Annotated in this window: 46 protein-coding genes (2 of these 46 running past the window's edge); 33 read left to right on the top strand and 13 right to left on the bottom strand. The window is 44.0% G+C overall.

Annotated features, from left to right (window positions below):
• On the top strand, positions 1-1,734 hold the 3' portion of the coding sequence (locus MKY19_RS28855) for a stalk domain-containing protein (RefSeq protein WP_339799271.1). Its footprint begins 546 nt before the window's first position; 1,734 of the gene's 2,280 nt are visible here — the last part of the coding sequence; its start codon lies beyond the left edge, outside the window; its stop codon occupies positions 1,732-1,734.
• Positions 1,735-1,811: 77 nt separating this feature from the next.
• On the opposite strand, the gene MKY19_RS28850 is transcribed toward MKY19_RS28855, so the two are convergent.
• Positions 1,812-2,534 (bottom strand): helix-turn-helix domain-containing protein, encoded by a 723-nt coding sequence (locus MKY19_RS28850; RefSeq protein WP_042192637.1) that lies wholly within the window; start codon positions 2,532-2,534, stop codon positions 1,812-1,814.
• Between the two features lie 188 nt (positions 2,535-2,722).
• Between MKY19_RS28850 and MKY19_RS28845 the strand changes: the two genes are divergently transcribed.
• From MKY19_RS28845 to MKY19_RS28830, 4 genes are all read left to right on the top strand, one after another.
• The gene (locus MKY19_RS28845) at positions 2,723-4,018 is read left to right on the top strand and encodes an ABC transporter substrate-binding protein (protein WP_339799269.1); all 1,296 of its coding nucleotides are present in this window, start codon (positions 2,723-2,725) and stop codon (positions 4,016-4,018) included.
• 83 nt (positions 4,019-4,101) lie between these two features.
• Positions 4,102-4,980 (top strand): sugar ABC transporter permease, encoded by an 879-nt coding sequence (locus tag MKY19_RS28840; RefSeq protein WP_231573358.1) that lies wholly within the window; start codon positions 4,102-4,104, stop codon positions 4,978-4,980.
• On the top strand, positions 4,980-5,828 hold the full coding sequence (locus tag MKY19_RS28835; protein ID WP_339799266.1) for a carbohydrate ABC transporter permease: 849 nt from the start codon (positions 4,980-4,982) through the stop codon (positions 5,826-5,828). Before MKY19_RS28840 ends, MKY19_RS28835 begins: the two co-directional genes overlap by 1 nt.
• 22 nt (positions 5,829-5,850) lie before the next feature.
• Positions 5,851-8,127, top strand: a complete 2,277-nt coding sequence (locus MKY19_RS28830) for a glycosyl hydrolase family 65 protein (protein WP_339799264.1) — start codon at positions 5,851-5,853, stop codon at positions 8,125-8,127.
• An 86-nt stretch (positions 8,128-8,213) separates the two neighbouring features.
• Here the strand turns inward: MKY19_RS28830 and MKY19_RS28825 are convergent, their stop codons facing one another.
• The 3 genes from MKY19_RS28825 to MKY19_RS28815 all read right to left on the bottom strand — a co-directional run bounded on the left by MKY19_RS28825 (position 8,214) and on the right by MKY19_RS28815 (position 9,929).
• A complete protein-coding gene (locus tag MKY19_RS28825) occupies positions 8,214-8,690 on the bottom strand; it encodes a DsrE/DsrF/DrsH-like family protein (protein WP_042192628.1) in 477 nt (158 codons plus the stop codon).
• 243 nt (positions 8,691-8,933) lie between these two features.
• On the bottom strand, positions 8,934-9,251 hold the full coding sequence (locus MKY19_RS28820; protein WP_339799262.1) for a hypothetical protein: 318 nt from the start codon (positions 9,249-9,251) through the stop codon (positions 8,934-8,936).
• A gap of 54 nt (positions 9,252-9,305) precedes the next feature.
• Entirely contained in the window at positions 9,306-9,929 is a 624-nt protein-coding gene (locus MKY19_RS28815; protein WP_042192624.1) for a GPR1/FUN34/YaaH family transporter, read from the bottom strand.
• Between the two features lie 335 nt (positions 9,930-10,264).
• Between MKY19_RS28815 and MKY19_RS28810 the strand changes: the two genes are divergently transcribed.
• From MKY19_RS28810 to MKY19_RS28795, 4 genes are all read left to right on the top strand, one after another.
• The gene (locus MKY19_RS28810; protein WP_339799260.1) at positions 10,265-11,182 is read left to right on the top strand and encodes a prenyltransferase; all 918 of its coding nucleotides are present in this window, start codon (positions 10,265-10,267) and stop codon (positions 11,180-11,182) included.
• A gap of 133 nt (positions 11,183-11,315) precedes the next feature.
• On the top strand, positions 11,316-12,092 hold the full coding sequence (locus MKY19_RS28805; protein ID WP_339267698.1) for a DUF6081 family protein: 777 nt from the start codon (positions 11,316-11,318) through the stop codon (positions 12,090-12,092).
• A 38-nt stretch (positions 12,093-12,130) separates the two neighbouring features.
• A complete protein-coding gene (menA, locus tag MKY19_RS28800; RefSeq protein ID WP_339799258.1) occupies positions 12,131-13,084 on the top strand; it encodes a 1,4-dihydroxy-2-naphthoate polyprenyltransferase in 954 nt (317 codons plus the stop codon).
• A 160-nt stretch (positions 13,085-13,244) separates the two neighbouring features.
• Positions 13,245-14,240 carry a Gfo/Idh/MocA family oxidoreductase gene (locus MKY19_RS28795; protein WP_339799256.1) on the top strand — a complete coding sequence of 332 codons (996 nt, stop codon included), beginning with the start codon at positions 13,245-13,247 and terminating at the stop codon, positions 14,238-14,240.
• Positions 14,241-14,327: 87 nt separating this feature from the next.
• On the opposite strand, the gene MKY19_RS28790 is transcribed toward MKY19_RS28795, so the two are convergent.
• The gene (locus MKY19_RS28790) at positions 14,328-15,686 is read right to left on the bottom strand and encodes a dicarboxylate/amino acid:cation symporter (RefSeq protein ID WP_042194660.1); all 1,359 of its coding nucleotides are present in this window, start codon (positions 15,684-15,686) and stop codon (positions 14,328-14,330) included.
• Between the two features lie 411 nt (positions 15,687-16,097).
• Here MKY19_RS28790 and MKY19_RS28785 point away from each other — a divergent pair, with 411 nt between their 5' ends.
• A complete protein-coding gene (locus MKY19_RS28785) occupies positions 16,098-16,880 on the top strand; it encodes a hypothetical protein (RefSeq protein ID WP_339799255.1) in 783 nt (260 codons plus the stop codon).
• A gap of 73 nt (positions 16,881-16,953) precedes the next feature.
• Positions 16,954-20,682 carry an S-layer homology domain-containing protein gene (locus MKY19_RS28780; protein ID WP_339799254.1) on the top strand — a complete coding sequence of 1,243 codons (3,729 nt, stop codon included), beginning with the start codon at positions 16,954-16,956 and terminating at the stop codon, positions 20,680-20,682.
• Between the two features lie 60 nt (positions 20,683-20,742).
• On the opposite strand, the gene MKY19_RS28775 is transcribed toward MKY19_RS28780, so the two are convergent.
• On the bottom strand, positions 20,743-21,756 hold the full coding sequence (locus MKY19_RS28775; RefSeq protein ID WP_042192608.1) for an NAD(P)-dependent alcohol dehydrogenase: 1,014 nt from the start codon (positions 21,754-21,756) through the stop codon (positions 20,743-20,745).
• A 114-nt stretch (positions 21,757-21,870) separates the two neighbouring features.
• Here MKY19_RS28775 and MKY19_RS28770 point away from each other — a divergent pair, with 114 nt between their 5' ends.
• The 4 genes from MKY19_RS28770 (at position 21,871) to MKY19_RS28755 (ending at position 27,160) form a co-directional block, all read left to right on the top strand.
• Complete coding sequence (locus MKY19_RS28770; RefSeq protein WP_339267692.1) at positions 21,871-22,263, top strand: helix-turn-helix domain-containing protein; 393 nt, start codon at positions 21,871-21,873, stop codon at positions 22,261-22,263.
• Positions 22,264-22,464: 201 nt separating this feature from the next.
• Entirely contained in the window at positions 22,465-23,265 is an 801-nt protein-coding gene (locus MKY19_RS28765) for an ABC transporter ATP-binding protein (protein WP_339267690.1), read from the top strand.
• A complete protein-coding gene (locus MKY19_RS28760; protein ID WP_339799253.1) occupies positions 23,258-24,916 on the top strand; it encodes a hypothetical protein in 1,659 nt (552 codons plus the stop codon). Before MKY19_RS28765 ends, MKY19_RS28760 begins: the two co-directional genes overlap by 8 nt.
• A gap of 228 nt (positions 24,917-25,144) precedes the next feature.
• Positions 25,145-27,160: an EAL domain-containing protein gene (locus MKY19_RS28755; protein WP_339799252.1), complete on the top strand. Its 2,016-nt coding sequence runs from the start codon at positions 25,145-25,147 to the stop codon at positions 27,158-27,160.
• A 95-nt stretch (positions 27,161-27,255) separates the two neighbouring features.
• Here the strand turns inward: MKY19_RS28755 and MKY19_RS28750 are convergent, their stop codons facing one another.
• Positions 27,256-28,950 (bottom strand): methyl-accepting chemotaxis protein, encoded by a 1,695-nt coding sequence (locus tag MKY19_RS28750; protein ID WP_339799251.1) that lies wholly within the window; start codon positions 28,948-28,950, stop codon positions 27,256-27,258.
• Positions 28,951-29,197: 247 nt separating this feature from the next.
• Between MKY19_RS28750 and MKY19_RS28745 the strand changes: the two genes are divergently transcribed.
• Positions 29,198-29,629, top strand: coding sequence for a MarR family transcriptional regulator (locus MKY19_RS28745; protein WP_339267683.1), 432 nt, complete (start codon positions 29,198-29,200; stop codon positions 29,627-29,629).
• 88 nt (positions 29,630-29,717) lie between these two features.
• On the opposite strand, the gene MKY19_RS28740 is transcribed toward MKY19_RS28745, so the two are convergent.
• Positions 29,718-31,577, bottom strand: a complete 1,860-nt coding sequence (locus tag MKY19_RS28740; RefSeq protein WP_076285608.1) for an LTA synthase family protein — start codon at positions 31,575-31,577, stop codon at positions 29,718-29,720.
• A 283-nt stretch (positions 31,578-31,860) separates the two neighbouring features.
• Here MKY19_RS28740 and MKY19_RS28735 point away from each other — a divergent pair, with 283 nt between their 5' ends.
• Together MKY19_RS28735 and MKY19_RS28730 are read left to right on the top strand one after the other, a co-directional pair.
• Positions 31,861-34,167, top strand: a complete 2,307-nt coding sequence (locus MKY19_RS28735; RefSeq protein ID WP_339799250.1) for a helicase C-terminal domain-containing protein — start codon at positions 31,861-31,863, stop codon at positions 34,165-34,167.
• Between the two features lie 53 nt (positions 34,168-34,220).
• Positions 34,221-35,189, top strand: a complete 969-nt coding sequence (locus MKY19_RS28730) for a Gfo/Idh/MocA family oxidoreductase (RefSeq protein WP_042131437.1) — start codon at positions 34,221-34,223, stop codon at positions 35,187-35,189.
• Positions 35,190-35,265: 76 nt separating this feature from the next.
• Here the strand turns inward: MKY19_RS28730 and MKY19_RS28725 are convergent, their stop codons facing one another.
• Both MKY19_RS28725 and MKY19_RS28720 read right to left on the bottom strand, forming a co-directional pair.
• On the bottom strand, positions 35,266-35,949 hold the full coding sequence (locus MKY19_RS28725) for a CidB/LrgB family autolysis modulator (RefSeq protein WP_076285611.1): 684 nt from the start codon (positions 35,947-35,949) through the stop codon (positions 35,266-35,268).
• Positions 35,943-36,317 carry a CidA/LrgA family holin-like protein gene (locus MKY19_RS28720; protein ID WP_076285612.1) on the bottom strand — a complete coding sequence of 125 codons (375 nt, stop codon included), beginning with the start codon at positions 36,315-36,317 and terminating at the stop codon, positions 35,943-35,945. Before MKY19_RS28720 ends, MKY19_RS28725 begins: the two co-directional genes overlap by 7 nt.
• A gap of 112 nt (positions 36,318-36,429) precedes the next feature.
• Here MKY19_RS28720 and MKY19_RS28715 point away from each other — a divergent pair, with 112 nt between their 5' ends.
• The 8 genes from MKY19_RS28715 (at position 36,430) to MKY19_RS28680 (ending at position 46,191) form a co-directional block, all read left to right on the top strand.
• The gene (locus MKY19_RS28715; RefSeq protein ID WP_076285613.1) at positions 36,430-37,362 is read left to right on the top strand and encodes a LysR family transcriptional regulator; all 933 of its coding nucleotides are present in this window, start codon (positions 36,430-36,432) and stop codon (positions 37,360-37,362) included.
• Between the two features lie 112 nt (positions 37,363-37,474).
• Positions 37,475-37,714 (top strand): aspartyl-phosphate phosphatase Spo0E family protein, encoded by a 240-nt coding sequence (locus MKY19_RS28710; RefSeq protein WP_076285614.1) that lies wholly within the window; start codon positions 37,475-37,477, stop codon positions 37,712-37,714.
• A gap of 195 nt (positions 37,715-37,909) precedes the next feature.
• On the top strand, positions 37,910-39,310 hold the full coding sequence (locus MKY19_RS28705; protein WP_042192578.1) for a hypothetical protein: 1,401 nt from the start codon (positions 37,910-37,912) through the stop codon (positions 39,308-39,310).
• On the top strand, positions 39,264-39,386 hold the full coding sequence (locus MKY19_RS28700; protein ID WP_262495583.1) for a hypothetical protein: 123 nt from the start codon (positions 39,264-39,266) through the stop codon (positions 39,384-39,386). Before MKY19_RS28705 ends, MKY19_RS28700 begins: the two co-directional genes overlap by 47 nt.
• Positions 39,387-39,590: 204 nt before the next feature.
• Positions 39,591-40,112, top strand: coding sequence for a MarR family transcriptional regulator (locus MKY19_RS28695; RefSeq protein ID WP_081382663.1), 522 nt, complete (start codon positions 39,591-39,593; stop codon positions 40,110-40,112).
• Positions 40,105-41,865: an ABC transporter ATP-binding protein gene (locus MKY19_RS28690; RefSeq protein ID WP_042131431.1), complete on the top strand. Its 1,761-nt coding sequence runs from the start codon at positions 40,105-40,107 to the stop codon at positions 41,863-41,865. The genes MKY19_RS28695 and MKY19_RS28690 overlap by 8 nt, the downstream gene beginning before the upstream one ends.
• On the top strand, positions 41,862-43,751 hold the full coding sequence (locus MKY19_RS28685) for an ABC transporter ATP-binding protein (protein ID WP_339267673.1): 1,890 nt from the start codon (positions 41,862-41,864) through the stop codon (positions 43,749-43,751). The genes MKY19_RS28690 and MKY19_RS28685 overlap by 4 nt, the downstream gene beginning before the upstream one ends.
• 211 nt (positions 43,752-43,962) lie before the next feature.
• The gene (locus MKY19_RS28680; protein WP_339799246.1) at positions 43,963-46,191 is read left to right on the top strand and encodes an MMPL family transporter; all 2,229 of its coding nucleotides are present in this window, start codon (positions 43,963-43,965) and stop codon (positions 46,189-46,191) included.
• Between the two features lie 169 nt (positions 46,192-46,360).
• Here MKY19_RS28680 and MKY19_RS28675 read toward each other — a convergent pair whose 3' ends face one another.
• The 3 genes from MKY19_RS28675 to MKY19_RS28665 all read right to left on the bottom strand — a co-directional run bounded on the left by MKY19_RS28675 (position 46,361) and on the right by MKY19_RS28665 (position 49,875).
• A complete protein-coding gene (locus MKY19_RS28675) occupies positions 46,361-46,678 on the bottom strand; it encodes an antibiotic biosynthesis monooxygenase (protein WP_339799244.1) in 318 nt (105 codons plus the stop codon).
• A gap of 756 nt (positions 46,679-47,434) precedes the next feature.
• A complete protein-coding gene (locus MKY19_RS28670; protein ID WP_339799242.1) occupies positions 47,435-48,154 on the bottom strand; it encodes a 3-ketoacyl-ACP reductase in 720 nt (239 codons plus the stop codon).
• Between the two features lie 173 nt (positions 48,155-48,327).
• Positions 48,328-49,875 carry an FAD-dependent oxidoreductase gene (locus tag MKY19_RS28665; protein ID WP_339799240.1) on the bottom strand — a complete coding sequence of 516 codons (1,548 nt, stop codon included), beginning with the start codon at positions 49,873-49,875 and terminating at the stop codon, positions 48,328-48,330.
• Between the two features lie 157 nt (positions 49,876-50,032).
• Here MKY19_RS28665 and MKY19_RS28660 point away from each other — a divergent pair, with 157 nt between their 5' ends.
• The 7 genes from MKY19_RS28660 to MKY19_RS28630 form a co-directional block, all read left to right on the top strand.
• Complete coding sequence (locus tag MKY19_RS28660; RefSeq protein WP_339799238.1) at positions 50,033-51,391, top strand: spore germination protein; 1,359 nt, start codon at positions 50,033-50,035, stop codon at positions 51,389-51,391.
• Positions 51,391-52,491 carry a GerAB/ArcD/ProY family transporter gene (locus tag MKY19_RS28655; RefSeq protein WP_339799236.1) on the top strand — a complete coding sequence of 367 codons (1,101 nt, stop codon included), beginning with the start codon at positions 51,391-51,393 and terminating at the stop codon, positions 52,489-52,491. Before MKY19_RS28660 ends, MKY19_RS28655 begins: the two co-directional genes overlap by 1 nt.
• On the top strand, positions 52,488-53,585 hold the full coding sequence (locus MKY19_RS28650; RefSeq protein ID WP_339799234.1) for a Ger(x)C family spore germination protein: 1,098 nt from the start codon (positions 52,488-52,490) through the stop codon (positions 53,583-53,585). The genes MKY19_RS28655 and MKY19_RS28650 overlap by 4 nt, the downstream gene beginning before the upstream one ends.
• A 91-nt stretch (positions 53,586-53,676) precedes the next feature.
• Positions 53,677-54,072, top strand: coding sequence for a transcriptional repressor (locus MKY19_RS28645; protein ID WP_042131422.1), 396 nt, complete (start codon positions 53,677-53,679; stop codon positions 54,070-54,072).
• A gap of 236 nt (positions 54,073-54,308) precedes the next feature.
• A complete protein-coding gene (locus tag MKY19_RS28640; RefSeq protein ID WP_339799232.1) occupies positions 54,309-56,294 on the top strand; it encodes a methyl-accepting chemotaxis protein in 1,986 nt (661 codons plus the stop codon).
• 121 nt (positions 56,295-56,415) lie between these two features.
• On the top strand, positions 56,416-57,228 hold the full coding sequence (locus tag MKY19_RS28635; RefSeq protein WP_339799230.1) for a uroporphyrinogen-III synthase: 813 nt from the start codon (positions 56,416-56,418) through the stop codon (positions 57,226-57,228).
• Positions 57,229-57,434: 206 nt separating this feature from the next.
• Positions 57,435-57,671, top strand: the start of a protein-coding gene (locus tag MKY19_RS28630; protein ID WP_042192549.1) for a ThuA domain-containing protein. It continues 402 nt past the right edge of the window; only the first 237 of its 639 coding nucleotides appear in the window; the start codon lies at positions 57,435-57,437; its stop codon lies beyond the right edge, outside the window.

Raw genomic sequence — 57,671 nt, 5'->3', positions numbered from 1 at the left:
GTGAAATACATTTACGATTATAAGACGAAAGAGACTATTGTTACTAAAGGCAGCGACGTTATGCGGTTCAAGACAGACAGTAAGATTTATTCCGTAAATGGTAAAAATGTGACAATGAAAGGTCCAGCATATCAATTCAAAGGAACCTTTATGATTCCATTGACGTCCATTACTGGGGCGCTGGGCATTCCGTATACCGTGGATAATGTGCAAAAACGAGTCATTCTTTCGCTAAATTTGAAGCCTAAAGCTTCTTTTACAGTACCGGCTATAATTTATGCTGGTGATCCAGTGAATTTCCTGACTTCTAGCTCTTCACCGATTGGTTCAGCCATAGTTGAAGAGAGGTGGGAAGGGAAGCAGGATATCTATGATACACCTGGGCAATATGTAGTATCCTACTCTGTTAGGGATGCTAATGGACAATGGAGTGATCCTTACTCCACGACGATCACGATTCTAAAACCGAATACACCGCCGGTTGCAAATTTTACGACCGATAAGAATTCCTACAAAATGGGTGAGATGATCACTTATACGGATATGAGCACCGACCCAGACGGAGATACAATTAAAACAACGACCTGGACAAATAAAGCGGAAGCTTTCTTCTCGCCTGGTCCTGCAACAGTTTCTATTCAAGTAGAAGATTCACATGGCGCAATCAGCACTTTTGAAAAAGTCATTAATATTACGGGTGAAGTCTTGTACAGTAAGGAAGATTTCTATAGATTGTTCGCTTCTCCGGGTAGTGTATTTGATATTGACGGATCAAATGTTCCAAACTGGCAGAAGGTAGCTTATACGCTCACTTCTGAGCCTTATAATCTTATTCGCGCTAACAGTCCAGAAACCGTAAATATGGAAGGGATTACTTATCGTGAAACATCGTTCGGTGGAACCCGCTTTTTGATTCACCACAAGAATAATATGAATACTAAAATGAAGGTATATGTGATAGCTAAGAACAACAATCTATCCCCTACGACGATCACAACAGAATATTTAGGAGTTGGAGGCCCACATCCCTTTCCGGAAGCTACGGGTAAACTCTCAGTGCAACGTTACTGGGAATCCATGCAAACGAAAAAAGATTACAAGACAACGGTCCTGCAACCTGGTGAAAGCGTCTCTATCCTGTCTGATCTGAATAATATTGCCATAAAACCGAGCGAAATCGTTTCACTCCAAGCGGACTTATATAGTGATTATCCTATTGAATACAATGTTATGATGATTGATGCGAATAAAGATCCGTTAACCACACTTCCTATGCTTCCAATACTGGATCGTGATGGTGTGCATAACCGAGGGACTTATGCTGATTCTACACGTATCATGACTGTTACGGATGAAGTAGGGAGAACACCTGCGAGACTTCTCATCGGTGATAATTCAAGTGATTTGAATTTGATGGGCACCGACCCTATGTCAGGAACTGGTGCATCCAATGCAGGCAACTTCGGAGTACTATACAAAATCAAATTTGAACATGTTGCTCCAAATTCATTAATTACCTTTAACCCGCGTGGTGGTAATTATATGGGACCTGTTATGGTGAATGGTCAAATTGTTCAAATGCCAAGTACCGGCAGTATTACAAATGCAAACTTGAATAGTGTGGTTTATCGTACAGGTGATGAAGGGGGCTCTGTTGAGATATTGTTCACTGCAGCATCTGGTAGTAATTTGCCGGTTAACTTCCTGATTACACCGCAACCACCGAAGAGATAGTTATGCAAAGTAATCATTAGGGGGACCAAAAGGCGAGATTCCATTCAGCTATGAATGAGAATTCGCCTTTTTGCTTTTCATTTCATGTGATCTTTTCGATACTCCCTTGCGGTCATGCCTAGATGCGTCTTGCAGTAGGTAGAGAAGTAGGCAGAGGAAGCGAAGCCGAAGATATCACTAATATCCTGAAGCGCCATATTTGTATGGATCAGGAAGTTCTTGATCGCATCCATTCTTTCTTTATGGATGAAGTTGAGGACAGTGCTCCCTGTTTCTTGTTTGAATAGCGTTGCGAGGTAATTCGGATGCAACTGCACGATTTCCGCAACTCGCTCTAGCGTAGGCTTCTCTTCAATGTGCTTTTTAATATAGGCGATGGTCTTATTAATGATGGGTCCATACGAATACGAACGATGGGTTGAGATGACACTAATAAAGCTATTTAGCATGAGGTATTCAATCTCAACGGTCTTCACGATCGAGTCGCTCTCATCAATTAAGTTGATGTAATGGTCACTGAGAATGAACGCGGACTCGGAATCGACTCCCGCCTCAATGATCGCACGCGTAAAAATGGTGCAGCTAGCGACTAGAGAATATTTCAACGACTGCAAAGGCTTCGGTGACAGGTTGGCTCGTTCCAGCAAGTTGATTTCATTCAATATTTTAACGGCACCTTCACGATCAATGCGTTGGATTGCATAGACGAGCTTCTTTTCGTGCTCATAGGAAGGGTGCATATAGTTCTGATAGCGATTCTTCGCCATATTGCGTTCGAGGACGGCAGTAATGTCTAGCATGGATAATCTCCTTTAGGCTACCTGTTTAAGGGAGGATTTTACAATATAATCCGTATTTATAAATCGAAACTAATGTTAAGAATTTATAATTAAGTGTTATATTATCGTGTAATATCAGTTTTGTAAAGGCTTTCAATTTTAGAAATACAAATAAAAATTATGAAATCTTCAGAAGAGGGGTATTGCAGATGAAGAAAAAAGTAGGGGCAGCATTATTATCTGTAGCTATGTTATCCACGTTAGTCGCTTGTGGAGCAAAAAGTGATGATGGGGCAAACAAGGCAAATAGCGCAGACACAACGTCTAAAGGAACTGGTAAAAAAGCGGTTATTACAATCATTCAGAATAAAGTAGAAATCCAAAGTGCACTAGAGGATGCAGTGAAAGAATTCAATAAAACTCAAGATAAATATGAAGTACAAGCACTAGGAGCAGCAGGTGACAACCTGATGACGGTGCTCCAGACACAATTCAGCTCCGCACCTGAAAAAGCACCAACCATTTTCACAACAGCATCTGGCTCAGAGTTTCAAAAATATCTTCCATATATGGCACCCTTGGATGATATGAAAGCGGCTAGCAAAATTGTTGAAGGACAAGATACAGCAGCGCGTAATGATGGTAAATTATATGGCTTGCCAGTTGCGCTTGAAGGCTTCGGACTTATCTATAATAAGGATATGTTCAAGGAAGCAGGCGTGAATGCGGACGATATTAAGACATGGGATGAGCTTGTTGCAGCAAGCACGAAGCTAGAGCAAGTGAAAGGCGTGAAGAAGGCCATAGCGTATGCACAAGAGTCTTACTTCCGTTTCATGCATCCATTTAACTGGCCATTTGCATTAATGAAAGATACATCGGGTACGATTGCTAAGATTAATGCTGGCGAATTGAAGCTTCAAGATATTCCTGAATTGAAAGAGTACGTTGCTGATCTGGACAAGATCAAAGACCATACGAACTTGAGTAAAGATACGTATGATGAACAAGTTGCAGGCTTCGCGGCAGGACAATATGCGATGATTCACCAAGGAAACTGGGCACAAGGTCTCTTGAACGATTATGATGTGAAATTTGAATACGGTTTCTTGCCAGTACCTTTCGAAGGTAATCAAGGTATTGCGGTAGGTAACAGTAACTTCTTCCGCGTGAACAAGCATGCATCGGAAGATCAACAAGCGGGTGCGAAGGCGTTCTTGGATTGGTTGCTAACAGATCCAGCGGGTCAGCACTATGTAACGGATGAGTTTAACTTTATCCCTGTGTACTCCGGTTTTGATACTAGCAAAATGGATCCGTTATCCCAAGAAGTGAACCGTTATGCAAGTGAAAGCAAGACAGTGAAATGGGTATTCGATCAATTCCCAGCGGGAGCAGATCAAGAGTTTGCGAACCAAATGGAAAAATACTATGCAGGAAAATTAACGGGCGAGGGCTTGTTAGAAGCACTTCAGAATGTTTGGATGACTGCGGTTAAAAAATAATCGTATGGCTATGGAGGCTGCTTCTCGAATATTCGTTAAGCGGCCTCTTCCTGTTTTGTAGAAATGGATAAGAGGTGAAACCATTGAAGAAAAGTGTAAAGAGAAATTTAATAGCCGCAGCTTTTATTGTTCCATCATTATTCATCTTTATAAATGTAGTCATCATTCCATTCGTTATGGGGATTGTGTACTCTTTTACAGATTGGGATGGGTTTAAATTTGCAGGTTCTAACTTTGTAGGCTTCGATAATTATGTACGGGTGTTTCAAGATTCAGATTTTCTTACATCCTTCGGCCTGACATTTAAATATGCCGTATGCATGATTATTCTCGTTAACGTTATCGGACTTTCACTCGCGATGCTGGTGACTTCCAAAATTAAGTCGCGTAATCTTTTACGCTCAATATACTTCCTGCCGAACTTGATCGGCGGTCTGATCCTAGGTTTCATCTGGAAGTTCGTATTCACGAAATTCTTCGTACAGGTTGGAGAAGTAATGGGGAATAGCTCGATCTTCTTCAATTGGTTGGATGATCCGACGGCTTCCTTCTGGGCGCTGGTCTTCGTAGGAACATGGCAAATGGCCGGCTACGTCATGATCATCTACATCGCAGCTATTCAAGGTGTTTCGGATGAGGTGCTGGAGGCAGCTGATATGGATGGCGCAGGCGGATGGATGCGATTCCGCAAAATTATGTTCCCACTCATTATGCCAGCCTTCACGATCAGCTTGTTCTTGACGCTGTCGAACGCATTCAAACAATATGATACCAATATCTCACTAACGAACGGTGGTCCTTACGGTACAACCGAGCTTGTTGCAATGAATATCTTTAAAACCGCGTTTAGTATGAATCAATATGCGCTCGCGCAATCCAAGGCGATTATTTTCTTCCTCGTCATCTTAGTTGTGACGGTTACGCAGGTCGTTATCTCGAAGAAAAGGGAGGTTGAACAATAATGAAACGTCGCAATAAATCAACTTCAATATTGCTTGAAGTTATAGCTTGGGTTTGTGGACTTCTTATGCTGTTGCCTATGTATATTATGTTTGTGAATTCGTTCAAAGGACGTGCCGAGATATTCACCGATACGTTCGGCCTGCCGAAATCCTTTTCCTTCGAGTACTATGCTGCGGCAATGGATAAAATGAACTTTTTGTCAGCATTTAAAAACTCGCTCTTAGTGAGTGTCATTAGTATTGGGCTTATTATTATCTTCTCAGCGATGACATCTTGGATGCTTGTTCGCATGAAGAATAAATTGTCCAATGGCATTCTCCTCTTATTCGTAGGTACGATGCTCATCCCGTTTCAATCGGTGATGATTCCGCTAATGCAATATTTAAACAAATGGGATATCCCATCACTTAATTTCTCTATGATTAATACACATTATGGCTTAATTTTCATGTATATCGGATTTGGGCTAAGTATGTCGGTCTTCCTTTATCATGGTTTTATTAAAGGGGTACCGATTGCTCTTGAAGAAGCGGCGATGATAGAGGGCTGTAATACGTGGCAGACATTCTGGAAGGTTGTATTCCCAATGCTTACGCCAATTACGATGACTGTAGGAATCTTGAATCTATTGTGGATTTGGAATGACTATTTACTTCCATCCTTGACCTTAACAAGCCCAGCGCTTCGTACCATTCCATTGTCAACCTTCTTCTTCTTCGGAGAATTTACAATTCAGTGGAACCTTGCAATGGCAGGACTTGTCGTATCGATTATTCCGGTTATTATCTTTTATCTGTTCGCACAGAAATACATTATTAAAGGCGTTATGGCAGGTGCTGTGAAATAAAATTGGATGAGGGGGCCTTCATATGAAGTCGGGCTGGATTATTGAGAATCATAGGGATATGCAAGACCTCGGCGTTAGTGAGAGTATTTTTAATGTGGCTAATGGTTATGTAGGTGTTCGAGGTAATTTTGAAGAAGGTTACGAAGGTGACGAGCCAACGGTTCGTGGAACATATATAAATGCATTTTATGATATTACACCGATGCTATATGGGGAGAGCGCGTATGGCTTTCCCGATACACAACAGAAACTTGTGAATGTGATGGATGTACAGGATGTGACCATTCATATCGGGGAGGAAAAGTTCAGTCTTTTCACAGGAACGGTCGTATCTGGGCGGCGTTATCTCGATATGCGCGAAGGTAAGTACGTACGGCTCGTGCACTGGATTTCACCACAAGGTAAAGAGGTCGAAATTTCATTCACACGCATGGCGTCATTGACAACACTCGAATTGTTCACGATAGATATTGAGGTAACTCGTATCAATTGTCAGGATGAAGTGACGATTACCTCTGGAGTGAATGGCAATGTAAGTAACTATACGAATGCGAAGGACCCTCGTGTTGCATCGGGTCATGCCAAGCTATTGGATATGAAGAATATCGAGGTGTTCGACGAGACCTCCTTACAAATCGTGCTTGAGACAAATACGTCGAAGCTACAAGTGGCGGCAACAACAGTTCATCAGACAACGCCTGCGGTGAACGGTGAACTGATCAAGGGTGAGAAAAGTGTAATGGTGCGGTATGCGTTCCCAGCCGGTAAGGATATTGTTCAATTCACAAAATTCAACGTATTTACAGATACACGTCGACACGAAGATCCAGCTGCTCACGGACGTGAGTTGATGGCTTTGGTATTAACGCAAGGGATTCAAGCGGCTTACATGGCACAAGAAGTATATTTACAACATTTTTGGGAAATTGCAAATATCGAGATCCAAGGTGATGAGGTACTTGAGCAAGGTCTTCGATATAATGTATATCAGTTGCTGCAATCTGTGGGCAAAGATAAATACAGTAACATCGCAGCCAAAGGCTTAAGCGGTGAGGGCTACGAGGGACATTATTTCTGGGATACCGAAATCTATATCCTGCCGTTCTTCATCCTCTGTCAGCCAGAGCTGGCGAAGCAGTTGCTTCGTTACCGTTATACGATTCTAGGTGAAGCGAAGAAGCGTGCGTTAGAGCTAGGCCACAAGAAGGGGGCCGCTTACGCATGGCGTACCATTACAGGGGAAGAGTGCTCGGGGTACTTCCCAGCTGGTACGGCACAGTATCATATTAATGGTGATATTGCTTATACGTATATTCAATATTATCTCGCGACAGGCGATAAAGATTTCATTGCGGAATTCGGTGCGGAAGTCGTATTTGAAACTGCAAGAACTTGGATGGAGCTAGGTCATTATCATGAAGGTCTATTCAAGATTGATGATGTAACAGGTCCGGATGAGTATACGGCTATCGTAAACAATAACTATTACACGAATGTACTTGCAAAATATAATCTAGAGTGGGCTGCATCGTGGTATAAGCAGCTGGCAGAAACTCATCCTACGGCATGGGAAGCTTTGTGTAGTCGCATTGGCTTAACAACAGATGAGATTACAGCATTTGAAGAAGCGGCTGCGAAGATGTATCTGCCTTTCGATGAGAAGTTGAACATTCATGCACAAGATGATTCTTTCTTAGCGAAGAAGGTGTGGGATTTCGAGAACACACCGGAAGAAAAACACCCACTGCTGCTTCACTATCACCCGCTACACATCTATCGTCATCAGGTGTTGAAGCAGGCCGATACGGTGCTGGCGCATTTCTTGCTCGAGGATGGCATTTCAACCGATGTCTTGCGGAACTCCTACGATTATTACGAGAAGCTGACAACTCATGATTCGTCCTTATCCTGCGCGATCTATAGCATCATGGCTTCGAAGTTAGGTTACTCGGACAAGGCGTACGATTATTTCATTGAAACGGCACGAATGGATTTGGATAACACTCATGGCAACACGAAAGACGGATTGCATATGGCGAACATGGGTGGTACATGGATGTCGATCGTCTATGGCTTCTCGGGTGTAAGGATCAAGGATGATCATTTGGCATTGAACCCGACATTGCCGAAGCAATGGAAGGGATACACCTTCACGATGCGTTACCGTCAAGCGACGATTACCGTGGAAGTGAACCATTTGAAGACGCAATTAATCGTGGATGCACAAGAGCTGATTCATATCAAAGTAATGGAGAAGAGCTTCAAGATTCCAATGGGCAAGACAATCATCACGGTATAATTTATATCCTTTCAATTGAAATCCGAAGCGGCATGAGAAATTCCCCATGTCGCTTTATGTTTTCTTATATTAATTAATTTTAACCGCTATATGAACAGCTGAACATCACTCTCCAAAGCATCTCTTAAATACGCCGCAGCATCGATAATCTCGACCTCTGGCAGCAGTTCTTCTGTTTTAAAGCCCATGATTTCGACGGAGAGCTTACAGGCATAGAACTTGATGTTTTTTTTACGAGCTCCTTTAAGAAAATGAATCAGCTTCGGCGCGCCTTGCTCCTCCATCATCTCCTCTAGCATCATCCGGCCCAGCCCGCTGAAATTCAAATGGGAGAGTGGCAGCTGCCCAGGGCCCTTTGGCGTAATGACATCCATCAGCTTCTCATAAATACTTTTATCCTCTAGCGTCATCTTCTCCGGATCACGCACCAGAAACAAACCCCAGAAAGAGAAAAACATCGTAACCTCTACATCAATATCTCTCGCGGCATTCGCTAGGATCAATCCCGCCATGGCTTTGTCGTATTCTCCGCTGAACATCAGAAGATTTATTTTTTTACTCACCTGCATAGTCCTCCCGTTACTTATATTGAATTATAAGAAAGTATAAGTTTCACGGTATACGTTATCCTTATAATTCTCGCATAAACGCTTAAACGTCCTTAAGAGGACGCCGAAGGCGTTTTAGCTTGGAATGTCATTAGTATGGTTATGGAGGGGAGAAGTATGCGAAGGGACCTTTCGAATTCACAAAAAAAAGCCCCCTTACGGGAGCTTCATCACCTTTATTTTGTTACCTAGCTTCTACTAATGTACTTCAGAATCTTTGGATTCTGGATCTAAGGTGCTGTGGATGTCATGGTAACGGGCGGAAAGCCAAATGCTTCCGGTAAATAATACGATGAGTCCAAGAACGATAGAAAATCGCCAGTCGCCTGCTTTGAAGTTCAGCTGAAGTACCGTTAGTACAAGCGAAACCTGGGTCCAGACCAGTGTTCTTTTGCGAAAAGCCGCAATATCTCCAGACATCTTTGGGATATTCCGAATGATCCAATAGGCAATAACTGCGAGAATAAGCGCAAATATAGCGGTTACGGCTAATTCAGAAGAGGATAGGACATGCATGGTCTCAGGCATCCTTTCGGCTTGCAAAAGTTAGGATTCAAAAAAGGTGAGTTACTATTTCTTGAAAATACCTAGCGGAGCTCCGATCGGTAAGAAAGTGCGTCCGAAATGAGCGTTTAGCACAGAAGCGCCACATCCGTATAAGGATACGATACCAATTCCAAGTTCGGCACAAGCAGCAAGCTTATGGAAGAATTCTGGAGCGATACCAAAGGAATCGAAGGTTAGTCCAATAAAAAGGAAATCTATCAATACAAAAATGATAAGCAAAACTCTATTAGCCTCAACCGCGCCAATGGTCATAAAGATTGTAAAGATCAAGTAACCCAGAAATACAAATCCGAGCTGCTTAGGATCTACAGCCTCTGCAAGCGTTGGGCCGAATACGCCGAGCTTGATCAGCCAGCTGCTAGCCATGCCGAACCAAAAGAAAGCGTAGGCGCCAAATGCGGTCATACCAAAGGTGTTGTTGTGCTTAGCATCTTGAATTGCGGCGAATAGTTGAGCAAATGCTCCGAGGAAGATAGCCCAAGGAATGACGTAGCTAAGTCCTGTTGTAAACTCAAGCTTCTGTGAAGAAGCAACCAATGTGACAATAGCCAGTCCGAATAGCCCGATGGCGCTAGGGTCTGCGGTGACGATTTTGACAGATTGGGTGTTAGGGGATTGCGCTGACATGACAGTAAAAGCCTCCATTATTATATATAGTTTTACGCTCTTAAAAACAGCACTCAAGGAGCGCTGTTCATAGGCTTGCCTATCATATCATATTGGTATGTGCTTGCCTATAAAACAGCGCTCATTTTTTGTTGTAAAAGGGTGGCCTTATGTCCAATAAGAGGTTATTTACATTTTTAGCTTCAACGAAGAAACCTTTTAGCCAAACAAACCGAGGTATTATGTCAAGATTAGACATTATATGCAGTGATAATCTTCACAATCTGTTGAAAATTGATGTATAATAGTCAGTGATAATTATTATCAAGTCATAATGAAAAGGCGGTAAGCTTGAAGTGAGCAAATGGACATTATTTACGAAGGCGACCCGGTTTTGGAGTTTTTCAGTTATGCTTATCCCGATTGTTTTAGGTACAGTTGGGGCATATGTATGGGAAAGGGCATTCCATCCGGTCTTATTTATTCTAACCTTAATAGGAGCGATTTCAGCGCATCTGTTTTCCAATATGGTGAATGATCTGTGGGATTATCGCAACGGAACAGATACAGAGGCGAAGAATTCCGCTGGTGAAATCAGCACAAACTCCGGGCTACTGACAGGTGGAATCCTCTCGGAGTCTTTTTATGCAAAGATGACCTGGAGTATGTTGGCGATTGCCCTCATCTGTGGTGGAATCCTAAGTATATATAGCGGTTGGAATATTCTCTGGTTTGTACTTGCAGGTGCTTTAATCGCTTATTTCTATGTAGCCCCACCCCTGCGGTATGGCTATCGCGGCAAAGGTTACAGTGAGATGGCTATCTTTATAGCTTTTGGGATCATGCCTGTGTTAGGTTCCTTTTTCGTACAAACCGGTCATTTTAGCATGAAGCCTGTCATCCTTTCATTGCCGGTTGGATTCTTGACTACATTGCTATTGTTTAATCATCATTTCTTACATTGGAAAGCGGACGAGCAGGCTGGAAAACTTACGCTTGTTGTAGTGTGGGGTGAACAGAAGGCCCTTGTCTTCTCGCGTGTGCTTCTCTTCACCGGTTATGCATCTGTGGTGATCTGTGTGCTAATGGGCGTACTTCCAGTTTATGCACTTTTGGCATTGGTTACAGCCTTCTGGCCGATTCGTATTTATCGTGGACTGAAGCCACATAATGCTTCACCAGCCTATATCCCGCTCATGGGTGCTTCACAAAAAGCCTCCGTTCGTTGCGGAGTAGTGATGGCAGCAACCTTACTAATTCAAGGATTATTCTGAAGATATAAGAATATATAGGTTTCACGCTATACATTATCCTTATATTTCTCGCATAAACGCTTACCGTCCATTAGGGACGGTGAAGGAGTTTTTGCTTGTACTAGTAATTACCATACAGAAGGAGTGAGCTTTCATGGAAAAGAAGGACAAGGAACTGTTGAAGGAAGAACAAAATGTTAAAGGCAATCAAATGGTGCTTGGAGATTTCCACTCCATTTTAGAAGAAGGAAAGGTCTGGAAGACAGGTGGATTTACACTGCCTGATGGATCCTTTTGGGCTTATCGTGAACCGGAAGCAGTAGTTATCGTTCGTAATGATACGCTGTATGTGCGTGCGAAATTATCTCGTGAGAACCATCAAGTACAAATTCTAGACAATGCTAAGCATATGTATTACTCCGCGGAGCCAGTGGTAATTCCTGAGGCTGGAGAGATTAGCTTTGAGCTGCAAATTCGTAGCCGTACACAAGGAACAGCACCTGGAGATTTGTACGATGGTTATGTATCGCTGAACTTGCTTGATTTTACGACAGGTGCGGCGCTAGACTTTTTTGCGGGAAATGATAAATATGCTAGTGTATATGGTATTTTGCCGTTCCCGGGGGTACAAGTACCAGAGAGCAAAGGAACGAAATATTTCTGCATCTTTAAAGAAGATACGGATTTCAAACCACGTGAATTTAATACCTACCGCATAACGTACCACCGTGGCAACGATGAGGCTGTATTCTATTTGAATGGCAAAGAAGTGCGTCGTGAGAAAAATATTCCGATCAAGTTCAACAACTTTACAGTCGCGCTTGGAATTATGACAGAGAAGGATCTGAGTCCTGAAGGCAGCGTGTCTGTGCATGGACAAACAGTTATTGCAGAATGGTCCCCAGTGAAGATTACAACGACTGAACAGTAATACCTTGCAGGCTCAATTGATAAATAAGGGTGTATGGTGTGAATATTAAAAGCTTTCTAAGATTTGTGGAGCTGCCGACAAAAGTAGCCAGTATGATCCCCTTTCTGATGGGAACGCTGTATGCCCTGTATCGGTTTGAGGATTTTTATGTGTTGCGTTTTGGTCTGATGTTCGTTTCCCTGCTTAGCTTTGATATGGCAACGACGGCGATTAACAACTATTACGATTTCAAAAAAGCTTCCAAAACTCACGGCTATGGCTATGAGACGCATAATGCGATTGTGCATTTTAAGCTAAAAGAGAGCACCGTCGTGGCGACGATTGTTATTTTGCTAGCTCTGGCTGCAGGGGGCGGGATTGCGCTTGTTACGCAGACGGGTTTACTGGTCTTTTTGCTGGGTGGGCTGTCGTTCTTGATAGGGATCCTTTATTCGTTCGGGCCGATCCCGATTTCGCGGATGCCGTTAGGTGAGTTGTTCTCGGGTTTGTTTATGGGCTTTGTCATTATTTTTATTTCTGCCTATATTCATACGGACGAGCATGTGGTAACGCTGTTGCTTCAGAACGGTTGGGTCAGCTTGAATATCAATATTATGGAAGTGCTGTACCTGTTCTGGTTCTCTGTTCCTGCCATTTTGGGGATTGCAGGGATTATGCTCGCTAATAATATTTGTGATATTGATGAAGATGTGGAGAACCGCAGGTACACGCTTCCGGTCTACATTGGCCGACGTAATGCGCTTGTGCTGTTTAAATATCTATACTATGTCTCTTATCTGGATCTTGTAGTGCTGCTGATCTTGGGGGTTAACCCTATTCTTGTCTTGGCGATTCTACTTACACTGATCCCATTGCACCGAAATATCGATTTGTTCAAACAGAAGCAGGAGAAGGCGAGTACCTTTATTCTTGCTGTCAAAAATTTCGTGTTGATGAACGCGGCGCGAATTGCTGTACTTGGTGCGACTGTGCTGTTAAATATGATAATGTAATTTTTCCACTGGATTAAAAAGCAGTATCTATCGGAGTCGAATCTCCTTTGGGTGCTGCTTTTTGCGCTCTGAATGTACTTTTCTATTAGTGATGAGTTTCATTCTATGATAAGGTGTCTTAAAGTATAGTAACTAATCCAAGGGAAGAGGTGTAGCCATTATGGTACAAAAACTTCGGTGGGGAATCATAGGCTGTGCGCAGATTGCGACTGGCTCAGTGATGCCAGCTATCATGAATTCAGATTCGGGAGTGATTACAGCGGTAGCGAGTCGTGGCTTGGAAAAAAGCAGCGCTGTAGCCGCAGAGTTCGGAATAGAGAAAGCATATGGCAGTTATGAAGAGTTACTTGCGGATAAAGAAATCGATGCGGTGTATGTTCCGCTCCCTAATCATCTTCATCGAGAATGGGTGATCCGTGCGGCAGAAGCAGGTAAGCATGTGTTATGTGAGAAACCGATCGCACTGAACAGTGCAGAGGCTGCAGAGATGGTGAAAGCATGCAACGATGCAGGCGTCCACTTAGCAGAAGCATACATGTATCGACATCATCCACGGATTGCTGAACTCCAGGAAATTATCGCTAGCGGTGAAATCGGAGAATTACGCTCGATTCGAGGTACATTTACTTACAATGATGCTACAGACACTTCAAATATTCGTTTTAAATCGGCTTGGGGTGGCGGCTCGCTTTATGATGTTGGCTGTTATCCTTTAAGTGCGGCACGACTGTTATTTGGGACGGAGCCGGAAGCTGTGACCGTGCATGCGAAGTTCTCCCCTGAGCATGATAATGTAGATATGATGGCTTCAGGGCTGGTGGAGTTTCCAAATGGTTTAAGCTTGATCTTTGATTGCGGAATGTGGGCATATAACCGCCAGCTCTTAGAGATTCTTGGGACCGAGGGACGAATTGAGGTGCCTATGCCTTTCAACGCTAGAGACGAGGATGCGGAATTCTTTGTGTACACTGGTGATGAGGTGAGACGGGTCGATGCCACAGGGGCTAATCCATACATTCGGCAGGTGGATGATTTTGCAGCCGCTGTGTTCACAGGTAAGAGACTCATTGCACCGGAGGATCCGGTACTAAGTATGAGGCTGGTTGAAACCTGCCTTACTTCAGCTAAACAACGGCAAAGAATTAGCATGGTGTAACAGCGAATCTAATATGGATCTACAAAAAAACCTCCGGCTTGCTGCATAAGCAGCTGCCGGAGGTTTTTTTGTTTGCATATTCGGATTTTAAACTGTGCTCAAGAGAATATCATCTTCGTCATCATTGCTATTAAAGGCTTCGCGGTCAAATTCACCTTCTGAATTCGCGACCAACAACGCGGTTACAGCTGTTCCTGTTGCATTTACAGCGGTACGACCCATATCGATGAGCGCTTCTACACCTGCAACGATAGCGATTCCTTCAAGCGGCAGGCCAAGAGCGGTTAAGACTACTGTAGTGGAGATTACGGCTGGTCCAGGTACGCCAGCTACACCAATCGAAGAGATAATACTTACTAAGACCAGCGTAATGTAGTCAGTCCAGTTCAGATCAATACCGAATACTTGGGCGGTAAACACAGCCACAATCGCCGGCCAAATGCCACCGCACGCATTAAAGTTGACCGATGCTCCTAACGGCGCAATAAAGCTCGCGATCCGCGGGGAGACATGAAGGCGCTTCGTAATCACTTCAAGATTGACAGGAAGTGTTGCGTAGCTGCTTCTAGTCGTGAAGGCAACGGTAATGGTTGGATAGATTTTGCGGAAGAAACGGATTGGATTCACCTTCGCTACTAATAGAACCAACCCGCCAAAGATAAGAACAAAATGAATAATCATTGCGACATATGAGGTAATGATTACGCTGCCCAGTTCCTGCAACGTTTCCCAGCCATAACGTGCGGTAATTCCTGCAATCAGTGCGAAGACACCGTAAGGCGTCAAGCGAATAATGAATTTCACGACCTGATGCAGTATCAGTGTCAGGGATTCAATAAGATCACGTACAGGTTTCACGGCTTCCGGTTTCTTGGAGCCAATTTTGATTATAGCTACTGCTAGGAAGATAGCGAAAATGAGCAGAGGCACAACCTTACCCGTAGCTGCTTCATTCACAGGGTTAGATGGCACAAGATCCAGAATAACCTGTGAGAAGGTAGGGATTTCCCGGGCGGCGAAATCCGCAGGTACATCCTGTTGTATCCCTTGACCAGGATTGAACAGCAGCGCAACCGATAGGCCGATAATAGAAGCGATACCCGTCGTTCCGAGGAACCAGGCGAAGGTTTTGATCCCTATTTTGCGCAGATACTCCAGATTAGTTAAGGAAGAAATACTGTTTAATACGAGTATGAATACTAAAGGAATGACGAGCATGCGAATCAAGCTGACATAAATGCTGCCGAATGTGCTAATGGCTTTGGTCTCTAAATCGAAGTATTGAAAGAATATTCCGGCAATAAGTCCGATGCCAAGTCCGATGAGTACCCGAGTACCAAATCCGATGCGTTTACGTGCCAGTAGAAACAAAATTGCAAAAACAAATATGGAAGCTACAAATCCATACCAGTTCGTTTCGATGGCGGATAACAAGTTGTTATCTATGTTCACTACTAATACCCCCTTAAACCTAGTTTTTTAATGTGATTAATCCTATTGAGATCAATCTATATAGAATTTATAGTAAAGTCAATGTAATAATATGTTAAAAATAATCAATCCCGATAAAAACCATGTGAAAAATAAAAATTGATTGACAAGGCGCATCGTCATGAATAATATGGAACTTAATCACAAGCCAATTGGAATCGACTGGACAGCCGGAGATTCAACGAAAGACGCGTGTTTTGCGTCTCGTTGAGTCTCTTTTTTTTATTTTAGAGAAAGGAGAATTTAGGGGTTAAGGTACAACGATGAAGTTAAGAAGCATGGATCTACTGGACAGCCAGAGATTCAACAGGTACGTAATACGTGCCGTGTTGGGTCTTATTTTATTTGAAAAGGATGGTACACATTATGAAAAAACTTACGATATCTTTGGTTGCTGCAACTGTTGTCTTTTCCGCACTGACGTATGCCGCAGTATCCGCTAATAAAAAGACAGCAGAGGCAGCATCCATTGAAGCAAGCAGTAATACAGCAGTATCGGTTTCAGCAGCAGCGGCACCTGTAGCTACTTCTGCAGCCGAAGTCGTTGTTCAGGCAGAAGCCACTTCGGCTCCTGTTACAGAAACGGTTCAGCCGGAATCTTCAGCTCCAGCAGTGGAGACTGTCTCCGCAAAAGCGACTGCTGCCCCAGACGCAACCGTTGATTCTGCGGAGAAAACTGTTGCCTCAGCAGCTCCAGCGGTGGGTGAAACTCAGCCTAAGGTGACCGCAGCTCCAGCCGCGGAGACCGCTAAGGTAGCTACAACTACAACCACGGTAGCTGCGACTGTCAAAACGCAAACTCAAACAGCTACACCGGTTCCAACGGCTGCGCCTACGGCAGCTCCCAAAGCAATCGTAACTGCCAAAGCAGCTCAACCGACATCTGTTCCTGTCGTATCTGCTCAGCCTAAGGCCACTGCGGCACCTGTAGTAACAGCAACGGAAGCACCTTCGAAATCGAAATCCATTACTTTCTCCACAACTGAGGTGGTTAAAGCGACAGCCGCTCCGGTCGTTGAGTCTGCCCAACCGAAGACATCGTCTTCTGCACCTGCATCATCCACGGTCAGCGCACCAGCAGCTGCTCCAGCGGAAACGGTTCAGGCACCCGCACCGGCACCAGCCGCTGAGGAAGAGGTTTGTCCTTGATGAGCGGCAGGCTCATTCAGGATTCCTTTCAGCCCATACATCACATAAACCTATTTAAGGCGAGGTGCACATAATGATACGACCATTAACCTTTAAAAAAATTCTAACGCTGCTGTTGGCAGCCTCCCTGCTAATTCTGCCTACTCAGGCAGGAAGAGCTTATGCAAATCCGGATAACGCAGAGGCGCTAACTTCTTCTGGCTCAAGTAGTGGTGTAAGCCACTTTGATTATTTCAGTCATGTCTATGACCGTCTGAATGATCCTAATCATGTATTTAAAACGGCAACCTATGAGGATATCGTTCACCTTTTTGAGAGTGAAGGCACTTACGCTGTTCTGGTTGGCGGCGCTTGGAGCGAGAATACACAGGCCGATATCGGCTTTATCAATGAAGTAGCTAAAGAATATGGCATCTCTACGATTTATAACTTTGATACTAAGCTGGACGGTGACACGCTCCAGATTGCAGACAGCAATAATAAATTTGCTTACAAATACGTTGACCTGGTAAACAAATATTTAAAGAATTTGAATCTGTCCTCGAAGGATATTCCAGAACGCAATGTTAGCTATACCAATAAAAACGGGGATGTCGTAACTGCTAATAAGATCGAATCTCCATTTCTCTTGGTATACAACAAGGATCACAAGGATGCACAAGGAAATATCGCTCCTGTTGTATCCTATCTGGATAAAAGCTACTCGTGGAATGAGTTCCTGACGAACGGAACACTTGATGCTACGAAGGTTAATACGTATAAAGCATCAGTAAGAGAGGTACTTAGTGCCGCTTCTGGGTATAACACGATCGATGAATCTGCTTATATCAAGGCGGCGTTTAACAAGAACTACGAGGGCGAAAATGAGGGCAAACCTACGATCTTCAACGAATCGGACGGTACGCTCGTGTATGAACATGTGACCTATCATCAGCTGAAGCAAATTTTGGCGAGTGATGGCAACTATGCGATTTTGTTAGGTGGATCATGGTGCCCTAACACGCAAGCGGTTATCAAATATATTAATGAGTATGCCAAAAAGCATAACCTCGATAAGGTCTACTTCTTCGATACGAAGCTCGACTCTGGGGTGACGGTTGCTGAACCAAGCAATAACAGCGGCACCAAGGGCAATGCCAATCCGCATAATAATAATGAGCTTCAGATTAGAACAACCAATCACCCATATGCGAAGTTGTATGTTGATCTGGTCCGTACTTATCTGACTAATATCAAGACCGAGAACAATACAGCAGCCAAACCATCTGTGATTAGTTATGTGAATGAGCTTGGAGATACCGTGATTGGAGATAGACTTCAGGTTCCATATCTGTTCACGTACAACAAGGATAACAAAGGTGCAGACGGCACTAATGCACCTATTCTAGGGCATATTGAGCTTATGTACAGCTGGACGAACATCCAACCGGATTACGTGCAGGCGAATTACCCTGTCGGAGCCAGATACACTAACACTACCACAGCTCTGGATAAGCTATTCTCTAAACTGGAAGCTGTACCGACTGGACTTACGGGTGTAGCACCAACCGCAGCAGACAGTAAGGATGGGCAAATCTTGGGCACAAGTTCAGCCTTGGAATATAAGCTGGCTGGAGATACGGCATATACGCCAATATCAGGATCAGCGATTACAGGGCTTGCGCCTGGTATTTATAAGGTAAGATATGCGGCTACATCAGGATATCAAGGTCCAACGAACGCAGCGGGACCAACGATCATTTCTTATAATGCTGGAGAAGACGTAAGTGTGGAGGTGCCTGCTTATATCCATCAACAAGCAGCTCCAACAGGTCTATTAGGGGTAGCTCCTACTTCTGAAGCTAACGATGATGGGCAAATTACGGGCTCAGCTGAAGGGCAGGAGTATAAGGGTGTTGGAGAAGCTGATTATAAGCCTGTAACAGGCGTAGCCATCACAGGTCTTACTCCGGGCTTTTATAATGTGAGATTTGCGGCAAAAGAAGGATACAGCGTAGGTAAAGATGCTACTGTTGAAGTTCCGGCCTATGGCGAGCAAGCAGCTCCTGTAGGGCTAGTGGGGGTGGCACCGACTACTGCAGCCAATAATGATGGCAAAATCACAGGGACTACGAAAGCGTTGGAGTATAAGCTATCAACAGTTACCGATTATGTCTACGCAACAGATGTAGAGATCGTTGGACTGGTACCGGGGACGTATCAGGTAAGATACGCAGCCAAAGAAGGATTTAATGCAGGCAGAGCAGCAGATGTGATTGTTCCAGTATTCACTGCAGAGCAAGCAGCGCCATCCGGTTTACAGGGGGTAGCACCTACCTCTACTGCGAACAATGATGGGAAAATTACAGGAACCACAACAGCCTTAGAATATAAGCTGTCCAGTGTGACTAATTATGTGTATGCACCAGATAAAGAGATTACAGGTCTAATACCAGGTACGTATCAAGTTCGATACGCAGCGAAAGAAGGTTATAAGGCGAGTCCAGTAACTAATATTATTGTCCCTGCTTATGTATCTATTTCAGACCCAGGAACAAGCGGGCCTGGCGGCAGCAATCCTGCGCCGAGCACGACCACACCAACACCAACAGCAAGCCCTCAACTGGTTGCTACAACAACAACCGGTAACACTGTGAATTTATCATCAACAGCAGCAACCAAAACGGATAAAACCACAGGAGTAACCACAGCAACAATCACGAAGGAAGCGGCTACCGAGCTTGTGAATCTTGCTAAAAAGGCAGAAGCGGATGGGAAGAAAGCCGTACTTGAAATTAAAGTAGCAGCTACTTCTGAAACCCAAACAGCCGAGCTTACGCTACCGAGAAGCATAATCAACGAGTTGGTCTCTGGTACAAAGGCCGAGATTACCATACATTATGAGAATGTAGGTACGATTACGCTTGATGCCAAATCTTTGGCAAGTATTAGCGCAGCCTCGGATGCAGGGGACATTGTCATAACCATCGCTAAGGTTTCGTTAACGGCGGAAGGTAAGGCCGTTCTCGGGGATAGACCGGTTTATGATTTGTCGGTAAAAGCAGGTCAGAGTACCCTTTCCACCTTTGGTGGGGGCAGTGTCCATATCAGTGTGCCATATACACTGCAAGCAGGAGAACAGAAAGATGCGGTCATCGTATACCATATCAATACCAACGGAAGCTTGGAGAATGTACGCGGCAATTATAACGCTGCCAAGGGAACCGTAGATTTTGTTACCACACATTTCTCCCAATATATTATTGGATATAACAAGGTGAGCTTTGCGGATGTTTCAGAGACATCGTGGTATAGCAGTGCAGTAGGTTATCTTGCGGCACGCAGTATCACATCCGGTACGGATGCAGAGCATTACAGTCCGAATGCTGCAATAACTAGAGGGCAATTCATAGTCTTGCTCTTGAATGCTTATGGCATCACACCCGACGCTACCGCAACTGATAATTTTGCGGATGCGGGCAATACGTATTACACGAACTATCTCGCGACTGCTAAGCGCCTTGGGGTAGCCACGGGTTCTGGAGATAATCAATTCCAGCCAGAGGTTCAGATCACTAGACAGGAGCTATTTACACTCTTGTATCGCTCACTTGTAGCGCTAGGTGAACTGCCATCCGAGAAGAAGGCTGTAGCTCTTTCTGATTTTGGTGATGCAGGGGATATTGCTGGCTATGCACAGGAAGCCCTTCAGGCGCTGGTGGAAAGAGGTGTAGTAACCGGAGCGAATAGCAAGCTGAGTCCTAAAGAAGTTACTACAAGAGCGCAAGCGGCACAGGTCATTTATAATTTATTATCGAAATGATTGGCGGTAGCTGAATATAACAGTAGAACCCCCCTGCTTTTTTACAGGGGGGTTCTACTGTTAAAACTTAATGCAGATTTTTCCGAAGTGTGTACCCTTAGCCAAGTATTGCAATGCTTCAACAGATTGTTCAAATGGAAATACAGCGTCAATGATAGGGCGAAGTCCATTTTGTTCAACCGCACGGTTCATCGTCTCAAACATGTCACGGCTTCCGACATTGATGGCTTGAAGGCGTGCTTTTCTCAGAATTGCAGGGATGATTTCAAAGCCCTCGACTTGGAAGCCCGACAGACCGCCTACCAGACTGATCCTTCCACCCACCCGCAGCGCCACGATTGACTTATTTAATGTGGATGATCCACCGAGATCAACAATATGGTCTGCCCCGCGTCCCCCTGTCAGCTCAAGAACAGCCTTATCCCATTCAGGAGTCTTTAAATAATTGATACCAAAATCCGCTCCCAATCCCTTTGCACGCTTAAGCTTCTCATCGCTGCTTGATGTGATGATCACCTGTGCACCGTGAAGCTTGGCAAATTGAAGCGCGAATAGTGAAACTCCACCCGTTCCTTGTATCACTACAGTCTCTCCAGCCTTCACCTTTCCTTCTTCAACAATAGCATGCCAGGCTGTAACACCAGCACAAGGAAGTGTTGCCGCTTCTTCATCAGTTAATAGATCTGGAACACGAACCAATCCCTCCTCGGGAAGCACAACATATTCTGCAAGCAACCCATCAAGCGGACTTCCAAGTGAGCTCACCCAATTTTCTTGTGTAGGTTCTCCCGAAACCCAACTTTGAGTAAAAATACCGCTTACCCGGTCACCAATCTTAAATCTGGACGTATGCTCACCTAAGGCGACAACTTCACCAACACCGTCCGATACTGGAATTAATGGAGCGTTCAAAATTGGGTTATAAAAACCATCAATGACACCTAAATCTCTAGCGTTAAGGGAAACTGCCCGCATTTTTATACGAACTTCACCAGAACCAGGATTAGGAATTGGACGTTCGGCTACCTTCAGTTGATCGAGGCCAAATTCACTTTGGATTTCGTATACTTTCATGAGCAATCTCTCCTTCTTGAAGTGCATAGACATACAATAATCCATAAATTACACTTAAGTAAGGAGGCACTTTATAGTGTCCAGGGAACCAAAAAGTGCATGGGAGGACTTTATATGAACAATCCATTTTCGACGAATGCCGTAGAGCCTGATATCTCGTTATCGATTTGTGGGTACAGTAAGGTCCTTGATATTATCTCTAATAAATGGACAGCTTTGGTCATCTATGCCATGGAAGATGGAATCATTCGTTACAGTGATATCAGAAGACGAATCGAAGGCATCTCTAAAAAAATGCTAACTCAAACTTTGCGGCAACTGGAACGAGATGGGTTGGTAAAGCGTGAGATTACACCTTCAGTTCCACCCATCGTAGAGTATTCTCTAACACCCCTAGGGGTATCTTTACTTGAGCCTATGAGAGCGTTAAATCGGTGGACGAGTCAAAATTATGTATGGGTTGAAAAGGCCAGAGCTTCATATGATCAAGTGGATCAAACAGAATAATTTGTGTGGGATAGATCTCTACACTCTAAGGGGGAACCAATGGTTCTCCCTTTTGTGCTGAACAGGGCATTAGCATTCATAGATATAAGATTAGTGAGTTAAATTATGGAGCGGGATTCAGTTGAATGATACAATTATTGTAATTTTATGAAATAGTAATTTTTAACATCGTCAATTAGTCGCTAGAGAGGGGATTAGGATATGGGCCTTGCTGATGATCCAGTCATTGCGATTTCTGGTTTATGGATGAACTACACGGACCGAATGGTGCTAAAGGGCATTGACCTTAAGGTATACAGAGGACAAATTATTGGCTATATCGGCCCTAACGGGGCAGGAAAGAGTACAACTGTTAAGATTATGCTCGGTCTGGTAGAAGGCTACAACGGCAAAGTAGAGATTTTCGGTAGGGATATTGCTGATGGAGATGTTTCTTACAAAAAAAGAATAGGTTATGTGCCGGAGGTAGCCGAATTATATGATAGCCTCACCGCTAGGGAATATCTAACTTTTGTAGGTGAGCTGTATGGCATGAAGCGTAGTGATGTGGATTCCAAAGCTGGAAAATTAATGGCCTTGCTAGGTCTTGAGAAAGCTTATGATTCGCGAATCGCAACCTTCTCCAAAGGGATGAAACAAAAGGTACTGCTGATCTCCAGCATGCTTCATGATCCCGATATTCTGTTCCTAGATGAACCGTTGAGCGGTCTGGATGCCAATAGCGTAATGGTGGTAAAGGAGATTTTTGCATCTTTGGCGGCACGGGGCAAGACCATTTTCTATTCTTCACACATCATGGATGTAGTTGAGAAGATCAGTAGCCGGATTGTTTTGATCGATGGTGGTGATATCGTGGCGGATGGGAGCTTTGCTGAGCTAAGAGAGAAAGGCCGCGAAGGGTCGCTTGAGGATATTTTTAATAAACTAACTGGATTTGATAAATACCGTGATATTGCTGGGGAATTTGTTGCGGTCATGCAAGAGGGATATTCTCATGACTGATTTCTATGTGCTGAAGCTTCTGGATAAGCTGCGAGGTGGGTTTAGCCGAATCGGAGTTGATTATGATGTGATGCGGAGTATTCTGCAGGTCAAACTGACGATGGACGGAAGAAGAACACCGACAGTGCTCGCTGGAATGCAGAAGAAGGAGGAGAAGAAAGAGGGCTCGCCGCTGCGGGTGCAATGGATTTATTTACTTTTTGGCGTCATGTTAATTCCTCTTATGATGTTAACGGGGAACTATATGCTGCAGATGAGTCTAGTGTTTGGTGTAGTGATGTTTATGATTACGACCACACTGATCTCTGATTTCTCTTCCGTGATGCTTGATCTTCGGGACAAAAACATACTGGCTTCAAAGCCAGTGAACCGCCGTACCTTGAACATGGCGAAGAGCATCCACATTCTCATTTATTTATTTTCAGTGACGCTGACCTTGACCGGACCTTCGCTGATTTTGTGCCTGTTCAAACAGGGAGTACTATTTTTTCTAATATATGCTGTTGAGATCATTCTGATGGACTGCTTTATCCTCGTCATTACGGCGCTGCTTTATTTATTGATTATGAAGTTTTTCGACGGGGAGAAGCTCAAAGATATTATTAATTATGTACAGATCATTTTGACTATAGGGATTACAGTAGGGTATCAGCTCGTTGTTAGACTGTTCGATATTGCTGAATTGAGCCTCTCTTTTAAGCCGGCATGGTGGCAGTATTTGATTTCTCCGATTTGGTTCGCGGCTCCATTTGAGATGTTGATTGGCGGGGCGAGAGATACACACTTCGTGGTGCTTTCAGTGCTAGCTTTAGTAATTCCGGTTCTGCTGATTGTGGCTTATATTAAGCTGATGCCTTTATTCGAAAAGAGCTTACAGAAGCTTTCAGAACAAGGGAACGTTGGCAAAAGTAACGCCCGAATGGTGGACTGGTTGTCGAAAATAACTTGTAAGAACCCGGTAGAGGGCATGTTCTTTCGTTTTAGCTGGTCGATGATGAAGAATGAGCGTGACTTCAAGTTAAAGGTATATCCGGCAATCGGTTATTCCATTGTCTTCCCGTTCATTTTTATATTTGGCATCTTTTGGGATGGAAATGCATCGTCTATCAAGGATTCGAACACATACCTGATGATTTATTTCGGTGCGACGTTACTTCAGACGGTTGTTCTAATGCTAAGGTACTCTGCGGGTTATAAAGGCTCTTGGATTTATAAGCTGATTCCTCTGCCAAACACCGCACCCATCTATCGTGGAATGCTTAAGGCAGCGATAGTTCGCCTGCTATTACCTTTATTCGCTATAGAAGCGATAGTGTATCTTTGGTTGTTTGGGCTGCGGATTGTGCCAGACTTGGTAGTCGTGCTGTTTGCAATGCTGATCTATGCGGTCATTTGTTTCCGTTCTTATCCTCCGGTACTACCTTTCTCAGAACGTTATGAGGCAGCTAAACAGAAGGATTACACCGCAAGCTCCTTTGGGTTACTATTTTTGCTGATGGGGATGGCAGGTATTCATTATGTCTTCACTTTGTTTATGGGTGGAGTTTATATCTACCTGTTGGTTCTGGTAGTTTTGAATCTATGGATATGGCGAATTACATTTCCCAAAAATGTATCATCAACAGGTCGTGGTTCAAGTTTTCCGGGTTGAGTGATTGTGTCAAGTATGGACATTTTTCGCGTAATAAAAAAGGGTATAAATTCCAGTATTTACTTAGACAATCTTCTGAATACAGAGTAGAATACATCTAAAGTTTCTTTTTATGGATAACCTATAATCTTTACGCACTCTTCCATATCTGATATTCGTGTACTGATTTTTTACTTGAGAAATACGCTGAGCGATTACGGGATTCAAAACCGGTGAAGAGGTTAACTAATGGATAAAATGGGAATCCACTTTAATGTTTGGATTGTTTTACTATCATTTGTGCTAGCGGCGACAGTTACTTATTCTGCACTAAATCTGATTTCGCAAGTTTCGCGTTCTACTGGCAAAATCCGACGTCTGTGGTTGATCTCGGGAGCTTGTGTGTTAGGCTGCGGTATATGGGCAATACATTATGTTGGGATAATGGCGAATCGCTTTCCGGCGGAGGTCAATTATTATCCAGGCAGATCTATAATATCACTATTAGTTGGTGTGTTATTCTGCTATTTGGCATTCCGGATCACATCTGTTCCTCAGTTAAAGATATGGAATTTAGTAGTAGGTGGTATTCTCTTGGGAAGCGGCTTTTCGGCTATGCATTATATCGGAATGTCTTCTATGAAGATTGCGACGAGGATTCATTATGATATATGGATTCAAGCCGTTGCTGTAATTCTGGTTTTGGTTTCGTCTTATATCGGATTATTGATGTTTCAAAAGTTTAAAGAATGCGCAGGGTTTCAGCGATGGAAGCTATACTCGGCGTTGTTTATCGGATTTTCAGTTACCGGATTGCATTACACAAGTGTAAAGGCTTGTCATTTTGAATATAACAACTTACCTGGAAACAAACCTTTTTTTGTAGAGACTGATGTTATACTGTTAATGGCATTTTCGCTGGCAGCGCTACTTATGCTCGCAGTTTCTGCTGGCGCCGTATTTCTGGATCGCCATGTGCTTGAACGAATGGCTTATCAAGATCCGCTAACAGAGCTGCCGAATCGACATGGACTAGAACGCTATTTTAAAGATGAATTTTTTGAAAGTAGATCTGGTGCTGTTTTTATTGTAGATCTAGATCGCTTTAAGTCGATTAATGATACGCTGGGACATGATATAGGTGATATGTTACTACAGGAGGTCGCTGTTAGATTAATTCGTTCTGTAGGGGATAAAGGAAAGATCTTCCGTTTAGGCGGTGACGAATTCCTGATTGCTCTTCCAGATTGCACGCTGGAGGGTGCGCAGGAAGAAGCAGGGCATATTATGCATGAACTTAAGGAATTCTATCGTATTCAGGGCAATGAGCTATATGTTACTGCAAGTGTTGGAATCAGTATGACTCCTATGCATGGGACTGATCGCTCAGCGCTAATGAAGGCTGCGGATACGGCTCTTTATACCTCTAAGGATTCAGGTAAGAATAAATGCAGTGTGTTCGACCAGGAAGTAAATCGCCATCAGTTACGGCGGATGTCGCTAGAGAAGGATCTTCGAAAAGCTTTGGCTCGTTCTGAGTTTATGGTTGTGTATCAGCCGAAATGGGATTCATATATGAATGTTACGGTGGGTCTTGAAGCGCTGCTGCGCTGGAGACACCCAGAGCATGGGATCATTTCGCCAGCGGAATTCATTCCTATTGCAGAGGAGACCGGACTGATCGTTCCGATTACCTATTGGATGCTACATGATGTGTGTAGCCAGAACAGGTTCTGGCATAAGGAAGAGATAGCTAACGTACCGGTCTCTATTAATATGTCCGCACGGATGTTTGAGGATGGGAGTCTATACGATGTTGTAGCGGAAGCACTCACATGTGCAGAATTAGAGCCACACTTTCTCGAACTGGAGATTACAGAGTCCATTGCGATGCATAACATGAAAGAGACGGTTGCACAGCTGTCTAGACTTCGATTGCTTGGGGTAAGAGTATCGCTGGATGACTTTGGGACAGGCTTCTCCTCCCTTGGTAATTTGGATGAAATCCCAGTGAACACACTCAAGATTGACCAAGTATTTATTCGTAACAGCAAGATGCACTCCAAGAAAGCTATTATCAGCAATATTATTGCGATTGCGACTCATCTTAATATGGAAGTCGTGGCGGAAGGTGTGGAGACACCAGAGCAGATTGAATTGCTGAAATCACTGGGTTGTAGAGTCATGCAGGGTTATTATTACGGTCGGCCGATGCCTGTACATGAGCTGGGTGAGTGGTTTATAGCGAATACGGCAGCGTCGTGATCTCAATACATAGAAGAGGGGCTAGCGACCAAGCAGAATTTCTCTGCTTGGTCGCTAGCCCCTTTAAGTTTAAGAACTTACATGAATAAGAAGAATTATACTTTGAAACGTTCAATTAGAATCTGTAACTTCTCAGCTAGCGAGGACAGGAAACCTGCAGCTGACTCCACTTCTTCCATGGCTGCAAGCTGCTCTTGTGAGGAGGCGGATAATGTTTCCGCACCGCTTGCTGTCTGATTAGCGACGTCTACAATATTCTGTAGAGTAGTAACGAGACCATCGGAGATGGAGGCTAGCTCGCGGACTGTTCCGGAAATCTGCTGACTTTGTGAAGCCATCCCAGAGACAGACATCTCAATCTCGGAGAAGGATTGACCTGCCGTTACGATTAATTCCCGGCCTTGATCCATCTCTTCTGTAGAGCGCTTCATGGTTTCTCCTGCTTGGTCCATCTGATTTACGATGATGCTTACGAGTTGTCCGATTTGAGCAGCAGATTGGGCGGATCGCTCGGCAAGCTTGCGTACGGATTGTGCAACTACCGCAAAGCCCCTTCCCTCTTCTCCGGCTCTTGCAGCTTCAATGGCTGCATTCAGCGACAGCAAATTGGTTTCTTCTGCGATGCTCGCAATCGTGCCCACAATATTCTCAATTTCCTTGGAGTAGCCACCCAAGGTTTCAATAATGACAGCTAAATCAGTGATGCTGTCACTGACGATGCTCATCTGTTGTGTAGTAGAGTCCATTGCTTCTCGACCTGTACGAGCCTTTTCGGCGTTACTGGTAGCATTATTCATTGCATTATCAGCATTTCCTGCAATCTCTGTAATGAAGTGTGATAAGTCTTGTACAGACTTATATCCACCCTCCAAATTTTGCAATTGTGTATTAGCTCCATCGGCAAGTTCAATCGAAACGTTGACACTGTACTCACCAGCACGGTTAGTTTCCTGTGCACTGGCAGAGAGCTCTTCGGATGAAGACGCCACCTGCATGGAGGTTTCATTAACTTCGGTAATGAGCATGCGCAAGCTCTGCGTCATGCCGTTGAAATTTCGAGCTAGTGTACCAATCTCATCCTTGCTGTTGAATGAAATAGGATCATGAGTAAGATCACCCTGTGCAACAAGATTTACGCCTCTGGATAGCCTTGTTAGTGGACTTACCATTCGGCGGATTAAGAGATATGCTGCCACAATAGCAATAACTAGAATGGAAGTCCCGATAATAAAAGGCTGAACAATGATGTCTCGGGTCCGTTCTTGAATTAATGGGCCATCGAAGTTAATAGCCATTAGAGCAACTATAGGCTTGGACGGATCATGATCCTGATAGATGGGGCCGTAACCCGTCTTAAGTGAGGTACCTTCGTATGTATAAACCTTGGAGTAAGCGGAATGCTTAGATTTAGTGATCAATTGCTTCTCTTCATCTGAGAAATAAAAAGTGTCGCCTGCTTTATAACCTCTTGCTTTGAAGCTTGAATCTGCGGCGAGGATCTTTCCGTCTAGCGATAAAATGAACGCCTCTTTAAAAATAGCCTTATGTGCCACAATCCAACCGATCCGGTCTTCGACAGCCTCCAATTTGCTTTGATCTCCTGCAATTAACGCGGTAATATCTGATGGGTCAATCAGCCCGGTTGTAATATTGGCACATCCTACCAATTCGATACCTGCTGCTTCATCTACTTGCTTATACGCAGTACGGTATCCGAAGAACCCGATGGATGATCCAACAAGAAGTAACACGATGAACATCATCCAAGTTAATTTAGTTGCCAATTTCATTCTTTGCACCAACCTTGACAAAATATGTTTTCGGAGACAATCGCTCTCACTGCTACGATTATAGCGTATCGTTAAGCCTATGACCTTACATAGAATATAGTATTTTTGTGTCGGATATTGTAAAATGGTGGAAAAAATATGGAAATAAACGTGATTATGAAATCTTTAGTAGACAAAAGCATTGAATCCTGACCAGTTCTAGTGGTACGCTTGTGTTATTAAAAACGGATTGGGAGTTGAAACAAGGATGCCGCATCAATTAGATCCGTTAATAGAGCGTCTTGGATTATCCATGTGGAGAGTACAGCGTAAGATCATGTCTCAAAGGACTTTGCATAAAGAACTCGGACTTACCGTACCTCAGATGGGTCTGTTAAATATAGTAGCGAAAGAGAAAAAGTCGCGGGTGGTACAACTGGCGGAGTCTATGGAGGTCAAATCCAGTGCCATTACCGTGATGCTCGATCGCCTGGAAGCGCTGGGTTTTATTAAGCGTGAGACGGATGGATCGGACCGGAGAGCGGTTGTGGTGACGATCACCGAGCAAGGTCAGCAAATACTTGAAGAAGGACATTTCCGTTCAAAACAGCTGCTTGCTGAGCATTTATCTATACTGAAGCCGGATGAGCTGCAAAAGTTTGCGGAGTACTACCGTATGATCGAGGATCAGGAACGGTAAATCTCTAGCTTTAGCTTATAGATACAGAAAGAAGGCCACCTTCTCCGGAGAGAAGGTGGCCTTCTTTGAAATATAATAATGATAAGTTCTAAGGTTCAATTGGTTTGTCTGGCAGCTGCGTAATGTAACTATGGGAAAGCTGTAGAAGTCTCAATGCTCGGTTGTATTCATCCTCAGTAGCAGCCGGTGCTTTTCCATTATAAATAGGGTATTGGGTATTATCTTCAAAGCTGTTACCCGGAATAAGCAGTCCTGAGCTGGAAATGAAAGATCCAGAAGGTAAATAATATCTTTCTGGCAGCAAATTATAAGTCTGACTGAGTAGATCTTGACCGAAAACTAGGTTATTCTCTAATGAAATTCCAAGAAGACCAGCAGCAGTTGGCATAATATCCACTTCGCCACCGACTTGCTCTAAGGTCTGTGATGCTGTGCTGTCTCCTGCATGAATGAGCAGAGGAATGTTTAACATATCCGCATAGGAATATTCATGACCATAAATTTCAGTCATTAATTGCTTATCATCATGATCGAGAGAATAAATAGGTAGTCCCATATGGTCTCCATAAATCATGATCACGCTGTTATCCCATACGCCATTCGCTTTAAGCTCTTCTACGAAATGTCCGAAGGCATCATCCGCATAGTTCTGGGAACGGATATAGTCACCCACAAAAGTACCTTCGTAACGCTCTGGTAGCTTCATGCGGTATTTTTCCTCAGGAATTGTGAATGGATGATGCGCTGACATCGAAATGATCTGAGCGTAGAAGGGTTGACCCTCGTTGCTCATTTCTTTCAGTTTGTCAGCAGTTTTACTATAGAGCGTATCATCAGAAGCGCCGAAGAAGAAAACATCATCTTCACCAAAGAATGAGCGATCATAATAATGATCGAAGCCCAGTGAGTCATACAGCTCACCACGGTTCCAGAACTCTACGACATTGGTGTGGAAGGTTGCGGTCTGATACCCATTGTCTTTAAGCAAGCGTGGCAGACTTGGTAGCACCTTATCCACATAGGACATCGTTGCCGCACCACGCGGAGGGATGTAGGCGGATGTGTTCACTACGAATTCTGCATCCGACGTATTCCCTTGACCTACCATTTGATAGAAATTAGGGAAGTAAAGACTATCCTTCATTACCTTGTTCAGGTTCGGTGTAATCTCTTGCCCGTCTAGCTCAAGACCCAGCAAGAAGTTCTGGAAGGATTCCAATTGAATGATAATAAGATTTTTGCCTTTAGCCGTGCCATGAAGTGGAGAACTAACCGCAGTATTAATCCCCTTCACTTTGTTGATGGCATCTTGTGTAATGTCACTTGATTGCACAAGCTCTGGTTCTTCTTTTGCAAAGATCGTATAGGCTTCATAGTTAAGAATACCCATCTCCTGAGCTTTCTTAATTTCGTTCATACTAGCCTTATTAGGCAAAATGTTAAACAAGCATAAACCAAGTGAGACTGCGAATAGAACACTATATTTTATTTTTCCGTTACGACGGTTGATATTCTCTTTTTTATAGACACGGCCTTTCTTATTAAAGAAGAAATAGCCTCCTAGGACAATTATATCTGTAAAGATTAACAGGTAGTAAGGATCCATCAGTGAGAATACGCTGTTGCTGACGGCTGTGACTTGATTCACCTGTTCCGCGGCATGGTAAGTTACAATGACACCATAATATTTAAAATACATAATGGCTGCGAAAAAGATGGCTGTTACTAATAAATTGACTGTCATGTAATATCCAAGCTTTCGTTTGGAGGCGAACCGCTCAATAATACAGAAGAGCGCCCAGGCAAAAGGGATTTCTGTCAGTAATGATTTCCAAGGCAGTACATCATCAAAAATGACGCCCCAAGCCAGAAATGCTTTTAGGATAAAAAGTATTGTGAAAAACACAAAAGGTTTAATGATCCAACGTTTAATATTAAAGGATGACACAGCTTCCCCCTCTTTCTACATGATAAAACGCCATTTCTCAAACAGGACGAAACAGCACCAAGACAAAATGACTCCATAGTAATAAAATTTATTATGCAGGGCTAGCAGAAGAAAGTCAAAAACCGAAAGCGTAAGTATAAGCTTTGTGGAGTGCGTAAAGTTAAACACGCATAGGTGAAAGATGATGTTTATGCTATCCCATGGGGTTATACAGTGATTAAAGGACCGAAATAGACATTGGGAACAAAAAGGATATATGGATAATTAAAGGAGGTGAGAAAAGTTGGATCATACTGTAACCCTATCCGTTAGAACTCTCGTCGAGTATGTTTTTCGCAGCGGTAGTATTGAGCCTGGATTTCATGGTACTTCCTCTATGGTTGAAGGAACACGAATTCATCAGAAAATCCAAAAGCAATATAAGGAAGGTGACCGCAAGGAGGTCTATCTGAAAACAGAGATCCCTTATGGTAGCTTACTCTATATAGTAGATGGGCGCTGTGATGGACTGCTTGTTTCGGAGGATGGGAGCCTAACGGTCGAAGAAATCAAATCAACCTCCGGACTGCTGGACATGCTGGAAGAGGGACATGAGGTTCATTGGGCTCAGGCGCTGATGTACGCATATATGGTATCGCTGGAGCAGGAGCTTTCTTCTATTCAAGTAAAGCTTACCTATGTCCACCGGGCTACTGATGAGCAAAAAAGCTTGTACCGAACGTTGTCTTTAGATGAACTGATCTCATTTGCTAATGATACCGTAGCCAGATATGCTCCGTACGCTGAGATGATGGTTCGTCATGATGCTAAGAAAGAGCAGAGCCTTCGAGAGTTACAATTCCCGTTTCCTTCTTATCGAAAGGGACAACGGCACTTTGCCGGAGCGGTGTACAAATCCATCGTAGAAAAGGTCAGTCTGTTCGCTCAGGCGCCCACAGGCATCGGAAAAACAATGTCGACGCTGTTCCCGGTCCTTAAAGCAATGGGCGAAGGACAAGCTAAAGGATTGTTCTATTTAACGGCTAAGACGGTTACCCGTTTTGCCGCGCAGGAAGCAATCTCGTTACTGCTGACGCAGGGACTTCAGCTGCATGTCATCACACTTACTGCTAAAGAGAAGACCTGTTTTCATGATGAAGGGATTTGTGGTAAGGATTCCTGTCCCTATGCGGAAGGCTATTATGATCGGATTAATGATGCGGTAATGGATCTGTTAGAGCATGAGACACTGATGAGCAGAGACACCCTAGCACTGTATGCTCACAAACATAAAGTGTGCCCGTTTGAGTTCTCGCTGGATGCAGCCTATGCCTGTGATGCGGTGATCTGCGATTACAATTATATATATGATCCTCGGATCAGCCTGAAACGGCTAACAGAGGAGAGAAAGAGAGAAACGGTGCTTCTGGTAGATGAAGCACATAATCTGGTAGACCGGGGACGAGAGATGTTCTCTGCCTCTTTGCTGAAGGCCCCCTTTCTAGAAATCCAGCGTCAGTACAAGGAAGTAAACCGTAATTTGAGTACTGCAGCTAAATCGGTGAATGCTTTTTTCATCTCCCTTCGCAAAATTTGTAATGAAGAGGGGCAAGGGCAGTGGGCTTCGTTCCCGGAGGAGCTGCCAGCCTTGCTTGAGATATTTTCTTTGGAGGCAGAACAGGAACTTATTCACCCGAGTGCCAGCATTGTTCCTCAGAATGGAGAAGGAGAGAATGTTCTTCTGGATACCTATTTTGCAGTTCAAGGGATGCTTCGCACCTTTAAGACCTATGATGAACGCTACATAACCTATGCTGAGGTTCGGCGCGGCGATGTGTACTTGAAGTTATTTAATTTGGATCCATCGCATTTACTCCGACAAATGTCTAAGAGCTTTCGAAGTCAGATTCTGTTCTCTGCTACGCTTTCTCCATTATCGTATTATCGGGATATGATTGGTGCGGTGGAGGAAGATTACAGTTTAACGGTCTCATCTCCTTTTCAGAAGGAGCAGTGGGAGGTGACCGTGCTGCCTGTCTCCACACGTTATCATGACCGGGAAGCTTCTCTCATCCCGTTAACTCAGGCATTGAATCAAATGGTTTCAAAGAAGGGCAATTATCTGGTTTTTTTTCCTTCATATCTCTATTTACAAAACGTATATCAGGCCTTTACGGAGAATTACCCCGAAGTACGGACTTTGATGCAGGATACAGGCATGAGTGAGCAGGCTAGAGAAAGTTTTTTAGCAGCATTTAGTCCAGATAATGACGAGACACTGTTAGGATTTGCTGTACTCGGAGGGATCTTTTCGGAAGGTGTAGATCTGCCAGGAGACCGTCTTAACGGGGTAATGGTTGTTGGTGTTGGCCTACCGCAGCTTGGTCTTGAGCGTAATTTACTGCGTCAGTATTTTAATGCCCGAGGTAAAAACGGCTTTGATTATGCTTATGTCTACCCGGGAATGTGCAAGGTATTGCAAGCTGGAGGCAGACTGATTCGAAGTGAAACAGATACAGGCATTATTGTGCTTGCGGATGATCGCTTTTTGCAGAGTCCTTATATGCATTTGCTTCCCGAAGAATGGAGAGATTATCTTATCCGCTCATAAGAGGGTATAATCTATGAAAAGGTATTCATAATCAATCGGCAGGAGGAAAAAGAATGACATTAAAAGTGGGTATTGTGGGTACGGGTTGGTTCTCTAAGGTACATGCTGATTTACTGGCAGAGATGGATGATGTCCGTTTGCAGGCGGTCTGCGGAAGCAGTAAGGCTAAAGGCGAAGATATGGCACGTCCATACGATGCTGCTGGATATGGTGATATTACGGAAATGCTGGATGCTGAGAAGCTCGATGCTGTTTATATTTGTGTGCCCCCACAATCTCATGGTGCGATCGAACGATCATTAATCAAGAGGGATATTCCCTTTTTTATAGAAAAACCGCTTAGTATGACTACTGAAATTCCTGCAAGCCTACTTCAGGATATCAAAGAACATAATTTGTTAACCTCGGTAGGATATCATTTCCGCTATCAGGAGAACATTAAACGTCTGAAAGAAACTTTGCGTGGTGACAAGGTCGGTATGATTATGGGGCAATGGATGGGTGGCATGCCAGGCGTAGCTTGGTGGCGTGATCAGAAGCAATCCGGAGGACAATTCACAGAGCAGACTACACATATCGTCGATTTAGTGCGCTATCTAGCGGGAGAAGTAAAGGAAGTCTACGGTATGTTCGGAAACCGGATTATGCATGAACAGCATGAAGGTGTGAGCGTTGCAGATGTAGGCACCGTATCCCTGAAACTTGAAAATGGAATTATTGCTAATATTTCAAATACATGCGTTTTACCTGATGAGGTGGGAAGTGTAGGTCTTAGCTTCTATAATGATCGGGGACTTTTGGACTGGAACCCGGATCGTCTCTTGGAAGTGCGAAGCGGCAATAGTACCGAATTTGAGAATACAGGAAACCCATATTTAGTAGAAAGTGAAGCCTTCATACATGCTGTACGGACGGGCGATCGCTCGCGCATTTTATGCGACTATGAGGATGGATACAAAACCCTAAAAGTCACCTGTGCAGCCTACGATTCAGCGCAAAGCGGATTGCCTGTTAAGTTCTAGGGTTTGATTCATAGAAAAAGGACATGCTACTTTAGATGTACTAAAGAGACATGCCCTTGGCCCAAGCTGGGTTAGCCTAGTGGAGGAATATCGCGAGCAAAGCTGGCGCCACACCTATAGATAACAGCGCGGACAGAATCATCGCAATACTGGAGATGGTTCCGGTCAGTGAACTAAGCTCGAAGGCTTTAGATGTTCCTGTACCATGTGCAGCGGTTCCCAGCGATACACCGCGCGCAATTTCATTCTCAATGCGGAAGATGCGAAGTACAGTAGGGCCCATCATTGTACCCAGTATCCCGGTAATAATGACGAAGACTGCCGTAATACTTGGTACACCGCCGATACTTTGCGAGATGCTCATAGCGATCGGTGTAGTTACCGAACGTGGGACCAGACTAGCTGCCAGATCGCCGCTAACATGCAGCCATTTGGCGAGCAGAATGGAAGAGATCACCGCAACTATCGTCCCTGACAGCACGCCTGCCGCAATTTCGGCGGCGTGCTTTTTGAGTACCTTGAAGTTCTTATGCAAAGGGATGGCAAAGGCCATGGTTGCTGGTTGCAGCAAATTCGTCAGCCATTTTCCTCCCGCATTGTATGAGTCATAAGTAATGCCTGTTATAAGCAGAAAGATGATCATAATCACTGGTGTGATGATTAATGGAGAGGTGTAGACTTTACCAGTAGAAGCATAGATACGTTTCGCGAGTAAATACACCGCGACCGTGAGAGCAAAGAATAACAGAGCGTTTAACATGATCCTTTCCGCTCCTTCGCTTTATAAATTCTACTGGTAAGTAATCCGGAACTAGCCATCACAACAAATGTGCCTAAGACGACAACGGCAAGAATGCGTAATCCATCCGTTTCCAGAATATTAGCGTATTTCATTACACCTATAGCAGATGGAATGAAGAACAGCAGGAGCTCGGCGAGTAGCCAAGAAGCACCAACTTCTACCCAATTCAGACGAATGACACCGAACTCAAGCAGGAGAAACAATATAATCATTCCGAGTATGCTTCCGGGAATAGGGATATGCAATAATGGGGTCACAGCATTGATAAGTAAAGAGAATAACATAAGTCCCGCTACCTGCAGCAAGCCTATAACAATCTTTTTCATAAGGCTTCGCTCCTTTCATGATAATGAAAGTTTACATCAATTGTTTTCATAGGTAAAATGAATAGATCGAATAAATGACATTCCTTTTGTCTATGAATTAGGGGGCGCATAAATGGATATCCGACAATTAGAATATTTCGTTCAAGCGGCACGAATGAAAAGCTTTACCAGAGCTGCTGAATCATTATATATAACACAGCCCACGATCAGTAAAATGATTCGGAATATGGAGGTCGAACTGGAGGCGGACTTGTTCTACCGTGAAGGGAAGAGTGTAAGGCTTACAGACGCAGGGGAAATTTTGTTCACCAAAGCGCAAAATATCGTGGAGTCTTTCGCTAGCTTGTCTTCCGAACTGGATAACTTACGAAATCTGGAGCAGGGCCACATCCGCATCGGCCTGCCTCCAATGGTAGGAGCGAGCTTTTTTCCATCGGTGATTGGTCAATTTCATAAACGTTATCCGCAGGTTACGATTCGTCTTCATGAGGATGGGGCCAAAAAAGTGGAGGAAGATGTAGAAACGGGACTGCTGGACATTGGAATGGTCGTATTGCCTGTAGATACAGCCAAACTTCATTGTTTTACCTTTGTTGAAGAGAAGCTGAATCTTATTTTGCCTATGGGACATCGACTGGCCGAGGCAGAGCTTGTTCCGCTAAGTGAGCTGGCAGAAGAGGAGTTCGTGCTATTTCGAGAGGATTTCACGCTGCACGATCGGATTATTACGGAATGTGTAAAAGCTGGATTTCAGCCGAAGGTTATATATGAGAGTTCACAATGGGATTTAATCAGCAAGATGGTAGCCGCAGGAATGGGAATCGCATTATTGCCGGAAACCATTTGCCGTGACATGGATCGCTCACGATTGGTAGTCATTCCTTTGACAGAACCGGTAATTCCTTGGCAGATCGCTATGGCTTGGCGTAGAGACCGTTATTTATCATTCGCAGCACGTGAATGGATTTCTTTTGCAAAGGGACTATTGAGAGAACAGTATCCAAATGAGCTTCCCTATGAGCCTATAGAACATCCGAATAAATAGCTATTTTATTTTTTGTGGATGTTCTGCAAATTTTTCTTTTTTTTTGAAAATATGTTTTTTGGTATCATGGATTATGATAGGAAGAGATGTTGATAGAGAGAAGGAGAGAGTTGTGACACTATATCAAGGTTCTTCCGAGAAAGCTTATAGAAGAGACTACAGAGAAGATGAGCTGTTTGTGACTATAGAGAGCCTTAGATGCGAATTGCTGGAAGTCGCGGAGCAACGGAGTCTTAGTGACCATGCTGTCCTAGAGCTAAGCGAGCGATTGGACGGTTATATTTTGCTGGCACAACATAAGATGATGGAGAACTTGCGCAGTCGCAAGGCAAGTGCAACAGCTTGCTGCTGAAGCTCAAAAGCCGCTATTACAATAAATTAAACTCGATACATCCATAGAATTACACTATTACAAAGATCCAACCGATAAAGAGGAGAGAAATACGCTCCTCTTTTTGTCGTACAATCTATAAGTTGTACAATCCATAACTTTCACCTATAATGTCAATTAATAGGATCTTTTCAAGTCAAACTTTGGGGGTGCCGAGTGGAGGGAAAGTTAACAACTATACGCTCAGAAATTGAGAAAAATCTGTCCCGCTCCGGCCATAATCTCGCCTCATTTTCAAAAATATGTGGCCTGAATCGTGGAAGTCTCAGTGCAATTTTGCACGGGAATCCGCCGAAGCCTATGTCCCTGGGACAAATAGATGCAATCATTAAAGCCTTTGGATTTCCTGACGGTTGGTTGTATCCTTTATATATTGATGAATGCTTTAATGAGGAGAAGGTCTCACGCCGCAGGGTGGAGCCTTTTTTAATACGTTGCGCTGAACTAGGCAAGCAGCAATGTATTGATGAAACATTAAGCAAGTTATTGGAATATCCTAAATCGCTAGATATCGTTTATTCGATAGCTGAAAAATTGTTTAATAAAGGTAAAATAGATGAATCCATGTTTTTCTATAAAATTGTAGCAGAGAATGAGTCCGACAGTTACTCAGAGAGATTGGCTATCAGTCATTATCGTATTTTTAGAGCAATCTTATCAATTGTCGATTCAGATGAGAAGTTGCATGCAGTTATTACATTTGAACCTTTCAGGAATCGACTGCCAGAAAATATGCAGTTAGATGGTCTACTTACTCTAACGCAGTTGAGCTTTGATCTTCGTCGATGGATTAAAATGGAGTCGTTCGCTGATGAACTAAGAACGTTGGCCAATGCTGTTTATCGTGACCAATTACGAAAAAGTCAGGATAGAAGAAAGGAAGTTCTTCATACTGAACGTCCGCTTGTTGTTTATTATGGACATGGATATCTACTTAAAGCAATCTCACTTACCAAGCAGGGTAAATATGAGGAAGCTAAGAAGTATACTGCAGGCTATGCAGACCTTAGCTGGTTTGAAATGATTAACGAAGAAGGTCGTCAGGCTGTAGAGCAATTCCGGTTATTCGCAATTGGTAATGGATTCACGATAGAGATGTTGATGGGCAATGTGGATGTCTTGCCTAACTATACGGATTTTTTGGCAGATCACCCGGGCGAAATCTTGGCAGGACTTATTACTATTATGGATGCGGCTAATCGATATGGGTTCTCTGCTGATAATATACTTACACGATTCTCACGAGAAATGTTGAGATTTGAAGGGTTTCAGGAGCCGAATAACGTGGACCGTGTATTCCGTTTGTACTATCAAGTAGCGATCTATCAAATAAATAGGAAACGTTATGTTACAGGCGTGGATTATCTTGTGAAATCTCTCGAGTTATCTATTAAGCAGAATAATGGAAAAGACTTTATTAATTGTATAACTTTATTTGAAATGAGTAGAGATTATGCTAATACTGCTCAACAGGAGAAATATAGAGAATTAGTAAAGGGGGTGAGAAAAAATGAAAAAATCACTATTGATGATGGTAAGCGTGTTAGCATTGTTTAGCTTCATCATTATCGGACCTGTAGGCTCTGGAAGCAATGGAGGCATTACAACGTACGAGCATGGAGCTTGGTTCTAAGAATACAGAAATCTATTCAGTATTCTTATAATACAGAGTAATACATATACGAAATTGGACTCCCTTGCCATTGTGCTGGGGAGTTTTCTTTTTCGTAATAATTGATACCGTATTCAAAATTTGACAAAGCGTTGCACCGAAAATATAATTAGGTAGCCTAAATAATACAGTGTTTAATAATTAGCTGACCTAACTAAATTAGAGGTGAAAGAAATTGGGATAAACGGAGGAAATACAGAAAATACTGAAAATTCAGTCGCACACGAGCTTTTTGCGGCGATGAAACGGCTGCATAAAGGCCAATGGCAAAAGGGTGTTGAAGGCCATAAGCCGAGTGAGATGACTTTAATGATATGCATTGAAAAATGGAATCATTCTGATGATGAGGGTCTAAAGATATCTGAAATCAGCCGACTACTCGGATTCACACCTCCAACTATTACGCAGTTGATTAATAGTCTTGAGGCGAAACAGATGGTGGAAAGACACGCAGATCCTTCGGACCGAAGAGTCGTACGCGTGAAATTGACGGAGAGTGGAAAAAAACTCACACGAAGAGCAGAGCAATACAGAGACGCAATGCTGGATGAGCTCGTACGTTACTTAGGTGAAAAAGAGACTAAGCAGCTCACAGAACTGTTGCTGAAAGTACATGCATTCGTTGAGGATAATCCACCACCTAATTGGGATAGGCTACAAATGAACGGAGATGAGAAGCTTGATTAAATTATTTAAACAACTGAAGCCATTTCGAGTAGCTATTGGTGCTGTATTAATTCTTGTGTTCTTGCAGTCCATGGGCGACTTATACCTCCCTACGCTGATGTCCGACATTGTCGACAAAGGTATTGTTCAGGGAGACCGTACTTATATTTGGAAAATAGGTAGCTTCATGCTTTTAGTAGCAGGGGGCGGGGCCTTATGTTCAGTCATTGCCAGCTATTTATCAGCAAAAGTGGCAGCAGGATTCGGTAAACTTACCCGTGCTCGTGTATTTAATCATGTAGAGAATTTTACACTGCATGAATTCGATAAGCTTGGTACCGCCTCTTTAATTACCCGTACAACGAATGATATTACGCAGGTACAGACTGTACTTACTATGATGCTGCGTATGATGATCGGTGCACCGATGATGATGATTGGTGGTATCATCATGGCGGTATCTGAAGATGCGAAATTATCATTGATATTTGTAGTAGTTATTCCGGTACTCGTTGGTGCAATTTTCTTTATCGGTATGAAGGGATTACCACTGTTTAAAGCGATACAGGTCAAGCTGGATAAATTAAATCTGGTTCTACGTGAACATTTGACGGGTATCCGTGTTATCCGTTCATTTAACCGGATTGATCATGAGAATAAACGCTTCTCCGAGGCTAACCGTGATCTGACAGACACGGCGATCAAAGTAAATAAAATCATGGCCGGCTTGATGCCGCTTATGATGATTGTTATGAACTTTTCCATGATCGCAATTCTTTACTTTGGTGGGATTCGAATCGGCGATGGCGATTTGCAAGTCGGCTCACTGATGGCATTTATTCAATATGCGATGCAAATCATGTTCTCCCTGATTATGGTGTCGATGATGTTCGTGCTGATTCCTCGTGCTTCAGCTTCAGCCTTGCGTATCAATGAAGTGCTCGATATGCGGCCGGAGTTCACAGATCCATCAGAGAGTGAATTACAAACAACGGCTCAAGCAACTAAAAAAGACGGCCGTGATCATATGCGTGGTTTTGTTGAATTCGATAATGTCTCCTTTTCTTATCCTGGCGCGGAACAACCTGCACTTTCGAAAATTAGCTTCAGTGCTCGCCCAGGTGAAGTTACTGCGATTATCGGTGGTACTGGTTCAGGTAAATCTACGCTGCTTAGCTTGATTCCAAGGTTCTATGATGTTAACGAAGGTGCTGTACGTGTTAACGGAGTAGATGTGCGTGAGATGACTCAGGAAGAGCTACGGAGCAAAATTGGTTACATCCCTCAAAAAGCGGTATTGTTCTCAGGTACGATTAACGAAAACATTCGCTACGGTAAAGAGGATGCTACCGATGAAGAAATCATTCATGCAGCCAAGGTAGCTCAGGCCTACGATTTCGTGTCAGCAATGAAAGATGGATTTGATTCGGAAATTGCTCAAGGCGGTAGTAATGTCTCTGGTGGTCAGAAACAGCGGCTGTCCATTGCACGTGCGCTTGTGAGAAAACCTCAAGTTTATCTGTTCGACGACAGCTTCTCTGCACTTGATTTCAAAACAGATGCCAAGCTTCGTGCGGCACTCAAAGATGAAACCACGGAATCCACTGTTCTAATCGTAGCTCAACGGGTTAGTACCGTTATGGATGCCGACCGGATTATTGTTATTGATGAGGGTGAAATCGCCGGAATGGGCACTCACCGTGAACTGCTCGCGAGCAGTGATGTGTACCGCGAGATCGTATCCTCGCAGCTGTCAGAGGAGGAAATAGCATGAGCGAACAAAACAATAAACCTGCTGCTCCGCGCGCCCATAAAGGTCCTGGACCTGGTGGCGGCCCTGGCATGCGGATGCCTGCAGAAAAGGCTAAAGACTTCAAGGGTACACTTCGTCGTCTGATTAAGTATTTAAGACCTCGTATGGTTCAATTGATTATCGTTCTTGTTATGGCAATTGCCAGTACTGTATTCAGTATCTTCAGTCCTAAGGTTATGGGTAAAGCAACAACTAAACTATTCGAAGGTGCTTACGGTAAATTAATGGGTGTTGAGGGAGCTTCCATTGATTTTGGATACATTAATGATATCCTGATCATACTTGCGGGTCTGTATTTGCTTAGTGCTCTATTTAGCTATATTCAGCAGTATGTAATGGCTGGCGTAGCTCAGAAGGTCGTCTACGACATGCGTGAGCAGATCAACAGCAAGCTGGAACGTTTGCCTTTGAAATATTTTGATTCCCGTACCCACGGGGAAATTCTAAGCCGTGCTACGAATGATGTGGATAACATCAGTACTACACTGCAGCAGAGCTTAACTCAATTAATTACTTCTATTGTCACCATTATCGGTGTCATCGTAATGATGCTTACCATCAGCCCATGGCTGACTTTGATTACGATTGTTACATTGCCACTCAGCTTCGTTGTGATTATGGCTATCTCCAAGCGCTCGCAGACTTATTTTGTCGGACAGCAGAAGTCACTCGGTCAGTTGAATGGTCATGTAGAAGAAATGTATACAGGTCACCGGATTATTAAAGCATTTGGTCGTGAACCGCAGTCCCTTAAGGATTTCGATGAAATTAACGATAAGCTTTACGATTCTGGCTGGCGTGCCCAATTCATGTCGGGTATGATTATGCCGCTCATGATGTTTATCGGTAACTTGGGTTATGTAATGATTTGTGTAGTCGGCGGTATCTTTGTTACTAAAAAAATGATCGATGTCGGGGATATTCAAGCTTTTATTCAGTACTCCCGTCAGTTCACCCAGCCGATTGCACAAACGGCTAATATTGCGAATATTATTCAATCCACTATTGCTTCCGCAGAACGGGTATTTGAACTTCTGGATGAAGAAGAGGAAGTTAAGGAAGTTAATACTACACTTGCGAAGCTTGATGAAGGTACTCCGGAAGGTTCCGTTGAGTTCCGCCATGTGAAATTCGGATATAAAGAAGATGCGATTCTGATTGAGGACATGAATATTGAGGTTAGTCCAGGTCAGACTATAGCCATTGTCGGTCCTACTGGTGCTGGTAAAACCACTCTGATTAACCTGTTGATGCGCTTCTACGAGCTTAATGATGGGGAAATTATCATTGATGGCGTCAATATTACCAACATGAGACGGAGTGACCTGCGCAGCAAATTTGGTATGGTGCTTCAGGATACCTGGCTGTTCAATGGTACGATCCGCGATAACATTGCTTATGGACGTGAAGGTGCCTCAGAAGCTGATGTGGTACGTGCTGCCAAGGCTGCTCATGCCGATCACTTTATCCGCACACTTCCGCTTGGCTATGATACGGTGTTAAATGAAGAGGCTTCTAATATTTCTCAAGGACAGAAGCAGCTGATTACGATTGCGCGTGCGATTCTGGCCGATCCATCGATCCTCATTCTTGATGAAGCAACGAGCAGTGTCGATACACGGACAGAATTGTTGATTCAAAAAGCAATGAAAGCATTGATGCAAAACAGAACCAGCTTCGTAATTGCTCACCGTCTTTCGACGATTCGAGATGCCGACCTTATCCTTGTTATGAATCAAGGTAGTGTAATCGAGAAGGGCAACCATGAGGAACTGCTTGCACAAGGCGGATTCTATGCTGATCTTTACAACAGTCAGTTCTCCGAAGGAGATTTGGACGTAGGCTAAATTGAAGTGAAAGAAAAAGTATAGCAATCCATAAACCCCTCTTTTCACATGTTGCTGATTTTATATGTGAAGAGAGGGGTATTTTATATGTGATGAGGTGTTTTGATTTTTCAGAAAAATAAAAAAAGTTTGATTAAAAATTAAAGCATATATATGATAGAATTAAAAATGACCCGCGGCTCATTTTTAAGGCGGGAAGGTAAAAGAGAGGATGAAGGGAATGTCAGGCTACGGTAAATGGGTGGCAGGAAAAAAGACGAAGTGGATTACTCTTCTCGTATGGATAGTACTGGTAGGTGCACTTACCCTGTTATGGCCTGCAGTGAATTCTCAGGTTGCTAACAATGCGCCTAACCTCCCAGATGATGCACAATCGGTACAGGCAGCAGCTATTGCAGAACAAGAATTCCCTAGTGGAAGTGGAGTGCCTGCGCTGCTCGTATGGCATAGGGAAGGCGGGCTTTCACAAGATGATTTAGTACATATCACTGCTGTGTACAAGAAGTTGGAGCAGCAACCGTTACCCCATCAGAATTTTGTTCCTCCATTAGGACAGCTGCCGCCACAGGCACTACAAGCCTCGTTATCTGAGGATCTTAGTACGCTGGTAACCCCAGTGCTTTTTGATAAAACGGCAGATAGTGATCAGCTCGGCGAAGCTGTGACAGAAATGAAGAAGATCATAAACACGGAGACGGGTGGAGACCCCTCCGCTGCTAAGGTAGATGACAAAGAGCTGAGTTTACGTGTTACGGGTCCGGTGGGTATCTCTATTGATGCTACTGGCCTGTTCCAGAACGCAGACGTTTCCTTGCTAATTGCTACGGTTATGCTTGTGCTGGTGTTTTTATTGGTGATTTATCGTTCGCCTATCTTGGCATTTATTCCGCTTATTGCTGTTGGATTCGCTTATGGTGTAACTAGCCCGATTCTTGGGAAAATGGCGCAAGAAGGCTGGATCACCGTAGACTCGCAGGCAGTTTCCATCATGACGGTCCTGTTGTTCGGTGCGGGTACGGACTATTGTTTGTTCCTGATTTCGCGATTCCGTCAGCTTCTGAAGATAGAGCAAAGCAAAAGTCGTGCTCTGCTTCGTTCCATTACCGATTCTTCAGGCGCCATCGCTATGAGTGGTTTCACCGTTGTGCTTGCGCTGTTCGCGTTATTACTGGCCAAGTACGGAGCTTACCATCGGTTTGCCATCCCATTCAGCGTGTCGATTTTCATTATGGGGATTGCTAGCTTAACGCTTGTACCAGCACTGTTGGCGATCTTCGGACGGACCTCGTTCTTCCCATTCATTCCGCGCACGCCGCAAATGGAGGTTGAACGGGCTAAGGCTAAAGGAAAACCAGCTCCAGAACCCAAAGTCTCCCATAAAAAAGGGATTGGCGGATTTGTAGTTTCCAGGCCTTGGGCTATCGTAGGAGTGACTGTCATCGGACTGGGGATTCTAGCTTCATTCTCTAGTGGAATCAAGTTTACGTATGATATCCTCTCTTCTTTTCCTAAAAATATGGAGTCCCGCGAAGGGTTCGACCTCATCGGTAAGCAGTTTTCTCCGGGCGAACTAGCACCCGCTAAACTGATTATTGATACTAAGGGGCAAGCGAGTGGAGAGGATCTTAAAGTCATTCTCGGAGGGCTCACGTATGTGGACACGGTTTCCGATCCGCAGCATGGCGCTGTGAACAAGGATATTCTGGGTTATGATATTGAATTTAAGAACAATCCTTATTCACTTGAAGCGATGGGGCATATTCCAGCCCTTCTAGCAACAGCAGAGCAAGCGCTGATTGATGTAGGGGTAGAGAATCCTTCAGATCATGTGTGGGTAAGTGGTCAGACAGCGACGCAGTATGATACCAAAAAAATCGGAGATCGTGACACCGATCTGATTATTCCTGTTGTTATTGGATTGATCACGTTGCTGTTGTTGATATATCTGCGTTCGATAGTGGCGACTATTTATCTGGTCGGAACGGTCATTCTCTCCTTCTTCTCTGCACTTGGCTTAGGCTGGATTATCATTCACTATGTGATGGGGGCAGATGCCATTCAGGGAGCGATTCCGCTCTATTCCTTTGTATTCCTAGTGGCGCTTGGAGAAGATTACAACATCTTTATGATCTCGAATATTTGGAAAAAACGTAAGACCATGCCGCTTAAGCAGGCCATCGCGGAAGGCGTGAATGAGACCAGCTCGGTAATTACCTCTGCGGGCCTCATTCTGGCAGGTACTTTTGCTGTATTAGCTAGCTTACCGATTCAGGTGCTTGTGCAATTTGGTATCATCACCGCTCTAGGTATTCTACTTGATACCTTCGTAGTACGTCCGTTCCTTGTGCCCGCTATTACGACACTTTTTGGTCGATGGGCATTCTGGCCGGGGAAACATCAAGAGGTGGAGGAAGCTCTGCCTCGTGGTAGTGAGCAATAAGCGACACACTGTAAAAATAAACAGGGATGTCTCAAAGCCATATTGGCTTAGGGCATCCCTGTTGTTATTGTCGTGGCGGTCGTACTTCTGTTAATTGTATGACCGGTCTATATCACATAGACGCAAGTTATGCGAATAGCTTGCGGGACTAGTTGTACAATCTCTACACTTAATTGCTAGTGCCGGGCGTTCGGCTGATCATCAGCTTATATTTGTCGATCGAAGCACCAAGAATGGCTTCATTTCCACTAGCACCGCGGTGTGATTGACGGAAGGATTCACTGGATGTCCAGCCTTTAAATGCCTCCTCATTCTCCCACATGGTACAGATTTTTAATTCCTCAACACCTTCTTTGGCACTTCCTTGCCAAACCTCCATGCGGACGAATCCTGGCATATCCTGTACACCATTATTTCCTCCGAAACGTTGAGCGATGGCTTCACCATGACCTTCTTTAACTTTAATGGTATTTGTTACTACTAGCATATTAGGTAAACCTCCGTTCAGTAGTGTGATATCCATACATAAACATTAGGCTGAATAAATAATTGCACTTTATACACTTAAAAGTTCTGGTTCGTTAGAAACGAAGACGATAAGTGTATTCTCTGCAACTAAATTAGATGAATCTGGCGAATGGTCGAGAATTGCCTGCTTTTAGTTGCACAGAGTGCAATTAAAGCGTGAAGGATCCTCTAATTACGCTGAATAGATGTACAAAGTGCAACTATTGCTACTCGAACGCCTAGTAGTGACTAGAGCTCGATGTAACGGCCCTTAACTACAATTACTTATCGTAACTATAAGTACCAATCACAACTATAAGAAGAATATAAGCACCACAATATTATTATTACTAACAATTAAATAAGTACCTAAACCCCAGTTGCCTACTCTGGTGATGAAAGTGAAGTTTGATTGCAAAATGTGCAACAGAATAGCCAGGAACTAGTCTACAAAAGGTATTCTGTTGCACTCTGTACAATTGAATTAAGGTTAAATCGCCTAAAGTAGTGTTTTTCCCCAGTTTGATTGCACAAAGTGCAATCAAACCAAGTTTTAGCCGCCACCAGAGACATTCTATTGCACAAAGTGCAATCAGAGCATCGAGAGGAGTTAGAGCCTGAGGGATTATCGATCACAAATTGCAACAAAACAATCCAAGCTTCTTCCTCCTACATCCAGCCGCATTCTCCTGAACAAGCGCAATCAGAGCTTGAATTAGAACCAGCCAGCTCGCTTTTATTGCGGATTAGTGGTCCAGAGTCCAGCTGTTTTTAGGAAGACACGATCCGGCAGCTTCAAGGCTATTAAAGCCAATTCAGCTACATCCTCAGGCTGCATCATGCGGTCTTCGTCACCGATTTTAAGTCCAGCGTTGGAAGCTAATCCGGTGTTAACAGTGCTTGGAGTCAAGGCTACGACGCGGATGTTGTGCTTACGTACCTCTTGTGCGAGAGCTTCGGTCATGCCCATCAGTGCGAACTTGGATGCGCAGTAAGCCGAGCCTGTCGCGAAACCGCGTTCTCCAGCGGTAGAAGAGATATTGATGATATTTCCACCATTTTTCTCAATCATAGCTGGCAGTGCAGCGCGAGTTACATAATACGTACCGTAAAGATTGACTTGGATATGACTTTCCCAATCGGCAGGGTCCATTTCTACTAAAGTGCCGAATTTTGCAATTCCGGCATTGTTGATTAATGCGTCAAATGTTCCTAGCTCGTTTTGCAGGTAAGCAACCGCACGTTCAGCTTCTTCGCGTACAGCAATATCTGCTACGGCGACACTGACTTTCACGTCGTATACTTCCATTAAGGCTGATTTTAACGCTTCGAGATCGCCTGAAGTTCTGGAGATCAGGCCCAAATTAGCACCTTCCTTAGCTAGTGCCATGGCTAAGGCTTTGCCGATCCCTTTGCCTGCACCAGTAATCACAACACTCTTTCCTCTCAAATCCATCTCTAACGTCACGCTCCTTTAAACATTTTTGAAGCTAATGCTTCGTTCATGTCCTATTATACCTGAATGCTATAGAGCATTCACAATCGCCGAAGGAAACGATTTGAAAATTTCCATATATAGCGATGTTATTTTCCATGAATCCATCATTTTGTTTCCTCGAATGAAATGATTTATTCGTAAAGCTTCGTCAGCGGCACGGATGCGGGTCCCTCTAAGACTTCTCCATCATAGGAGAAACGGGAGCCGTGGCAAGGGCAATCCCAAGAACGGTCGCCGTCGTTCCATTCGCATTCACAGCCCATATGTGTACAGGTTCTGTCTACCAGATGAAGCTTCCCTTCCGGATCTTTATAGGCGCCGACTCGTTTGCCGTCATGGAAGACAACAGCCCCTTCGTCTGCCTTCAAATCACTTGTCTTTTTATGGACGATTTCTACTTTGCCCGCTACAAGCTCTTTTGCCACATTGGCATTTTGAACGAAGAAGCTTTTTAGGCTGGCGCCAGCTTTGAAGCGGGATGGATCGTATAGCTCTGTGTATGGATTATCCTTACGCTGAATCTGATCGGAGATAATTTGAGCGGATAAGGTACCGCTTGTCATGCCCCATTTTCCAAATCCGGTAGCGATATAAATCTCTTCGCTGTTCGAAATCTTGCCGATGTAGGGGACCTTGTCCAGCGTAATTAAATCCTGTGCTGACCAGCGGTAAGGGATCGATTTGATGCCCAGCAAGTGGCCTGCGAACAGCTCCAGATTCTCATAATGACCTATCGTGCAAATGCCTTGGCCCGTCTTATGATTCTCACCCCCGACGATAATCAGATTCTGGCCTTCCCACTCCACTGCACGCAGAGAACGGGTTGGTTCGCTGGCACTTAAATACATTCCACCCTCAAAATCCGTTTCGGGCTGGATCGCCAGACAGTAGGAACGTTCAGCATGCAGTCGCGAGAAATATAACGCACCTCCATCGTAGAAGGGGAAATGAGAAGCTGACACAGCGTAACGGCAGGTGATACGGAAGTCATTCTTTTCCGTAAAAAGCGTAAGCGTATCGTTCTTCTCCACCTTGTCCGCCATCATCGTATGCTCATAGATCATGCCACCTTTTTCCACGATAACCTTCAATAAGGCCTTCAGATATTGCAGGGGGTGAAAGCGAGCTTGTCCTGGTAATTTAATCGCACCGCTCGCCATCAGAGGGATAGAGACGTTATCCAGCCATTCACCGGGCAGGCCTAATTGTTCATAGGCTTGATACTCTTCTTCCAACTGTTTAAGCGTTTTATGATCTTCAGCATCTGCGTATAAATAGGCCGCTTCACGTTTCATGCCACAAGACACTTCCAGTTCCTCAGCCGTATTTAAGATCCAATTCATAGCCTCATTGTTCGATTGATAATAGAGCCGCGCATTCTCCGCCCCAAAATGTTTCAGCAAATGATGATAGATTAATCCGTGCTGAGTGGAGATCTTGGCGCTTGTAAAACCCGTAGTACCGCTGAGGATTTCCCCTGCCTCCAAGAGTGCGACTTTGTATCCGGCTTTGCTTAAGAGATAGGCTGTTGTAATCCCTGTAATACCGCCGCCCATCACAGCGACATCTGTCGAAATATCTTCATTCAGCTTTGGAAAGGTCGGTAAATCTGTAGTGTCACGCCATATTGATTCTGGAAATTGCGGAAGACCTTGCGTTATTTTACGGTGTGGATCCATCTTATTATCCCTCCATCTGTACAATGCTCATTTCATTTATTACCACAGTCCCGTTAAAAGAAACTCTGTATTCATATGTGCAGTGCATGAATTCAGAGAAATAGTGCCAAAATAAGGTGGCATCCGGGAAGCGCAGGATAAATAGGAGGGATGATCCATGTCAGTTCAACAGGATAAGCACAATGTTTCTCTGGAATGGATCAAGGGTGAGTTGGACGGATTTGCCGATTTAATTGATAGAACGCTCGTTGCACCTTTTGGGCAGATCAACTTAATTTATATTAAAAGCGTTACAGATTCGCAGACGCTCAGTCGCCATGTGATTACGCCGTTCTATGAGATGGGGGATACTAACGCTTACCTTGATTACATTACGACGTATCCGGGCACGGAAGAGGAGACTACGAAGGAAATAGCGATCGATCTTTTGCTTAGTGGCTACGTTCTTCTTAGCATAAATGATGTGATTTGTTTTTTTGACGCGATGAGTACAGAGAGCAGTGGTGTTAGTGAAACGTCTGCAGAAAGCATTTCACAGGGACCTTCAGATGCACTAACGGAGGATATTGCGGTTAATCTGAACATGATTCGCCGTCGCTATCAATCCACTAATCTCAAAATGGAAACCATGATCATCGGTGATGTCTCCAAAACAAAAGTGGCCATCCTATACGACATCAGTCGTGTTGATCATAATGTATTAGCGGAATTAAGGGAGAAGATGAATACCCTAAAGGTTGATATTTTACAGGCTACGGGAGAACTTGAGAAGTTTATAAGCAGTGATAAATTGAGAATACTCCCTAAGTCTATTATTACTGAAAGACCTGATAGAGTTGTGTTTAATTTGTCTGAAGGAAAAGTAGCGATACTCCTGGATACAACGGGATATGCGATAGTGTTGCCCTCCATATTTAACGATTTTTTTACATCCATGGATGATAAGATCCAATTTCCTATTGTGGGCCGTTTCTTAAAGCTACTCCGAATTATCGGTGTGTGCATGACGTTATGGCTGCCTGCGATCTATGTAACACTTACCTCGTATAACCCAGAGATTATTCGTGTGCAGGTTGCACTACTCATTTCGGGTAGTCGCGCGACCGTGCCTTATCCATCTTTTGTGGAAGTGCTCTTAATGCTTATGATGATGGAATTTCTGACCGAGGCGAGTTTACGGCTGCCCAAAGCGATTGGTCCTACGGCCACGACGGTCGGAGGTCTAATCTTAGGTCAGGCAGCTACGGCGGCAGGGCTTGTAGGTAATATTATGATTATATTGGTCTCTGCCGTTGCGATATCCAATTTTCTGATTCCTCTGAATATGATGAGCTTGTCAATACGCGTGCTGAAGTACATTTTTCTTATAGCTGCCGCTGTTCTAGGAATGGTTGGTGTAGTGGTCTGTGTTGTGGGATTCGCGATGTATTTATGCAATCAGCGTAGCTTTGGACAACCTTATTTCAGATTGTTTTTTCTTGATAACCTTGGTAAGAAGAAGGGCGGGGAACATTGATGGCCAAAAGCCGTTATTTCTACTGTCTTTTTCTGATGAACAGCTTGATCAACATCATTAATTTTGTTCCTAGGGAGCTAATAGACAGACGCTTTGACGGTGCTTTGTTCTCCATACTAATTGCAACGGTCCTTGGCACTTTGTTTGTCTATATATTTACTGTATTGATTGCTAAATTTCCTGGAAAGGGGTTTCCAGAAATATTTACCCCTCTTCTTCCTAAACTGCTAGTCAAACCCCTACTAGTGTTTTTTGCGGGGTTATGGTGTGTGGCTGGTGGGGTTACTTTGCTTTCCTTTGTAGATATTACACTGCGATATGTCAGTCCGAATTCAAGCCCATATACTGTCGTGATCGGCTTTCTGATATTGGTCTGCATCTGCTGTCGCTTTGATTCACTATCACTTTTGTATGGTCTTGAAATCATTCTTTTCGTTACATTACCGTTAATTGTCTATGGCATCGTAAAGGCGCTGACCAATCCGGACTTCAATTGGGATTCTGTTCTGCAGATCACTACATACATCTGGCATAAGCCGGATTTGATGAGTCTTTCGGCAGCTACCTTTTCTTTTAGTGGTTATATTAATCTAGCCATCTTTAATCGGGTGTTTCATGGGTTAAAGCTAAAGCATGTTTGGATTTTAGGGGTGGAAGGACTTCTCGTACTTCTCGTAACCTTTTTGGTCCCTATCGGTTATTTCGGTACTGTTGCGATTGAGAGACATGTATATACGTGGTTCTCGACGGCAGACAGTATCCGGATAGAATCCTTTATTATTGAACGGATGTTGTTTATTTTTTATTTTGCCTACATGACTTTATCTCTGGTGAGCGTAATTGTTCATTGGCATGTAGGGTTAGGGTTATTCAAAAGTGCTATTTCATCTACGAAAAAAAAATCCCAGAAGGCAGAGCAGTGGAAAGAGTGGCTCATCCTGTGCTTGTTTAGCGGACTGGTCCTCTCCTTAATTTGGATGGATCAATATCAGCTCAACGTGTTGGGCATTTGGTTTCTACAGATCCGCTGGTTTGGTGAGATGTTCTTAATCGCTCTGCTGTTTTATTGTTATCGCAAAGTAAGGAGGCAGAGGTTGTGAGAAAAGCACTTAGTGCAATAGGAATTGTATTACTGCTACTCCTTGCCGGCTGTGACTTCAAAGAAATTGATTTACGGATATTCGTCCTTGCGATCGGTGTTGACCCTGGTGAAGAAGAAGGGGCTTTCAAGATCAGTTTGAAACTTGCTATCCCTCAGGGGGATGTTACCAAGATTGATGAGAAGATGCAGATATTAACCGAAGAGTCCCCAAGTATTTCAGAAGCGCTGCGTAGAATGAAATCCAGAGTGGAGAAGGAGCTTGATTATTCCCATTGTAAATCGATTATTTTGGGGGAAGGGATCGCACGCAGAGATATTCAGCATGTTATGGATTGGGCGGTGCGGCGCAGAGATATCCAGCTTATTCTCAATTTTGCGATCGGGCGTCCGGAGGCACTTCAAGTGCTGCAGGTACGACCCGAATCGGAGCGTATCCCATCGAATTCTCTTATTCTAGCTATGAGTGGACAAGGCACGGAGTCTCCATTTATTTCTAGTGTATATTCCTTTCAGCTGATGAGAAATATTTATGAGAAGGGAATTGATCCGATCTTGCCGATTATCGAGGCCAAAGGGAAGAGCGAGTTCTTAATTGATAAAATCGCCCTACTGGATAGCGAGAAAATCAAGATGGTGCTTACACCGAACGAAACCCGGCTATACAATCTGCTGTCGCGCTCCAACTTACGGACCAATTTGCCAGCCCATATTGAGGGGGTCATGTATCAGTATTACACAGAGAGATCATCCTCGGACTACAAGATACTAAATACGAAGAGCGGAAAAGCTACTATTCGATACCATATTAAGATTAAAGGGATCCTCGAAGAGAGTAGCAGCCCGGATTTGGTGACACATAGCAAGTTGAAAAAAATTCAGGCAGCTGGCGAGAAAGAATTGGAAGATGATATCTTAGAATTACTGAAAAAAATTCATACGAGCGGTTTGGATCCTTTTGGGTGGGGGCTGCACTATGGAGCTAGACATTTTAATAATGATACCGAAATGGAAGTGTGGAAGGGGCTCTATGCCGGGCTCGATTTTCAGGTCAAAGCTGATGTTAACATCAAATATTCAGGATTGATTAAGTAACTGAGAAAGTAATGAGTGGATAAAAGTGGGATTGACGTTCTTACCTTCACGATTTATACTTGATCTAAAAACAAGTTAGAGGATGATAGCAATGAAAAGTCTAAATTTGACTTCCCAACGTCAAGCCGTTTACGATATCGTCCTTAATTCACATGACCATCCCACTGCTGCGGAAGTAATGAACCGGCTAGTAGAACAAGGTCATAGCTTAGCATACGGTACTGTATATAACTCTCTTCGTTATCTTTCAGATAAACAAATGATTCGTGAGCTTAAGCTTGGTGAGGCTGCCAGCAGATATGATGCCCGCATGGATGATCATCAGCATATCATTTGCGAGGTTTGCGGTGCGGTTGATGAGGTAATGAACCAAGTTCCACGAGACTGGATGAACACAGTGGCCAAGGATACAGGTTATACCATTGGTCATGCTCATGTGGTATTCGGAGGCGTCTGCCCGAACTGCAAGAATAAGAACGTGAACTAGGATGAAAGAACCGGAGCCTTTTGCTACGGTAATGATAAGAAATAGGCTTATTTGAGTAGATCGCTCTCTTTGAGGCGGTCTTTTTGTTGCGTTTATATGACAATTTTTAAGAATGATGAGAAAAATGAAGAAAGATAGGAGGAAAATCGGTTCCAAAGGAGGATATATAATTATATAGTAAGTCTGGTAAATAAGTCCTTCTTTAAGACTCGAAGAGAGAGAGTGTGATGACATCTATGAACAAAAAAGCGGGTATGAGTATCCGAACCAAATTAATTCTGACATACCTATTAGTTCTACTGTTGCCCAGTATCATTATCGGTTGGCGAACCTATCAATCTGCTAGCCATGAAGTGGAAGATCAACTGGTGAACAATGCTACCGAAAGTGTTGAGGCAGTAGATGCAATCATCAACTCGAATATTCAATCAAAAATAGATGCTATTTCTTATTTTGCTGCTGAGTTCACCGCTGAGGGGACCAACAGTGAGGCAAATGGAGAGACGGTAGCTTCTATGAAGGACAGATTAAAGGAATATGCTGTGCTACATCCTGATGTGCTAGATATTTATGTTAGTACAAGCAGAGGGCGATCGATCCATGCTTCGGAAGCCAAGCTGCCCGAAGGCTATGATCCCAGGCAGGAAAGTGCCTATATTAATTCTCTGAAGCACGGGAAAGGTGTTGTGATTTCTCCGGCCTTTCAAACTGTGAATCAGGAAACGGCGATCGCGATATCAACGGTCCTGAAGAGCGGTGACGGGGTAATAACCCTGAATCTCAATCTATCTGCATTAGGAGAATTGACCGCGACCAAGGTGGGCAAGGAAGGATATATTATTATCCTGGATAACAGCAAGAAATATCTTGTTCATCCAACAGAGGCTATTGGGCTGGAGTCATCCGATGACTTTATAAAAACAATGTTCGAGGAAGATCAAGGTACTTTTGATTATGTCTACAAGGGTACGCACAAAAAGATGACGTTTATGGTAAACGAGCTTACGGGCTGGAGAATTGGAGGCACGATAAGCATAGATGAAGTGACTTCAGTAACGAGTGGAATCCGCAATACAGCGCTGCTTGTAATTGTAGCTTCCGTTCTGCTTGCACTGATCGTAATCTATTTTAATATTCAATCTATCTTGAAGCCTCTGATCCGTTTGCGGAAAGCAACTGCCGTGATAGCCAAAGGGGATCTGTCCGAAGACATGGGGGTTTTCCGCAAAGATGAAATTGGCATGCTAGCCGAGAACTTTCAATTAATGGTGCTCAGCCTGCGTCAGATGATCATAGGTGTGCAGGAGATGACGAGTAATGTCTCCTCTTCAGCCGAAGAGCTGACTGCCAGTGCGGAGCAGAATGCCCAAACGATCGAACAAATGACGATAGCGATTCAGGAGGTAGCGGTAGGGACGGAACGGCAGGTGATCGGTGTACGCAAAGGAATGGAAAGTACAGCGGCGACGACAAGCGAAGTGGATCATATTTCCGTATATATGGAGCAGGTGTCTGCGATGATGGACAAGACTTCACTCTCTGCTTCGGAAGGAAATGATTCCGTCATCAGCGTGGTGGATAAGATCAATGGTATCGATAGAACGGTGGGAGAGCTTGGCAGTGTAATCGACAAGCTGAACGAAAGAACCGGTCAAATTGAGGGCATTGTCGGCGTAATCACAGGGATTGCCCGTCAGACCAATCTGTTAGCTCTCAATGCTTCTATTGAGGCGGCCAGAGCTGGAGAGCATGGCCGTGGATTTGCCGTTGTCGCTGCTGAAGTGCGTAAGCTGGCAGAGGAATCAGAGAGATCAGCGCATTTGATTGCAGAGCAGATTACCGCCATTAATAGTGAGATGACGCTGGTGACTCATACGATGGAGGACACAAAGCAACGCGTAACCGAAGGGATAGAGGCCGTGGATACTTCCGGACGTTCCTTCTCCCGTATCCGTAGAGCGGTCAAGAGTGCCGCAGAGAAGATTGAGGCAATGGGTGGGGCTGTACAGACCTTATTGGTGGAATCAGATCACATGGAGAAGGCTATAGGAGAGATTCGCGGCATCTCTGAAGAAGCGGCTGTGAATACAGAGACCATCGCGACGGCAGCGCAAGAGCAGCTCGCTTCTGTTGAAGAGATGGCGTCTTCGTCTACCGACCTTAGCCGTCTTGCGGAGGAACTGCAAAAGCTTGTGAGTAGCTTTAAAATACACTCTTCCTAGTAATAATATATATTTCATATAGGAAAACGATGCTTTTATCTTCCCTTTTGCAGCCCTTTGCAAGTATACTGATGAACAATAATGTTGGGTTAGGCAACGGAGAGAGGAGAGATAATAGTACATGGCAGAGCAACTGAAAGGGTTCACGGTCGCCTTGGCGGGCCCGCGCAAATCGGAAGAGATGGCCAAGTTGGTGCAAAATATGGGGGGGACGGCGTTATGTCGACCTGCTCAAGGTACTGTTTTTCTTGATGATGAGGCATTGGAGGAAGGATTGAATTCATGGATCAGCGATCCGCCTTATTTGGTGATCCTTACCACAGGCATGGGACTGGATGCTCTCTTCCAAACGGCTGAACGCCTTAATATCGCTGAGCGTTTCTTAGAGGTCCTTTCTGGTTCTATTATTGCTGCACGGGGTTATAAGACAGTGAATGCTTTGAAAAAAAGAGGACTTACGCCGGAGGTTCGTGACGACGACGGAAGTACGATCGGATTGATTCGTGGGCTTCAATCTTTGGATTTGAAGGGCAAGGAGGTCGTACTGCAGCTGCACGGCGACCCAGCTCCTCGTATGCTCGCATGGCTGCAGGAGGCTGGGGCGAATACCCGCCAAGTGCTGCCGTATCGTCATACTCTACCAGAACCGGGTGAGCTTGAAAGATTGCTTACAGAAATCATAGAAGGTAAGATTGATGCCGTGGCTTTTACAAGTGCGCCACAATTTCGTTTCCTCTCTCAATTTGCTCGGGAACAGGGCAAGCTGGAGGAGATGCTGAGGTCTTTCGAGGATAAAGTGCTTGCTGTTTCTGTAGGGCGTATTACCTCTGAGGCTCTAAAAGAAGAGGGCCTACAACGTATCATCATGCCTGAGCATGAACGGATGGGAAGCATGATTGTAGAGTTGGGCAAATATGTGGCGGCGAATCGCTAGACCACAGTGTGCGGAAGCTTTACAAGATTTACGTTACTATTCAGAAGCATTCCCGCCGGATTCAATGGGTGGGGATGCTTTTTTACCCGGAAGAGGATGCCTTAAGAGTAGTAAACCTGCCATCTGCATGGACATTCGCAGCAGTTTTCCTTAGAATATAGGCAACATGTGATGAATAATAACAATGAATAAGGAGGAGGATCCCCATGGACAAAAGAAAATGTCTGTTACTTGGTGATTATACCCATCCCCGTTTCCATCCACTTCAAGGAGTGGACCAACAAATTAGCGAGATCTTAAATGATTTATTAACCGTTCAGTGTTCAGAAAATAAAAAAATGATGCGCATTGAGCATTTAGGAAGTTATGACTTATGCATTGCCTACAACGAATTATGGAATGAAACTGTATCTCCTCAGCAAACCGCTGGCCTACTCAGCTAT

Origin of the sequence: Paenibacillus sp. FSL R5-0744 (genome assembly GCF_037972555.1) — a bacterium.
GTDB lineage: Bacteria > Bacillota > Bacilli > Paenibacillales > Paenibacillaceae > Paenibacillus_AQ.
This window is presented reverse-complemented; position numbering and strand designations above follow the sequence as displayed.

Coding starts and splice junctions, on each gene's coding strand:
- MKY19_RS28785 (WP_339799255.1), top strand. CDS start 16,098: ATGAAAAAACTTACGATATCTTTGGTTGCTGCAACTGTTGTCTTTTCC.
- MKY19_RS28835 (WP_339799266.1), top strand. CDS start 4,980: ATGAAACGTCGCAATAAATCAACTTCAATATTGCTTGAAGTTATAGCT.
- MKY19_RS28850 (WP_042192637.1), bottom strand. CDS start 2,534: ATGCTAGACATTACTGCCGTCCTCGAACGCAATATGGCGAAGAATCGC.
- MKY19_RS28635 (WP_339799230.1), top strand. CDS start 56,416: ATGGCAGAGCAACTGAAAGGGTTCACGGTCGCCTTGGCGGGCCCGCGC.
- MKY19_RS28775 (WP_042192608.1), bottom strand. CDS start 21,756: ATGAAAGTATACGAAATCCAAAGTGAATTTGGCCTCGATCAACTGAAG.
- MKY19_RS28815 (WP_042192624.1), bottom strand. CDS start 9,929: ATGTCAGCGCAATCCCCTAACACCCAATCTGTCAAAATCGTCACCGCA.
- MKY19_RS28795 (WP_339799256.1), top strand. CDS start 13,245: ATGGTACAAAAACTTCGGTGGGGAATCATAGGCTGTGCGCAGATTGCG.
- MKY19_RS28755 (WP_339799252.1), top strand. CDS start 25,145: ATGGATAAAATGGGAATCCACTTTAATGTTTGGATTGTTTTACTATCA.
- MKY19_RS28760 (WP_339799253.1), top strand. CDS start 23,258: ATGACTGATTTCTATGTGCTGAAGCTTCTGGATAAGCTGCGAGGTGGG.
- MKY19_RS28725 (WP_076285611.1), bottom strand. CDS start 35,949: ATGTTAAACGCTCTGTTATTCTTTGCTCTCACGGTCGCGGTGTATTTA.
- MKY19_RS28685 (WP_339267673.1), top strand. CDS start 41,862: ATGAGCGAACAAAACAATAAACCTGCTGCTCCGCGCGCCCATAAAGGT.
- MKY19_RS28640 (WP_339799232.1), top strand. CDS start 54,309: ATGAACAAAAAAGCGGGTATGAGTATCCGAACCAAATTAATTCTGACA.
- MKY19_RS28645 (WP_042131422.1), top strand. CDS start 53,677: ATGAAAAGTCTAAATTTGACTTCCCAACGTCAAGCCGTTTACGATATC.
- MKY19_RS28770 (WP_339267692.1), top strand. CDS start 21,871: ATGAACAATCCATTTTCGACGAATGCCGTAGAGCCTGATATCTCGTTA.
- MKY19_RS28655 (WP_339799236.1), top strand. CDS start 51,391: ATGGCCAAAAGCCGTTATTTCTACTGTCTTTTTCTGATGAACAGCTTG.
- MKY19_RS28820 (WP_339799262.1), bottom strand. CDS start 9,251: ATGCATGTCCTATCCTCTTCTGAATTAGCCGTAACCGCTATATTTGCG.
- MKY19_RS28745 (WP_339267683.1), top strand. CDS start 29,198: ATGCCGCATCAATTAGATCCGTTAATAGAGCGTCTTGGATTATCCATG.
- MKY19_RS28660 (WP_339799238.1), top strand. CDS start 50,033: ATGTCAGTTCAACAGGATAAGCACAATGTTTCTCTGGAATGGATCAAG.
- MKY19_RS28665 (WP_339799240.1), bottom strand. CDS start 49,875: ATGGATCCACACCGTAAAATAACGCAAGGTCTTCCGCAATTTCCAGAA.
- MKY19_RS28670 (WP_339799242.1), bottom strand. CDS start 48,154: ATGGATTTGAGAGGAAAGAGTGTTGTGATTACTGGTGCAGGCAAAGGG.
- MKY19_RS28750 (WP_339799251.1), bottom strand. CDS start 28,950: ATGAAATTGGCAACTAAATTAACTTGGATGATGTTCATCGTGTTACTT.
- MKY19_RS28780 (WP_339799254.1), top strand. CDS start 16,954: ATGATACGACCATTAACCTTTAAAAAAATTCTAACGCTGCTGTTGGCA.
- MKY19_RS28830 (WP_339799264.1), top strand. CDS start 5,851: ATGAAGTCGGGCTGGATTATTGAGAATCATAGGGATATGCAAGACCTC.
- MKY19_RS28765 (WP_339267690.1), top strand. CDS start 22,465: ATGGGCCTTGCTGATGATCCAGTCATTGCGATTTCTGGTTTATGGATG.
- MKY19_RS28675 (WP_339799244.1), bottom strand. CDS start 46,678: ATGCTAGTAGTAACAAATACCATTAAAGTTAAAGAAGGTCATGGTGAA.
- MKY19_RS28700 (WP_262495583.1), top strand. CDS start 39,264: ATGAAAAAATCACTATTGATGATGGTAAGCGTGTTAGCATTGTTTAGC.
- MKY19_RS28720 (WP_076285612.1), bottom strand. CDS start 36,317: ATGAAAAAGATTGTTATAGGCTTGCTGCAGGTAGCGGGACTTATGTTA.
- MKY19_RS28845 (WP_339799269.1), top strand. CDS start 2,723: ATGAAGAAAAAAGTAGGGGCAGCATTATTATCTGTAGCTATGTTATCC.
- MKY19_RS28680 (WP_339799246.1), top strand. CDS start 43,963: ATGAAGGGAATGTCAGGCTACGGTAAATGGGTGGCAGGAAAAAAGACG.
- MKY19_RS28730 (WP_042131437.1), top strand. CDS start 34,221: ATGACATTAAAAGTGGGTATTGTGGGTACGGGTTGGTTCTCTAAGGTA.
- MKY19_RS28805 (WP_339267698.1), top strand. CDS start 11,316: ATGGAAAAGAAGGACAAGGAACTGTTGAAGGAAGAACAAAATGTTAAA.
- MKY19_RS28715 (WP_076285613.1), top strand. CDS start 36,430: ATGGATATCCGACAATTAGAATATTTCGTTCAAGCGGCACGAATGAAA.